Genomic DNA, 56,893 nt, shown 5'->3' with positions numbered 1-56,893 from the left:
GCCGACCTGGGCGAGGTCGCCGCCGCCGATCTGGGCGCGGCGGGTCAGGCCGTCTTTGCGCTGGACGCGCCCGGTGTGGTGGGTCCGGTGGACACCGACCTGGGGCCTGCGCTGTTTTCGATGAACGCTATCCTTGCGCCGCAGGAAATCACCTTTGACGAGGTGCGCGATGAACTGGCCGCCGAAGCGGCGCTGGATCGCGCGCGGCGCATGATCCTGGACCAGTCCGCCGATCTGGAAGATCTTCTGGCCGGCGGCGCCACGCTGGAAGATGTCGCCGCCGAGACGCGGATGGAATTGGGCACCATCGCCTTCAATGACACGACTGAAGACGGGATCGCAGGCTACAGCGCCTTCCGCGAGGCGGCGGGTCAGGTCACCCAGAGCGATTTCCCCGAACTGGCCGATCTGGAAGATGGCGGCGTCTTTGCGCTGCGTCTGGATGGGATCGACCCGCCCGCGCTGATCCCCTTTGACGAAATCCGCGATCAGGTCGAGGCGGCCTGGCGGGCCGAGGATCTGCTGACCCGCAAGCGCGCCCACGCCCAAGAGGTGCTGGCCGCCGTCAGCGCGGGTGCGACGCTGGGGTCCAGCGGGCTTCTGGTCACAACGCTGGGCACCCTGCCCCGCGGCGGCTTTGTCGAGGGCATGCCTGCGGCACTGGCGCAGACCGCCTTCACATTGGCCGAAGGCGCCGCCGATATTGCCGAGGCCGAGGGCCGGGTGATCCTGGTGCAGCTGGATGCGATCCAGCCCGGCGATCCGGCCGACAATGACGTGCAGGCCGTGCGCGCGGTGATGGACCGGTCGATCGCGCAATCGCTGGCCGGCGATCTGGTCGACCTTTTCGCCCGCGCCGCCCAGGCCGAGGCAGGCTTGACACTTGACAGCACGGCGATCAACGCCGTGCATGCCCAGATGCAGTGACAGGAGGCCCCGGTGGTCGCGCTTTCCCCTTCCTTCGAGGAATTCGAGGCCGCTTGGGCCCAGGGCCGCAATCAGCTGGTCTATGCCCGGCTGGCCGCCGATCTGGACACGCCGGTTTCGCTGATGCTGAAACTGGCCGATGCCGCGCCCAATTCCTTCATGCTGGAAAGCGTGACGGGTGGCGAGGTGCGCGGCCGCTATTCGATCATCGGCATGAAGCCCGATGTGATCTGGCAATGCCGCGGCAGCCAGGCGCGCATCAACCGGCAGGCCCGGTTTGAAGACCGGTTCGAAGATCTGCCCGGCCATCCGCTGGACAGCCTGCGCGACCTGATTGCGGAAAGCCGGATCGAGATGCCCGACGGGCTTCCGGCGGCGGCGGCGGGGCTGTTTGGCTATCTGGGCTATGACATGATCCGGCTGGTGGAACGGCTGCCCCATGTCAACCCCGACCCGATCGGCGTGCCGGATGCGGTGCTGCTGCGGCCCTCGGTCGTGGCGGTGCTGGACGGGGTCAAGGGCGATGTGACGCTCTGCGCCCCGGCCTGGGCCGCATCGGGCATGACCGCGCGCGCCGCCTATGCGCAGGCCGCCGAACGGGTGATGGATGCGCTGCGCGATCTGGACCGCCAGCCCAGCCAGCCCCGCGATCTGGGCGAGGTGGCGCAGGTCGGCCCGCTGGTGTCGAATTTCACCCCCGATGGCTATCGCGCGGCGGTGGAAAAGGCCAAGGATTACATCCGCGCAGGCGACATCTTTCAGGTCGTGCCCGCGCAGCGCTGGACGGCGGATTTCCCGCTGCCGCCCTTCGCGCTTTATCGCAGCCTGCGGCGCACGAACCCGTCGCCCTTCATGTTCTTCCTGAATTTTGGCGGCTTCCAGATCGTCGGCGCCAGCCCGGAAATCCTGGTGCGCCTGCGCGAGGGCGAGGTGACGATCCGCCCCATCGCCGGCACCCGCCCGCGTGGCCAGACCCCCGAAGAGGACCGCGCGCTGGAAGCCGATCTGCTGGCCGACAAGAAGGAACTGGCCGAACATCTGATGCTGCTGGATCTGGGCCGCAACGATGTGGGCCGGGTCGCAAGGATCGGCACCGTGCGCCCGACCGAAAAATTCATCATCGAACGCTATTCCCACGTCATGCATATCGTCTCGAACGTGGTGGGCGAACTGGCCGAGGGGCAGGATGCCTTGTCGGCGCTGCTGGCGGGGCTGCCGGCGGGCACCGTGTCGGGCGCGCCCAAGGTTCGCGCGATGGAAATCATCGACGAGCTGGAACCCGAAAAGCGCGGCATCTATGGCGGCGGCGTTGGCTATTTCGCTGCCAATGGGGAAATGGACATGTGCATCGCGCTGCGCACAGCCCTGGTCAAGGAAAACAAGCTGTTCATCCAGGCCGGCGGCGGCGTGGTCTTTGACAGCGATCCAGAGGCTGAATTTCAGGAAAGCGTGAACAAATCCAAAGCCCTGCGCAAGGCAGCCGAGGATGCGGGCATGTTCGTCCGGCGCGGCAACTGACCTGCGGCACCGCGACGGGGCCAGGCGATCAGCCCGCCCGTGGCCGTTTTGTCCCTGCGCCTTGCGTTACCCGCCCGTTTGATTACCGGTCCGTTTGATTACTGGCCCGTTTGATTACTGGCCCGCTGCGTTATCGGCCCCCGCCGGATCGGCCGCCTCTGCGCCAAGCGCCACGGCGGAAACCGGCGCCATGCGCACCGAACGGCCCTCTTTGGAATACCAGGCCAGCAGCCCCGCCACCGATTGCGGCCAACCGCTGAGCATGACCGTCACCGTGCCGCTGCGCTGCGCCTCGAACTTGCCGCGTTCCAGCATCCGCTCGATCGCCGGGGCGGTGTCGCGGTTGCTATCCAGCACGCGCCAGATGTTGGCCTGCGGCAGGTTCTGGCTGCGCGCGATCTGCGCGGCCGCGTTCAGCCCCTGCGCCTGGGTGACAAGGCCCAGCCCCTCACGGGACAGGATGCGCACCAGCTGCTGGGACAGGTTGCGATTGTTCTGCAGCTGCGGCTGGGCCGGTTCCACCACCGCAACGGCCTGCGGGATCGCGGCGCGCCAGGCCCCCACCGCGGTTTCGATATCGGTCGCGGTCGCGCCCGGCGGCAGGCCTGCGGCCAGGATTGCCACCTCAAGGCCCGCGGCGCGGAAATCGGCGGCGGCCTGGGCCGCATCGGGGCGCGTGGGGTCAATGGCGATCGTCAGCGGAAAGGCGATGGTCTTGAGCGTGTCGCGATCCAGCCCGCCCGCCTCGGGGCCGGGGTCGATCAGCACGACGGAATAGACCGGCCCCTCGCCCGCCATCGGCGCGGGCCCGGCATGGGCGCGCAGCGGCGGCAGATCGGCGGCGGCTTCGGGATCAGACAACAGGGGGCCGTCGGGGCCAGATTCGGGGCCCGGTTCGGGACCCGGTTCGGGGGCGGTCCCGTCCGGCATGGTCCCGTCGTCCGGTGAGGCCGCGGGCGCGGACGGGGTGATTGCGGGCAGCCGCCCCACACGCACCCCCGGCGCATTGGCAAAGCCCGTGCCGCCCGGCGCGATCACCCGCGGTAACGGCGGCGACGCCCCGGGGCCGGGGTCCTCGGGGCCGGAGTCCCCGGGGCTGGGGTCCTCGGGGCTGGGGCCGGGGTCGATGACGCCCGCATCGCTGGCCAAGGGCCGCGCGATGTCCTGCCCGTCGGGGCGCACCAGGCGCGCCGCACGCCCGGCACCGGCCACGGTGCTCAGCATCGGTTCACCATCCATCGCCGCGGCCGCATCCGGGCCGCCATCGCCGGTATCCTCATCCCCGGGCACGGGCATCAGCAGCGGCGCCACGGCCTCGCCGGGCGGGGGCACGGGGATCGGCGTCTCGGCCCCCGGCGGACGGTCCAGCGCCAGTTCGGCGCTTTCGGGCGCGGGCGCCAGGCCGGGCGCGGCGGGCGCAGGCGCAGGGCGCGCGGCGGGGGCGGTCTCGGCCAGGGCGGGCGGGGCGGCGGCCGGATCATCGGCGCGCGGCGCATCGGGGCCTGCGGCCAGGCCACGGGCGGGCGCGGCCACAGGCGCGGGGGCAGCGGGCGGCGCATCGGCAGGGCCACGGGCGAATTCCGACCCGGCGGGCACGGTGATCGCCGCGGCAGGGCCCGATACGACCGGCGCGTCTTCGGGCACTGCCATCGCCGGGTTCGCCGCGACTTCGGACGCCGCGATTTCCGGCGCGGGCCCCTGGGGCGCCGGAACGTCGGGCGCGGCGATCCGCGGTGCCGCGGCCTCGGCCACGGCAGGTTCGGGCGCAAGCGGGCCGGGCATGGGCAGTTGCGGCGGCGCGGGCCGGGCCGGGCCATCGGACAGCGCGGCCTGCGGCGCAGGAAATTCCGGCGGCGGCAGCATCAGCGACACCCCGCCCAGCCCCAGCACGGAAACGACCGCCCCAAACCCAAGCCCTGAAAGAACGCCCCGTACCATGCCGCCCTACCCAAGTTAGCACCGGCACGCGCGCCGCCGTGTCCGGTCGAAAAAGCCCCGTCAGCGCGCGTCAGATCGCAGGAAAGACCTGCTGGCCCTTGACCCCGCCGCGCCGCTCTGGGCATCTATAGCGCGACGAAATCCCCGGTTCACCCCCTGAATCCGGGCGGCGAAGGGGAAAAGCGGCATCATGCTCCTGCTGATCGACAACTATGACAGCTTTACCTACAACCTTGTGCACTATTTCGGCGAACTGGGTGCCGAGGTGGTCGTGCGGCGCAACGACGCGCTGAACGTGCAAGAGGCGATGGGCATGGGCGCCGAGGCGATCGTGCTGTCGCCCGGGCCCTGCGATCCGGCGCAGGCGGGGATCTGCCTGCCCTTGACGCTGGCCGCGGCCGAGGCGGGGATGCCGCTTCTGGGCGTGTGCCTGGGCCATCAGACCATCGGCCAGGCCTTTGGCGGGCGCGTCGTGCGCGCCGGCGAAATCGTGCATGGCAAGATGGGAACGATCCACCACGCCGGAAAAGGCGTGTTCCGCGGCCTGCCCTCGCCTTTCCTGGCGACGCGCTATCATTCGCTGGTGGTGGACCGCGACAGCCTGCCCGATTGCCTGGAAATCACCGCCTGGCTGGACGATGGCACGATCATGGGCCTGCGTCACCGCGACAAGCTGATCGAGGGGGTGCAGTTCCATCCCGAATCGATCGCCTCGGAACACGGGCACCAGCTGATCCGCAACTTTCTGCAAGAGGCAGGCGTCAGCCTGAAGGAACCCGCATGATCGGCGATATCCGCCCCCTGATCGGCACCGCCGCCGACCGCCCGCTGACCCGGGACGAGGCCGAGGCCGCCTTTGAGGTGCTGTTCGAAGGCGCCGCGACCCCATCCCAGATGGGGGGGCTTCTGATGGCGCTGCGCACGCGGGGCGAAACCGTCGAGGAAATCACCGCCGCCGCCAGCGTGATGCGCGCCAAGATGCACCGCGTGCGCGCGCCCGAAGGTGCCATCGACATCGTCGGCACCGGGGGCGATGGCAAGGGCACGCTGAACATTTCCACCGCAGCGGCCTTTGTGGTGGCGGGCGCGGGCGTGCCGGTGGCCAAGCACGGCAACCGCAACCTGTCGTCGAAATCGGGGGCGGCGGATGCGCTGTCGGCGCTGGGGCTGGATGTGATGAAGGGCCCCGAGGCAGCCGAACGCGCGCTGGACCAGGCGGGTATCGCCTTCATGATGGCGCCGATGCATCACCCGGCGATGAAGCATATCGGGCCGACGCGGGTGGAACTGGGCACGCGCACGATCTTCAACCTGCTGGGGCCGCTGACCAATCCTGCCGGGGTGAAACGGCAGCTGACCGGCGCCTTTTCGCGCCGCTGGATCCGCCCCATGGCCGAGGTGCTGCAGGCGCTCGGGTCCGAGATGGCCTGGCTGGTGCATGGCGGCGACGGCACGGATGAACTGTCGATCGCCGGGATCAGCTGGGTGGCCGCGCTGCAAGACGGCACGGTGCGCGAATTTGAAATCCACCCCGAGGATGCGGGCCTGCCCGTCCATCCGTTCGAGGCGATCATCGGCGGCGAGCCGGCGGAAAATGCCCGTGCCTTCGCGGGCCTGCTGGTCGGCGCGCGGGGCGCCTATCGCGATGCGGTGCTGCTGAACGCGGCGGCCGCGCTGGTGGTGGCCGGGCGCGCCGCCGATCTGAAAGAGGGCGTGGCGCTGGCATCCGAAAGCATCGACAGCGGCGCGGCACAGGCGAAACTTGATGCGTTGAAGGCGGTGACGGCATGAACATTCTGGACAGGATCAAGGCCTACAAGCTGGACGAAATCGCCATCGCCAAGGCCGCCCGCCCGCTGGCCGAGGTCGAGGCCGCGGCACGCGCCGCGGGCCCGGTGCGCGGCTTTGCCGATGCGCTGACCCGCAAGGTCGCGGCCACCGGCTATGGGCTGATCGCGGAAATCAAGAAGGCAAGCCCCTCCAAGGGGCTGATCCGCCCCGACTTCGATCCGCCCGCCCTGGCCCGCGCCTATGAAGCGGGCGGTGCGGCCTGTCTGTCGGTGCTGACCGATGCGCCCAGCTTTCAGGGCGCGCCCGAATTCCTGACCGCGGCGCGCGCGGCCTGCACCCTGCCCGCGCTGCGCAAGGATTTCCTTTATGACACCTACCAGGTGGCCGAGGCCCGCGCCTGGGGGGCCGATTGCATCCTGATCATCATGGCTTCGGTCGAGGATGCGCTGGCGCGCGATCTGGAAGAGGCCGCGATCCATTGGGGCATGGATGTGCTGATCGAGGTGCATGACCGCGCGGAACTGGATCGGGCGCTGGCGCTGAAATCGCCGCTGATCGGGGTGAATAACCGCAATCTCAAGACCTTCGATGTCACGCTTGATGTGACGCGCGACCTTGCGCCGCATATCCCGGCGGGCCGCGAGCTGGTCTGTGAAAGCGGGCTTTTCACCCCCGCCGATCTGGCCGCGATGGCGCAGGTCGGCGCGCGGCGTTTCCTGATCGGGGAAAGCCTGATGCGGCAGGCCGATGTCGCCGCCGCCACGCGCCAGTTGCTGGAGGTCGCATGAGCCTGACACATTTCGATGACCAGGGTCAGGCGCATATGGTCGATGTCTCGGCCAAGGCGGTGACCGAACGCACCGCCACCGCCGAAGGCGCGGTGGTGATGCTGCCCGAAACGCTGGCCCATGTGCTGGCGGGCAGCGCGAAGAAGGGCGATGTTCTGGGCATCGCGCGGGTTGCGGGCATCATGGCCGCCAAGCGCACCGCCGACCTGATCCCGCTGTGCCACCCGCTGCCGATCACCAGGGTCAGCCTTGATCTGCTGCCCGATACGGCGTTGCCGGGCGTGCGGATCACCGCCACGGTCAAGACCACCGGCCAGACCGGCGTGGAAATGGAGGCGCTGACCGCAGTCAGTGTCGCCGCGCTGACGGTCTATGACATGCTGAAGGCCGTCGAGAAATCCATGTATATCGAGGGCCTTCGCGTAACCCTGAAAGAAGGCGGCAAATCAGGACGTTACGAGGCGAAGTGATGATAACGGCAGAAGAGGCCCTGGATCGGGTTCTGGCACTGGCGGGCCCGCCCGCAACCGAAACCGTGCCGCTGCGCGCGGCCCTTGGGCGGGTGTTGGCGGCGCCTGCGGTGGCGGGGCTGGATCAGCCGCCCTTCGCGGCCTCGGCGATGGATGGTTATGCGATCCGGCCCGAGGATCACCGCCCCGGCGCGGTGCTGGCGGTGCACGGCGAGGCCGCCGCGGGCCGCGCCCACACCGGGCCGCTGCCCCCCGGGCAGGCGGTGCGCATCTTTACCGGCGCCCCGGTGCCGCCGGGCGCGGGCGTGGTCGTGCTGCAGGAAGATGTCACGCGGGCGGGCGACACGATCACCCTGCCCGGCCATCTGTCGGATCACGACAACATCCGCCCCCTGGGCCAGGATTTCCGCAAGGGCCAGGCCCTGTCCGCCCCCCGCCGGCTGGGCCCGCGCGATCTGGCGCTGCTGGCGGCGATGAATGTGGCCGAGGTGCGCGTGGCGCGCCGCCCGGTCGTGGCGATCATGGCCACGGGGGATGAACTGGTGATGCCCGGCGAGACCCCCGGCCCCGATCAGATCCTGTGTTCGAATTCCTTTGTGCTGGCGGCGCTGGCCGAAGGGGCCGGCGCCGAGGTGCGGATGCTGCCGATCGCGCGCGACAGCGAAGACAGCCTGCGCTTTACCTTTGGCCTGGCGCAGGGTGCCGATCTGATCGTGACGTCGGGCGGGGCCTCGGTGGGGGAACATGATCTGGTGGGCAAGGTCGCCGCCGATCTGGGGCTGGAACGGTCGTTCTGGAAGATCGCGATGCGCCCCGGCAAGCCCTTGATGGCCGGACGGATGGGCGGGGCGGCGATGCTGGGGCTGCCGGGCAATCCGGTATCGGCCGTGGTCTGCGCGCATCTGTTCCTGCTGCCGCTGCTGGGCGCGATGCAGGGGCTGGACGACCGCCCCCGCCCGCTGCGCGCGGTGCTGGATGCCGATCAGGGCCCGACCGGGCCACGCACGCATTACATGCGCGCGCGCCTGACCCCGGGCGATGGCCTGCCCCGGATCACGCCCTTCAGCAATCAGGATTCCGCCCTGCTTGGCCTGCTGGCCCAGGCCGATGCGCTGCTGATCCGGCCGATGGGCGACGGGCCGCGGCGCGCGGGCGAAATCGTGGACTACTTGCCAATCTGACGGACAGGCGCGCGGGCATTGACACGAAACGGGAACACCTTTAGAACCTTGGGTGAACACCGTAACCCCGCAATCCAGGAAGGTGCCCGATGCTGACGCGCAAACAGCTGGAACTGCTTGAGTTCATCCAGAAACGGATGGCGCGCGACGGGGTGCCTCCATCCTTCGACGAGATGAAGGAGGCGCTGGATCTGCGGTCGAAATCCGGCATCCACCGGCTGATCACCGCGCTGGAGGAACGTGGTTTCATTCGCCGGCTGGCCCATCGGGCCCGCGCGATCGAGATCGTGAAGCTGCCCGAAGCCATGGAAAAACGCGGCTTTGCCCCACGCGTGATCGCCGGGGAAAGGGCCGATCCGCCCAGGGACGCGCTGCCGGTGACGGCGGCGCACGCGCTGGAACTGCCGGTGATGGGGCGCATCGCCGCGGGTGTGCCGATCGAGGCGATTTCGGAAGTGTCGCACCATGTGGCGGTGCCGGGCGCGATGCTGTCGGGCCGGGGCCAGCATTACGCGCTGGAGGTCAAGGGCGATTCGATGATCGAGGCCGGGATCAACGATGGCGACATCGTGGTGATCCGGGAACAGGGCACGGCGGAAAACGGCGACATCGTCGTGGCGCTGGTCGAGGGGCATGAGGCGACGTTGAAACGCTATCGCCGCCGGGGCGGGATGATTGCGCTGGAAGCGGCGAACCCGGCCTATGAAACGCGCGTCCTGCGCGAGGATCAGGTGCGCGTGCAAGGCCGCCTGGTGGGGCTGATCCGCAGCTATTGACCGGTCGCGGATGGCGGGGGCGGAAGCCTCCGGCGGGGATATTTGGGCAAAGCCGAAGGGGCATCGCAGGTGCCTGGACTGCTGAACAGCAGCGGGATCGGGCGCGGGTCACAGCGGGCCTTGGCGGGTCCAGGGCCTGCCCCCGGCGCGGGCGGTCGCGGTGTCAATGCGTCCATCGGCCCAGATCGCCACGGCGCCGGTTTCGCGCAGGCGGATCTGGTCCCACAGATCGCAGGCCACCGGCCCGGCGGGCGCGCGCCCGGCCAGGATCACCCGTGCGCCGGGGCGGCAGGAGGCGCTTAGCCGGGCGATGGCGTCCTTGCCCGTCAGATGGATCAGCGGCCGGCCAGCAAAATCCGCCTGGCGGGCGCCTTTGGGGCCGGCGAATCCGGGACGGGCGGCGGCCTGCGGGGTGCGGGCGGGATCGCCGTCGGCCTCAAGCCAGCTGTCGCCGATGAAATCAGCGCCGTTGCGGGAAAATATCCGTCCCCCGGGGCCCATCAGTCCGACAAGCTCGCCCTCGGGCGCGATCAGCAGGTCCGGGCGCTGTCCCTGCACCCAAAGCCCGCCTGCCAGCAGCACCGCCGCAACACCCAGGCTGCGCCCTGCCCCCCGCGCCAGCACCGCGACCAGCGCCCCGACCGCCATCAGCGGCAAGACGGTCGGCCCGGGGGCCGGCACAGCCATGATTGCCCCGCCCAACCCGGCCACGAATTCGGCGACGAAGATCATCCAGGCGGTGCCCTGTTCCATCACCCACAGCGCCGGGCCCGCCAGACCCAGCGGCGCAAGGCAGGCCGCGATCACGCCCGCGGGCATCACCAGCGTGCCCATGACCGGCACCGCCAGCAGATTGGCCAGCAGCCCGTATTCCGACATCCGGCTGAAATGCGCGGCGGCGATCGGTGCGGTGGCCAGCCCCGCCGCAAGCGAGGAGATCACCAGCATCGCCACCGGGCGCAGTACTGCGGGCACGCGCGGCGCCAGCCGGGCCCAGGGCTGATAGCACAGGATCAGCGCGACGGTCGCGCCGAAGGACATCTGGAACCCCGGCTCGGTCAGGCTTTCGGGTTCCCGGACCAGCAGGATCAGCGCGGCCAGCGCCACCGTGCGCAGCGAAAAGGCGCGCCGGTCCACCAGCACCGCCAGCAGCATGACCGCTGCCATCAGGTAGGCGCGCTGCGTGGCCACCTGCGGCCCCGCCAGCCAAAGATAGACCGTCGCCGCCAGAAGGGCCGCCAGGGCCGCGATCTTCTTGCCAGGCCAGTGCAGCGCGGGCCTGCCCGCCGCCGCCAGCCCATAGCGCAGCGCGGCAAAGACAAAGCCCGCCAGCATGCCCATGTGCAGGCCGGAAATCGAAATGATGTGATACAGGTTCGACACCCGCATCACCTCATTCGTGGCCTCGGAAATGGCGGATCGGTCGCCGGTCATCAGCGCCGCCGCCACCGCGCCGGGCTGGCCGGGGATGCGATCCTGAATGGCGGCCGACAGGCGCATCCGGGCGCGGTGACCGGCAAGTGTCCAGCTGTCCGGGTCAGGCGGGGCCGCAACCAGCACCGGCGCGCGCACATAGCCCACCGCCCCCAGTCCCGCAAACCAGGCGTGACGGCGAAAATCATAGTCCCCCGGCGCGGCCGGACCCGAGGGCGGCGCCAGATGGGCCGTGGCCATGACCCGCAGGCCGGGCACCGGGTTCAGATGGCCCTGATCGCCGTGCAGCGCGATGCGGATGCGCGCGGGCGTCGCGCCGGGGGCCATGCGGTCCAGTACCACCTGATCCAGCGTCAGGCGGATGCGGTCTCTGCCCGATCGGTCGATCTCGACGATGCGGCCCTCAACCGGGCCGTAATAGCGCCAGGGCAGGACGGGTGCCGCGACGGAATGCGCGCGCAGCCCCGCCAGCATCAGCCCGCAGGCCGCAAGCAGCAGCAGCGCGGCGGGGAAACGCGCAGGCTCGGGGCCGCGCGCCCAGAACGCGGCCCCCGCCAGCGCCACCGCGATGGCGCCTGCCCAGACCACGGGGCCCGGCTCGGCCCCTGCCGCGAAATAGCCACCGATGCCCAGCGACAGACCAAGCGGCGCCCAAAGGAACAGCTGCGCCCGCGCCGCCGACAGCGCCGCAAGCGGCCGGCCCGCGCCGCCCAGGGCCGCGCGCCACAGGCCCGAAAGCCGCCGCGCCACCGCGTTCACACCCGTCTTCGCACCTGCCCCGGCCAGAGTCGCCACGCTTGTTTCTCCGCCCTTCCCTGCTTATGACCTTGGGCAAAGCCTATGGCTTCATGGTTTCCGAAAGGTTAACGCGCTTATGACTCAACAGATCGTCACCCGCTTCGCCCCCTCGCCCACGGGGTATCTGCATATCGGGGGCGCGCGCACGGCGCTTTTCAACTGGCTTTACGCGCGTGGCCGCGGCGGCAAGTTCCTGCTGCGCATCGAGGATACCGACCGCGAACGGTCCACGCCCGAGGCGACGGCAGCGATTCTGAAGGGGCTGGCCTGGCTGGGCCTGGACTGGGACGGCGAGGCGGTCAGCCAGTTCGAGGGCCGCGACCGCCATGCCGAGGTGGCGCGCGAAATGCTGGCCCGTGGCGGTGCCTACAAGTGCTTTTCCACGCAAGAGGAAATCGAAGCCTTCCGCGAATCTGCCCGGGCCGCGGGCAAGTCGACCCTGTTCCAAAGCCCCTGGCGCGATGCCGACCCCGCCACCCACCCCGACGCGCCCTGTGTGATCCGCCTGAAGGCCCCGCGCGCGGGCGTCACGGTGATCCAGGACCAGGTGCAGGGCGACGTGACCTTCCGCAACGACCAGCTGGACGACATGGTTTGTTTACGGTCTGATGGTACGCCCACCTACATGCTGGCTGTTGTTGTGGATGACCATGACATGGGCGTGACCCATGTGATCCGGGGGGATGACCACCTGACCAATGCCGCGCGGCAGGTGCAGATCTATCACGCGATGGGCTGGGACGTGCCGGTTTTCGCGCATATTCCGCTGATTCACGGCCCCGACGGCAAGAAACTGTCCAAGCGCCACGGTGCCGTGGGGCTGGAAGAATATCAGGTGATGGGCTACCCCGCCGCCGGGATGCGCAATTATCTGTGCCGCCTGGGCTGGAGCCACGGGGACGACGAATTCTTCACCGATGCCCAGGCCCGCGACTGGTTCGACCTGTCGGGAATCGGTCGCGCGCCGGCGCGGCTGGACTTCAAGAAACTGGAAAACATCTGCGGCCAGCATATCGCGGCGATGGACGATGCCGCCCTGGTTGCCGAGATTGAGGGCTATCTGGCCGCCGCCGGCCAGCCCGCGTTGCGCGCGGCGCAGCGCGACGGGCTGGGGCGCGCCATGTATTGCCTGAAGGATCGTGCCAAGACCTTCCCGGAACTGCTTGAAAAGGCACATTTCGTTCTGGCAGACCGGCCGCTGGATCTGGATGAGCGGGCCGCCCGGGCGCTGGACCCGGTATCCCGTGGTATACTGGCAGAATTGACGCCGCAGCTGCAAGATGCTAGCTGGTCACGCGAAGAGCTGGAGGCTGTCGTGCAGCGGGTTGCAGAGGCGCATGGGACGGGTCTGGGAAAACTGGCCGCCCCCCTGCGCGCCGCCGTTGCCGGACGCTCGGTCACCCCCAGCGTGTTCGACATGATGCTTGTGCTTGGCCGCGCCGAAACGCTGGCCAGATTGAACGACCAGGCGGCCTGAGGCCCGACCGCCTTATCCGGTCCCCCGGAAAAGACCCCCCGGCGCGGCCCAGCCGGACGACAGGAAAGGGATTTACATGGCAGAAAAGAACAGATCCGCCACGCTGATGCTGGACAACAAAAGCTACGACCTGCCCATCATGTCGCCGACCGCCGGGCCGGATGTGCTGGATATCCGCAAGCTTTACGGTCAGGCCGATGTCTTCACCTTCGATCCCGGTTTCACCTCGACCGCGTCCTGCGAATCCGCGATCACCTATATCGACGGCGACACGGGCGTACTGCTGCACCGCGGCTATCCGATCGAACAGCTGGCGCATCATTCGCACTATCTGGAAGTCTGCTATCTGCTGCTGAACGGCGAACTGCCGAACCGCCAGCAGATGGAGGATTTCGAAAACCGCATCACCCGCCACACGATGCTGCACGAACAGATCCATTATTTCTTCCGCGGGTTCAGGCGCGACAGCCACCCGATGGCGACGATGGTGGGCGTGGTCGGCGCGCTGTCGGCCTTTTATCATGACAGCCTTGACATCAACGATCCCTGGCACCGTGAGGTCGCCGCGATCCGCATGATCGCCAAGCTGCCCACGATCGCGGCGATGGCCTATAAATATTCGATCGGCCAGCCCTTCGTCTATCCGCGCAACGATCTGGATTACGCGTCCAACTTCCTGCACATGTGTTTCTCGGTCCCGGCCGAGGAATACAAGGTTCAGCCCGCGCTTGCCAAGGCGATGGACCGGATCATGATGCTGCATGCCGACCACGAACAGAATGCGTCGACCTCGACCGTGCGTCTGGCGGGATCGTCGGGGGCCAACCCGTTCGCCTGCATCGCGGCCGGTATCGCCTGTCTCTGGGGGCCGGCGCATGGCGGCGCCAACCAGGCCTGCCTGGAAATGCTGCGCGAAATCGGCACCGTGGACCGCATCCCCGAATTCGTCGCCCGCGCCAAGGACAAGAACGATCCCTTCCGCCTGATGGGCTTTGGCCACCGGGTCTACAAGAACTTCGACCCGCGCGCCACGGTGATGAAGGAATCCGCCGATGAGGTGCTGGGCCTTCTGGGGGTGGACAACAACCCCATCCTGCAGGTCGCCAAGGAACTGGAACGGATCGCGCTGGAGGATGAATATTTCGTCTCGAAAAAGCTGTATCCGAACGTCGATTTCTACTCGGGCATCATTCTTGAGGCGATGGGCTTCCCCACCTCGATGTTCACGCCGATCTTCGCGCTGTCGCGCACGGTGGGCTGGATTTCGCAATGGAAAGAGATGATCGACGATCCGCAGCTGAAGATCGGCCGCCCGCGCCAGCTTTATACCGGCCCGGCCAAGCGCGACTATCAGGATGTGGACAAGCGCTAAGGATTGCGCCCATCCTTGAAGGGGCCGGGGGAAACCCCGGCCCCTTTTCGTATACCCCGCAGTACCGCCCCCGCAGCACCGCCAGGGCACCCACCCCGCAGGATCCCCCCGATGACCGACGCCCCGATCCGCTTTCGACCGCATCATTTCCTGTGCGCCCTGGGCTTTGAGGGTAAGGGCTATTCCGAAGACTTCACCGCGAACATGGCCGCGATCGTTGACGCCCGGCTGCGGGCGTCCGGCGGGGGCGACGTTCGGATCGAGGTGACGGCCACGGCCGATGCGATCTGCGCCCCCTGCCCGTCCCGCCGGGGCGCGGGCTGCGCAAGCGGGGACCGGATCGCACGACTGGATGCGGCCCATGCCAGGGCCCTGCACCTGGCCCCCGGGGACCGGATCAGCTGGGCCGAGGCGCAGGCGCGGATGCGGGCCCTGCCGCCGGGCATCCTGCAAGATATCTGCGCGCCCTGTCAGTGGCTGGCGCTTGGCATGTGCGAAGCGGCGCTGGCGCGGCTGCAGTCGCAAAACTGAAAACGCCGCCCCGGGGGGGGCGGCGCCTGTCTGACGTCTGGCGTTTCGCTGGCGTGGCGGTTCAGCCGCGGCGCGCCTTCAGGACGTTCCAGCCGCCGGCCACGATCAGCGCGGCCAGAACCGCCTTGACCACATCGCCCGCCAGGAAGGGCAGCATCCAGCCCGCCATCAGATCGGGCACCGACTTGCCCATCACCAGCGCGGGCCAGGCCAGGCCCGGCAGATACAGCACCGCCGAGGCGACCAGCGCCGCCGCCGACAGGCCCAGCACCGATTTCACGCCGCGATCCGAGGCAAACCCCACCACCGCGACCATCGCGAGAAAGCCGAACAGGAAGCCTGCCGTCGGCCCGGCCAGCGCCGCCGCCGAGGCGCCGCCCGCAAAGACCGGCAGCCCCGAGGCGCCCTGCATCAGCCAGGCGGCAACCGTCGCCAGCCCCATGCGCGCGCCCATGGTCATGCCGATGGTCAGAATCGCCAGCGTCTGCAGCGTCATCGGCACCGGAAACATCGGAACCGACACCTGCGAGGCCGCCGCGATCAGGAAGGAACCGCCCAGCACCATCGCGGCGCGGGTGGCAAGCGTCTGAGAGGGCACAAGGGCCTTCGAAAGCGTCATGGATCGGACCTTTCCACTGAAATCCATCTTGCGCGCACTTTTGCCGCATGGCGGTCGCTTGTCAACGTCGCAGCGCGGCGGATGCGCGATGTTGCAAAGGCTTTTCCCATGCCTTGCGCAAATTTGCAAATCCTGCGGCACCCCTGCCCCCCCCCGCGCGCTCTGGCCGCAGGCGGGGGCGCGGGGCGGCCCTTGCGCGCGCGGCAAAGCTGTGCAAATTCCCTGTCATGAGCACGCCCCAGACCCCCCCGCATGTCACCCCCCCGATCGCCCTTGTCACCGGCGCCTCGCGCGGGCTTGGCGCGGCATTAAGCGAGGCGCTGGCCCGTGCCGGCTGGCATGTGATGGCGGTCGCGCGCACCACCGGCGCGCTGGAGGAACTGGATGACAGGATCCAGGCCGCCGGCGGGCGCGCCAGCCTGGCACCGATGGATGTGACCGATCCCGAGGCGATGAAGCATCTGGCGCAATCGGTTGCCGCGCGCTGGGGCGGGGTTCAGCTGTGGGCGCATTGCGCGATCCACGCCGCGCCGCTGGCGCCCGCGTCCCATATCGATGCCAAGGACATGGCGAAATCCATCGCCACCAATGTCGCAGCCACCGCGACCCTGATCCCGCTGATCGAGCCGCTGCTGCGCGCGGGCAGCGGCACCGCCATGTTCTTTGACGATGACCACGCGGGTGAGAAATTCTTTGGCGCCTATGGCGCGACCAAGACCGCGCAGATCGCATTGGCGCGCAGCTGGCAGGCCGAAACGGCCAGGGTCGGCCCGCGCGTGCTGATCGACCGGCCCGCGCCGATGCCCACCGCGACGCGGGCGCGTTTCTTCCCCGGCGAAGACCGCGCGCCGCTGGCCGACCCGCATACCGAGGCCCGCCGTATCCTGACGCTGCTGTGATCCGCGCGGGCGGCCAGATTTCGTCGCCCCGCCCCGCCGGATTGCTTTACGCCCCCCGGCCCGCGCGCTAAGCAGGATCAAACGGTCTGTGCCAACGCGGGGAAGCATGCGAATTCTCATCACCAATGACGACGGGATCAATGCACCGGGCCTTGAGGTTCTGACCCGGATCGCAACCGAAATCGCCGGCCCCGCGGGCGAGGTCTGGACCGTTGCCCCCGCCTTTGAACAATCGGGCGTGGCCCACGCCATCAGCTACACCCATCCGATGATGATCGCCAAGCTGGGCGAGCGGCGCTATGCCGCCGAGGGCAGCCCCGCCGATTGCGTTCTGGCGGGCCTCTATGAGGTGTTGCAGGGCGCGCGCCCCGATCTGGTGCTGTCGGGCGTCAACCGGGGCAACAATTCGGGCGAAAACGCCATGTATTCCGGCACGCTGGGCGGCGCGATGGAGGCCGCTTTGCAAGGCGTTCCGGCGATTGCGCTGTCACAGTTCCTGGGGCCGCGGACGCAGGAACTGGCCGATCCGTTCGAGGCCGCGCGGGTGCATGGCGTGGGCGTCGTGCGCGCGCTTCTGGATCGCGGCATCTGGGATGAGGGTGATTACCGCTGTTTCTACAACGTCAATTTCCCGCCGGTTCCGGCCGCCGATGTCAAGGGCCACCGGGTCGCGGCGCAGGGTTTCCGGCGCGAGACCTTCTTTGGCGTCGAACCGCATATCTCGCCCTCGGGGCGCAAATTCCTGTGGATCAAGGGCGGGCCGCAACACCTGCCAGGCGCGCCGGGCACGGATGTGGCGGTGAACCTGGAAGGCTATGTCGCGATCACACCGATGCGCGCGGATCTGACGGCGCATGACCTGCTGGCCGATCTGACGGCACGGCTGGCATGACCGAGGGCGCGCCAGAGAAGGCCAGCATCGCCGAACGCAAGATGCGCTTTCTCTTCGCGCTGCGTTCAAAGGGGGTGACGGATGCGCGCGTGCTGTCGGCGATGGAACGGGTCGACCGTGGTCCCTTTGTCAAGGGCATCTTCGCCGAACGCGCCTATGAGGACATGCCCCTGCCGATTGCCTGCGGGCAGACGATTTCCCAGCCCTCGGTCGTGGGGCTGATGACGCAGGCGCTGCAGGTGGGGCCGCGCGACACGGTGTTGGAAATCGGCACCGGCTCGGGCTATCAGGCGGCGATCCTGGCGGGGCTGGCGCGGCGCGTCTATACCGTCGACCGCCACCGCCGCCTGGTGCGCGAGGCCGAGGCGCTGTTTCGCAGCCTGCATCTGAGCAACATCACCGCGCTGGCAATCGACGGGTCGCACGGTCTGCCCGAACAGGCGCCGTTTGATCGTATCATCGTGACCGCCGCCGCCGAGGACCCGCCCGGCCCGCTCTTGGCGCAGTTGAAGATCGGGGGTATCATGGTGCTTCCCGTTGGCCAGTCCGACACGGTGCAAAGCCTGATCCGCGTGCGGCGCCTGGAAACGGGATATGATTATGAAGAATTGCGCCCGGTGCGCTTTGTCCCGCTTGTCGAAGGCATGGCGAACGACTGACCCCCGGACACGATCTGAAAAGGCCCGGCCACAGGGCCAGACGGAACAAGGAATGAGGAACGAGCCGATGATCCACACCCTGCCCGCCCGCCTGCGCCACGGCCTGATCCTTGGGGCAAGCGCGCTTGCGCTGGCCGCCTGCGAACCCGATGGCAGCTTCGATGGCGATCTGCGGCATTTCGGGCGCACCGGCTTTGACACGTCGGCTGCGGCCCGGCAGGCCACCGCGGCGCGGCCCGCCCCCGATGCGCGCGGCGTGATTTCCTATCCGACCTATCAGGTGGCCGTGGCCAATCAGGGCGACAGCGTCACCACCATCGCCGCGCGGGTGGGACTGAATGCCGAAGAGCTGGCCCGCTACAATGCGCTGCGCCCCGAAACCACGCTGAACCGCGGCGAAATCCTGGCACTGCCACGACGCGTCACCGAACCCGTCGCCGGCAGCACAACGCCCGGGGCGATCGGGGGCGAACGGATCGACATCACCTCGATCGCATCGACGGCGATCGACCGCGCCACCGGCACGCAAAGCCCGCCCCCCGCGCCCGCCGCCCCGGCCGGGCCCGAGCCCACGCGCCACAAGGTCGCCCGCGGCGAAACCGCCTATTCCATCGCGCGCTATTACAATGTCAACGTCCGCGCACTGGCCGACTGGAACGGCCTGCCCGCCGACATGAGCGTGCGGGAAGGCCAGTATCTGATGATCCCGGTCGCCGCTGCGGCCCCGCCCGCGACCGCCAGCGCCAGCGCGCCGGGCGCAGGATCGGCAACGCCGACGCCGCCTTCGGCCGCCATGCCCCTGCCCGCAGAAACGCCCCCCGCCGCCGCCACCCCGACCGCGACGCCCCCGGCCCCCGATCTGGGTGCCACGCGTACCCAGGCCTCGGCCACGGGCAAGATGCAGATGCCGGTTCAGGGCGCGATCATCCGGCCCTATGTGAAAAAGAAAAACGACGGGGTCGACATTGCCGCTGCCCCCGGAACGCCCGTAAAGGCCGCCGAGGCCGGCACCGTCGCCGCCATCACCAAGGATACCGGGCAGGTGCCGATCCTGGTGCTGCGCCATGACAACGGGCTGCTGACGGTCTATGCAAATATCGACGCCCCCACCGTCGCAAAAGGCGCCCGCGTCAGCCGCGGCCAGACCATCGCCAAGGTTCGCGCCAGCGACCCTGGCTTCCTGCATTTCGAGGTGCGCGACGGGTTTGAAAGCGTCGATCCGATGAAATATCTGCAATAGCCCCGGTGCACATCGCCGGTTGCCCAATGAAAACGGCCCCTGCGGGGGCCGTTTTTCATCGTCCGGCCTGGCCTATAGCGCGATGCCGCGCCGGCCGGCCAGATCGGTGAAATACTGCCAGGCGACCCGGCCCGAACGCGCCCCGCGCGTTGCCTGCCATTCGATCGCCTCGGCGCGCAGATCCTCGGGCGAGATGTCCACACCATAGGCCGCGCAATAGCCCGCGATCATCGCCAGGAATTCATCCTGCCCGCAGGGGTGAAAGCCCAGCCACAGGCCGAACCTGTCCGACAGCGATACTTTTTCCTCAACCGCCTCGGACGGGTTGATCGCGCTGGAACGTTCATTCTCGATCATGTCGCGCGGCATCAGATGGCGACGGTTCGAGGTGGCATAAAAGATCACATTCGACGGCCGCCCCTCGATCCCGCCATCCAGTACCGCTTTCAGCGATTTGTAATGCTGGTCATCGTGGCTGAAGGACAGGTCGTCGCAGAACAGAACAAAACGTTTGCCGTCCGCCGCGCGCAGATGGCCCAGCAGCCGCCCGACCGAGGGCAAATCCTCGCGCGCCAGTTCGACCAGCTTCAGCGTCAGCCCACGGGCCAGAACCTCGGCATGGACCGCCTTGACCAGCGAGGATTTTCCCATCCCGCGCGCACCCCACAGCAGCGCATTGTTGGCCGCAGCCCCGCGCGCGAATTGCAGCGTATTGGCCAGCAGCGTGTCGCGCGCCCGGTCGATACCGCGCAACAGCCGCAGATCGACGCGGTTGACCTGTGCCACCGGGGCCAGCTGTTCGGGCGCACTGTGCCAGACAAAGGCCTGCGCCGCCGAAAAATCCGGCGCGGCCAGGGGGGCGGGCGCAAGCCGTTCCAGCGCGGCGGCGATCCGGTCCAGCGGGTCGGTCATTTCGCGGCCCCTTCGTCCTCGTCCTCTTCGACCCACAGGCCTTCGGCGCGCAGCCGCGCCTCACGCGCCTTTTCGATGCGGCGGACCAGGAAGATCGAGATTTCATAAAGCGGGTAGACCGCGCCAAACAGGATCAGCTGGGTGACGACATCGGGCGGGGTGACCAGCGCGGCCACACCCAGGATCAGCACGATGGCATATTTGCGCATCCCCCCCAGCCCCCTGGCCGACACCAGCCCCGCCTTGCCCATCAGCGTCAGCAGCACCGGAAGCTGGAAGCACAGCCCGAAGGCAATGATCATCTTGAGAGAAATATCCAGTGTTTCATTGACCTTGCCCTGGAACACGATCGAGATGCCTTCGCTGGGTGCTGGCGGTTCGGTCACGGGGGCGTCGGACAGGGTGGGCAGGATCGCGCTGACGATGGACGACGCATCGGCGAAGCCCAGGAAAAAGCCCATGGCCAGCGGCGTCACCACATAATGGGCAAAGGTCGCCCCCACCAGAAACAGCAGAGGGGACGAAACCAGGAACGGCAGGAAAGCCGATTTTTCGCTGCGATACAGGCCGGGCGCGATGAAGCGCCACAGCTGATAGCCGATCACCGGGAAGGACAGCACAAGCCCCCCCACCATGGAAATGCGGATCAGCGTGAAGAAATATTCCTGTGGCGCGGTATATTGCATCACCGGGTTGGGGTCGCCCAGATCGCGCATGGTCTGTTCGATTGGCCCCAGCAAAAAGTTCAGAATCGGTTCCGCCGCGGCAAAGCACAGCACCATGGCACCGATGAAGGCACTGACCGACCAGATCAGCCGCTTTCTCAATTCGGCAAGATGCTCGATCAGCGGGGCGGCGGTGTCGTCGATCTCATCCTTCGCGCTCATGCGTCACCCTTCTTGGCGGGGCTTTTCCGGGTCGCTGCCCTGGCCGCAGGTTTGGCCGCATCTTTCGCGGCGGCCTTGGCGGGGGCAGCCTCGGATTTCGGGGCCTTTGGCTTGGTGGTCCGGGGGGTTTTGGGCTTTGCTACGGCGGGTTTTGGCGCGGCGGGTTTCGCCGCATCCGCTGCGGGCGCGGCGGCGGCGGGATCGGGGCTGGCGCCCGCGGCCTCGGCCTTGCCGGGCAGCTTGGGTTCCCATTTCTCGAACTTGGACGCGGCGTCTTCCAGCGCATCCAGCCCCAGCGATTTTTTCGACGCCAGTCCTTTCAGATCCTTGAGATCGCTGGCTGCCTCTTTCAGGCCGCTGTCACTGGCCGCGTCTTCCATTGCCCGCGAAAATTCGCGCGCCATCCCGCGCGCACGCGCGGTGAACCGGCCCAGCGTGTGGAACATGCCGGGCAGATCCTTTGGCCCCACCACGATCAGCGCAACGACGCCGATCACGAGAAGCTCGCTCCAACCGATATCGAACATGGGTTCCCTGGCCTCCGGCCCGGATCAAGGCCCCGGCGGGGCCGGCAGGTTCAGACCTTGTCTTTGTCGTTTTCGGGCGTCACGTCGCGGGCTGCCTGCGCCGAGGCATCCTCGATTTCCTGACCGCCATCCTTGACGCCCTTCTTGAAGGCGGTGATGCCCTTGCCGACCTCACCCATCAACGAGGAAATCTTGCCGCGGCCGAAAAGCACCAGCACCACGATCGCGATGAGCAGAAGGCCGGGAAGGCCGATGTTGTTGAGCATGTCATTCTCCTCCGACGGCGGGATCAGGCCCGCGTCAAACATAACCCCTCATTTATGACCTCTCGCGCGCCGATCAAAGCCCCTTCGGCCGCTTCGGGCGATATTTTTCCATCCCACCCGCTGGCAGGCGCGGCCTGGCGGGGCTAGGCTGCGCCCATCGCAACCGGAGGGATCATGGCCGCCGCCGACTATCTGACCGCCTTTGTCACGCTGTTCGTGGTCATGGACCCGATCGGCCTTGCACCGCTGTTCATCGCGCTGACGCAAGGCATCGACGTGCGCGCGCGGCTGCGCATGGGGCTGCGCGCGGTGCTGATCGCGGCGGTGCTGCTGACGCTGTTCGGGCTTTTGGGCGACAAGCTGCTGGGGGCGATCGGCATTTCCATGCCGGCCTTCCGCATCGCCGGCGGGGTGCTTTTGTTCCTGACCGCGCTGGACATGCTGTTCGAACGCCGCACCCAGCGCCGCGAGGGGCAGCACCCCGAACCGACCCATGATCCCTCGGTCTTTCCGCTGGCGACCCCGCTGATCGCGGGGCCCGGGGCGATGGCCACGATGATCCTTCTAGCCGGGGCGCCGGGGGCGGATCTGACCCATGTGGTGCTGGTGCACGGGGTGATGTTTGCGGTGCTGGGCTGCGTTCTGGCGATGTTCTGGCTTGCCACCCCGATCGAGCGCGCGCTGGGGCGCACCGGCACGATGGTCGTGACGCGGCTCTTGGGGATGCTGCTGGCGGCGCTGTCGATCCAGTTCATTCTGGATGGCCTGCGCGGCGCGGGGGGCTTTGCGGGCGCCGGGGCATGACATCGGCGCACGCGATACCTATATCGCAGACACCGGCATCGCAGACAGGGGAATGATGATCCGATGTCCGATGATACCTTTGCCCGCCTGATCTATCTGTCGCTGCTGTTTCTGGCGGTGGGCGGCTATCTTCTGGCCGAACTGCGCCGCAAACCCGGCCGCGCGCTGCAGCAGATGGCCGTCTGGGGGCTGATCTTTCTGGGCGTGATCGGTGCCGCGGGCCTGTGGCAGGATCTGCGCCACGACCTGATGCCGCGCCAATCCGCGATCGGCGACAACCGGATCGAGGCACCGCTGGCCGCCGATGGCCATTACTATCTGACCGCCGGGGTGAATGGCGTTCCGGTGCGCTTTGTCGTCGATACCGGGGCCAGCGACATCGTGCTGACGCGGCGCGATGCCGAACGCGCGGGCATTGCCACGGCGGGGCTGGCCTTCATCGGGCAGGCACAGACCGCCAATGGCCTGGTCGCCACCGCGCCGGTACGGCTGGACAGCCTGACGCTGGGCCCCATCCATGACCAGAACCTGCGCGCGGTGGTCAATGGCGGGCAGATGGATACCTCGCTTCTGGGCATGGCCTATCTGACGCGCTTTGCCCGGGTGGAATTCAGCCGCGACCGGCTGGTGCTGGAACGCTGATCGCGGCCTAGATCCAGTCCTTCCACTTGAAAAACGCCCAGGTGCCCACCGCCGAGGCCAGCATCAGCCCCAGCGTGACCGGATAGCCCCAGGGATGGGCCAGTTCCGGCATGCGCGCGAAATTCATCCCATAGATCGAGGCGATCAGCGTCGGCGGCACGAAGGGCGCGGCCACCACCGTCACCAGCCGCACCGTATTGTTCTGCACCAGGTTGATCATCCCCAGCGTCGCATCGACATTCAGCGACAGCCGCGCAGACAGGAAATCGCCATGTTCGTTCAGCGAACGGATATCGCGCATCTGGCCTTCGACAATGGCGCGCAGTTCTTTGCCCTGCGCGCGCGGGGCCAGCGTCTGGGCAAAGAAGGACAAGGCGCGTTCCAGCGTCAGCAGCGCCAGCCGGACCCGGCCCAGAACCTCACCCTGCTGGCCGATCTTTTCCAGCGCCGCCTGCAACTGCCCCGATCTCTGCCCCCGCCCGCCCAGAACCGCGCTGGACACCGCATCAAGCGCCCGGCCCACCCCTTCCAGGATATCGGCCAGACGGGCGACGATTTCCTCGATCAGCCCCATGAAGATCTGCCCGGCCCCCGCGGTGCCCGCGGCCGATCGGTCCGCGCGCAAAGGAAACGTGTCAAACGACCGCGGCGCATGGTGGCGCACCGTGACAAGCCGCCCCTCGGTCAGGATGAAACTGACCGGGCCCGCGACCTGCCGGTCATCGGGGGCCCGGCCCGGCAGGACCACGGTCATCACATCGGCCCCCGATTCGCGGTAAAGCCGGTTGGAAATCTCGATCTCTTCCATGTCGGCCAGGCTTGGCACCTCAACCCCCAGCCGCGCCAGTGCGGCCACCTCATCGGGGGCAGGCGCCTGCAGGTCGATCCAGACCGCGGCGGCCGGATCGGCGGCGGGGTCCAGGCGAATCAGGCCGCCGGGGCCGGAACTGTAACAGTGCATCATCGTATTCCCCCTGCAGGGACAGGTTCTGCCCCTTAGGCCATGTCCGTCCCGCCCCCGTCAAGCGGGCCGCCCGCGACCGGCGCCCAACAAAACCCGGATGCCGACATATTCCCGCCCCAATGCCCTGCAAGACAAAACACAGATGCACCTGGGGGATCGCTATGACTCTGATATCGCTGATGTCCTTCGACATGCTTGCGCTTGCCGTGCTGGCCGCCGCGCTGGCGCTTGAGGCCCGCGCCGCGCGCCGCCCGGCACAGCGCGCCCTGCGCCAAGCCCGCACCCCCGCGCCATAACCGCCGCGGCCTCACCCCCGGATCAGCACCGCCAGATCGGCAACATTCGTGCCGGTAGCCCCCGTCACCAGCAACGCGCCCCCCGCCGCCAGCGCGGGGTTCGAATCGTTGCGCGCCAACGCGGCCTGCGGATCGATGCCGGCCTGCCGCATCGCCGCCAGCGACCCCGGCCCGACGATGCCGCCCGCCGCCCCGGTCGGGCCGTCGCGCCCGTCGGTCCCACCCGACAGGAACAGCCAGCCCCCCGCGACCCCCGCCGCCTCGGCCGCCAGCGCCACCCGCAGCGCCAGTTCCTGATTGCGCCCGCCCAGACCATCGCCGGTCACACGCACCACCGTCTCGCCGCCAAAGACCAGCGCCTGACCCGGCCTCATCTCACCCAACAGCGCCACCAGACGCGGCGCCAGCGCGCCAACATCCCCCTCCAGCGCAAAGGGCCCGGCTGCGGCCCCCGCCGCAACCATCGCCGCCAGCGAAATCGCATTGGCCCCGACCAGACGATTGCGCGCCGCGACCGGCGCGGCCACCGCCGGCTCGGGGGCGGCAAGATGGGCGCGTGCCGCAGCGGGCAGACGATCCCAGATACCAAAGGCGCGGCACAGATCCGCCGCCGCAGCCCGGCTGCCGATCGGCGCCACCGTCGGCCCCGAGGCAATCACCCGCAGATCATCCCCCGGCACATCCGACAGGATCAGCGCGCTGATGGGCGCGGCACAGGCCCGCAGCCAGCCGCCCCCCTTCAGCCGGGACAGATGCTGGCGCACCAGATTCATCTGGGTGATATCGGCCCCCGACAGCAACAGCAGGCGGCTGACCTCGGCCTTGTCGGCCAGGCTCAGCCCCGCCACAGGCGCCACCGCCAGCGCCGATCCCCCGCCGGACACCAACGCCAGAACCCGGTCCGCCGGACCCGCCGCCGCCAGTCGCGCAAGGATCGCCTGCCCCGCCGCCGCGCTGCCCGCATCGGGCACCGGATGACCGCCCGCCAGCACCTCTGCCCCCGGCACCGGTCCGGCATTCTCGGGGTTGGTCACCACCAGCGCGGCCACCCCATCAGGCAAATGCCGCAGCGCCGCGCGCGCCATGGCACCCGCGGCCTTGCCAAGCGCCAGCACATGCCAGCGCCCGCCCGGCGCCGGTCCGTCAGCCAGAACCGCCGCCATCGCCGCATCCACCGCCCGCGCCGGGTCAGCCGCCGCCACGCCCGCGGCAAACAGCGCCCGCGCCCGCGCCTCCAATTCGTCTTGCAACCGCATCCCTCCGCCTGGAAAACCCCTGCCCTTCGGCTTTGCCCAAATATCCTCGGGGGGCGGCGGCCCCGCAAGGGGGCGCCCGGGGGGCAGACAGCCCCCCGCCCCGATCTCAGCCAAAAATGTCGGCGGTGATACCGGCGTACCAGCCCAGGCTTTCCTCATAGGTGGTCCGGCGCAGCGCCGCATCCTCGCCGGTCTGGCTGATGAAGCTTTCCACGCTGGCGATCTTTTCCGCGGTCGGCTCATAGCTGGCGCCGACCTTCACACCATCCTCGGGCGCGATCAGCGACCAGCAGGTGTTGGAATATTTCGCCGGAAAGGCACGCGATCCGGTCAGTTCCGCCCGGATCACCATCGCGGCGACCTTTGCCTGGCTGTTGGCGGAAAAGGCCGATTTCGGCATGTCACCCTGGGCGCTGGCATCGCCCAGCACAAAGACCGCCTCATCCAGGCGCGCGCGCATGTCCGCCGGACGCACCGGGGCCCAGTCGCCTTCGGTCACGCCGGCGATCTGTGCGATCGCGCCGGCCATCTGCGGCGGGATGACATTGCAGACATCGACCTTTTCCACCACGCCATCGGCCACCACTTCCATCGTCGCGGGCCGCACCTCCAGCGCGGTACCGCCCATGTCGGGGCCGATGCGGGTGATCATGCCGGGGTAATGCGTTTCCCACCCCTCTTCGAACAGCCCCTGTTTCGAGAAATTCTCTTTCGGATCAAAGACCAGGATCTTGGCGGTCGGGTTCACCTGGGTTAACAGATGCGCCACCATCGAGATCCGTTCATAAGGCCCGGGCGGGCAGCGATAGGGGTTGGGCGGGGCGATCATCGCAAAGGTGCCGCCTTCGGGCATCGCCTCGATCTGGGCGCGCAGCAATTGCACCTGCGCGCCGCCCTTGTAGGCATGGGGCATGACCTCGGCATCGGCCAGGCTCCATCCCGGCAAGGCGCCTTCCCTGAAGTCGATCCCCGGCGCGATCACCAGCCGGTCATAGGCCAGCGTCTCGCCCCCCCCGGTCGTGACCGTGCGGGCGGCCCGGTCCACCGCAACCGCCCGATCGCGCACCAACGTGATGCCGTAATCCGCGGCCAGCCGGTCATAGCGATGGGCCAGGCTGTCGAAATCACGAAAGCCGCCCAGATAAAGGTTTGAAAAGAAACAGGTGTGATAGACTTCGGACGGTTCGATCAGCACCACATCCAGCGCGCCCTGGCTATCCTTGGCCAGATAGCGCGCGCAGGTCGCCCCCCCGGCCCCGCCGCCGATCACCACCACCCGCGGCCTGCCCTGCGCGCGCGCCATGGGCGCGGCCAGGATCACCGTTCCGGCAGCCGCGCTGCCCAAAAAGTCGCGTCGCTTCATCTGCATCGGTTTTCCTCCCCTGAAATGCGGCGTCACTCCTCCAACGTCGCGAAATAGGCGGCCAGTGCGGCGATCTCATCATCCGACAGGCGCCCCGCCATCATCTGCATCACCGGATGCGGACGCAGCTTGCGCTTGTAAGCATGCATCGCGATGACGAAATCCTCAACCGGCCATTGCGTGATCGCGGGAATGCCCTGATCGGACCCGTCACGGCGGTGACAGGTCTGGCATTCGGCGGCCAGGTATTCGCCCCAGGCCGGATCACCCTGCAGCGCCAGCACATCAGCCGGCAGATCCAGTTCCAGCCGGCGCGCGGTGGGGGCGGCTTCGGGAATGTCCTGGGGACGGTCGGAATGGCTGCGCAGAAAGGCGATCAGATCGGCACGATCCTGCGGGTTCTTCAGCCCACGATAGGCCATGCGCGTCCCCGACACCAGGGCCTTGGGATTTTCGACATAGGCATCCAGCGTGCCCCAATTCCAGGTCAGCCCGTCCGCGCCCATGCGCGCCATGCTTTTGGAATAGGCAAAGCCCGCCACCGCCCCGGCCCGGCGGCCGAACAGGCCGCTCAGCGGCGGGCCGATGCGGACGCGCGCGCCCGCGCCGATTTCATGGCAGCCCTTGCACTGCGTCCAGAAGCCCGCGCCCCGGTCGGCATCGCCATAGGTTTCCGCCCGCGCGTCAGGCGGCACAAACGGGTCCGCGCCCGCGGGGAGCGCGGGCGCGAAGATCAGGCCGGCGAGCAGGAGGTAGACCCGCCAGCCCAAGGCTTACTCGGTGAACGTCGCCATATAGGCGATCAGCGCATCGATTTCGTCCTGCTTTTTCAGGCCCGCGAAGGACATCTTGTTCTTGGGAACAAAACCCTTGGGGTCCTGCATGTAGGCGGCGATGTTTTCCGGCGTCCAGACCAGACCGCCCTCGCCCGCAGCCACCATCGCCGGCGAGTATTTGTAGCCCTCGACCGTTGCGGCCGCGCGCCCGACGATGCCGTTCAGCACCGGGCCGGTGGCGTTCTTGGCGCCGTCGCCGACCTTGTGGCAGGCGGCACATTTCTTGAACACCTTTTCCCCCGCCTCGATCAGCGCCGGATCGGCCGCGGCCACCGCGGGTGCGGCTTCTTCGGCGGGTGCGGCTTCGGCGGTTTCCTCTGCCGGGGTTTCGGTCGCGGCGGGCTCGGCCGCCGGTTCCGCCGCTTCGGCCGGGGCGTCATCGTCGGGATCGCCCGGCGTCACATCCAGATTGGCCGCGTGCATGGTGATCTCGACCGTTTCCTTGCAGTTTTCCATGCAAGGTTCCTGCGAGAAGATCGGGTATTCCGTCTCGGCCCGGTCATCAAGGATGAAGCCGTCCGCATTGGGCAACACAACCTCGGTGAAGTTGTCCCTGGTCAGGACGAAATCGTCATCGACCAGATCGTTGGAATACAGAAGATAGGCCACGATCGCATAGACCTGATCGGGTTCCAGCGATTGCGCGTTGCCGAAGGGCATCGAGCGGTTCACATAGTCCCAGGCGGTCGACAGATGCGGCCAGTAGGACCCGATCGTCTTCAGCGGATCGTCATGGTCCAGCGTGCCCTGGCCGCCCGCAAGTTTCGGCCAGTTGTCCACGCCCTCGGCGAATTCGCCGTGGCAGACCGCGCAATATTCGGAAAACACCTCTTCCCCGTCCAGAACCGAGCCTGATCCTTCCGGCAGCCCGGTCCCGTCGGGCGAGACATCCAGATCCCAGGCCGCGATTTCCTCGGGCAGGGCCGCGCGGCCAAGGCCGAGTTTCCCGGCAAAGGCGGGGGCGGCCAGCGTGGTCAGAAGCGCCGTTCCGATCACCAGATTACGAAACTTCGACATTCTCCGCCTCCCCGTTCGCCTTGACCCACCAGGTCTGGATGCCGTTGTTGTGATAGACCGAATTCAGGCCGCGCACCTCGCGCAGCTGGGTCTTGGTGGGCTGGACATAGCCCGTTTCGTCAATGGCGCGCGATTGCAGCAGCATTTCCGACCCGTCCCAGACGTGGTCGAAATAGAACCGCGTCAGCGCCATGGATTGCCCCGGCGCGGCCAGGCGCGCCTGTTGCCAGGTCTTGCCGCCATCCAGCGACACATCGACCCGGCGGATCGCACCGCGGCCCGACCAGGCCAGACCCGTGATCACCAGCGGCCCCGGCCCATGCTTGATCGGCATCTGCGGCGAAGGCGCGGTGATGACGGATTTGGCATCCATCACCCAGGTCCATTTGCGCGCGGTGCCATTTTCCAGCGTGTCGGTGTATTTCGAGGTTTCCTCGCGGCTTTCCACCGCGTTTTCCGTGACCTCGATCCGGCGCAGCCACTTGACCCACATGTTGCCTTCCCAGCCCGGAACGACCAGGCGGACGGGATAGCCATGTTCCTTGCGCAACGCCTCGCCATTGGCCTTGAAGGCCACCAGGCAATCATCCAGCGCCTTTTCCAGCGGGATCGAGCGGCCGTTCGACGACGCATCCGCGCCCTCGACATAGACCCACTTGCCTTCCGCCTTCACACCCGCCTCGGCCAGCAATGTGCGCAGGCTGACCCCGGTATATTCCATGTTGTGGATCATGCCGTGGGTGAACTGCGACCCGTTCAGCTGGGCGCCCGCCCATTCCATGCCGGAATTGGCCGCGCATTCGCAGAAATAGGTACGGGTTTCGCGCGGGAAGCGTTCCAGGTCTTCGTAGGTGAAGACCAGCGGCTGATCGACCAGGCCGTTGATCATCAGCCGGTAATCTTCCTTGCGCAGCTCGATCGCGCCCGAATGGTGGCGTTCGAACGCGCAGCCCTGCGGGGTGATCGTGCCATCCAGCGCATGGATCGGCGTGAAGTTGATCGAGCTGATCGGGTCCGCCGTCAGCCAGGACACGGTGCGGCGCACCACGTCATCTTCGTATTTGACCGGCAGGCCGTATTTCACCACATCCACGCCATCGCCCAAGCCAGAGGCCCAGGGCTGCACCTCGGTGATCAGCGGGTCGGGCCCTTCGGCCCGGGCCGCGCCCGCCCCCGCCACCAGCGCGCCCGCGGCAGCGCCGGCACGCAGGAACCCGCGCCGACCCATGGCCAGCGCCGGGGCGTTCGAGCTTTCCTTCTCGTCCATCCTCATCTCCTTCATTTCCGTCCCTTGCGGGGGCATTCCCTGACCGCCGTCACGCACCGGTGACGACGACAGAGGTGTTCGGTTCCAGCTTGACGGTGCCGATCTTGCGGACATGGCTTTCAATCACATCCCAGATCTGCGGCCCTTCGGTCCCCTCATTGACCGAGGCCCAGCCCGCCACGACATAGTTGCGCGCCGGATCGATGGCCGAACCATCCTTGAGCAGGGTCATGTTGGTGACCCGCTGGCCGATCGGCCTGGACACGTCGATATGATAGCCCATGCCGCCGATGCGGACCATGTCGCCGCCCTGCTGGTAATAGGGGTCGGCGTTAAAGATGTTGTCGGCCACATCTTCCATGATCGTATGGATCATCTCACCCGACATTTCGGTGCGATAGCACGCGCCATAGGTCATCGAGGTGGCGTTGTGGATGTCTTCACGCGTGATCGCATCGCCCGGCAACAGCGTGGTGCCCCAGCGCACGCCCGGGCTCATGGCGATTTCGGCGTCGCGTTCCGACAGGATCGCCTCGCAGATCAGATCGTCCCAGGTGCCGTTGAAATTGCCGCGCCGATACAGCAGGCTTTCGGTCTGGCCCACGACCTCTTCCAGGTCCGCCTTGAAGGGCGCGCGTTCGGCATCGATCAGCGCGGCCATGTCGGCATCGGGCGTGATCACATCCGAGAAGATCGGGATCAGCTTGTGACGGAAGCCCATCATCCGGCCATCGCGCACGTCCAGATCGACGCGCGACACGAACTTGCCGTTTGACCCCGACGCGATCAGGATCGTGTCGCCGACCAGCACGGGTTCGGGCACCGCGTCATGGGTGTGGCCGGTCAGGATGACGTCGATCCCCCTGACGCGCGACACCATCTTGCGGTCCACGTCAAAGCCGTTGTGCGACAGGCAGACCACCAGATCGGCGCCCTCGGCGCGGACCTCATCCACCACCTGCTGCATGCGTTCTTCGCGGATGCCAAAGCTGTAGTCGGGGAACATCCACTTGGGGTTGGCGATCGGCATATAGGGGAAGGCCTGGCCGATCACCGCGATGCGCACACCGCCGCGTTCAAAGATCTTGTAGGGCTCGAACGCCGGTTCGTCCCATTCCGCGTCAAAAATGTTGGCGCCCAGGAAGGGGAACGGCAGGCTTTCGACGATTTCCTTCACCCGATCCTGACCAAAGGTCCATTCCCAGTGCGAGGTCATCGCATCGGTGCCAAGCGCGTTCATGATGTTGACCATGTCCTGACCCTTGGTCATCAACGAGGTCATCGAGCCATGCCAGGTATCGCCGCCGTCCAGCAACAGCGCCTCGGGGCGGGCGGCGCGGATTGCCTTGACCACGGTAGCGACCCGGTCCATGCCGCCCATCTTGCCGTAAGCCTTGGCCAGATCGGTGAAATTTTCATAGGTCAGGGCATAGGCCTCGGGGGTGCCGGGCTGGATGTCGAACATCTTCAGGAAATCGGTGCCCACCACATGCGGCGGCACGCCCTTGGCCTCGCCCACGCCCAGGTTGATCTCGGGTTCGCGGAAATAGATCGGCTTGGCCTGCGCGTGGATGTCGGTGATGTGGATCAGCGTCACATTGCCGAAATCGTCGAACTGCAGCAGCTGGTCCTGCGTCAGCGCCTGCTGCGCCATCGCGCGCGACCAGCGCGACAGCCCCGAGGCGCCCAGGATCGTCGAGGCCGCAAGGCTTGCCTGAATAAATTCCCGCCGGGAAATCATCCCATCTCTCCTTCGCTGTAGCGCGGCCCGCGGGCGCGCCGGTTCATTCCGAAAATTTCCTAACGAATTCAGCCTGATGGCGCCCCATCAGATCGAAAAAGTTGAATATGTTGCAAAGCGAAACGCGGGGCATGGGTCCGCCATGCCCCGCGGTGTTGTGTCAGTGACGGACGCCCGCCCCTTCGATATCCAGACCCTGGCCGCGCGAGGCGACGTAAAGTTCCAGTTCACGGAATTCCTGGCTGCCGGCGGCGAAGGTTTCGGCGCGGGTGTCGCGCACGCAGCCCACGAAACGCTGGTGGATCGACACCACGCCCGCATCCTTCAGACGATACAGCGGGAAGCCGTTGATCTGCCCCTGGCTGAGGTGGTCGGCGCGGATAAAGTTGCCCCAGTTGTCCTCATGGCAATTGGCACAGGACATTTCCAGCTGGCCGAAGCGGGTGTAATACATCTCTTTCCCGCGTTCCCAGAATTCGGCCGCGGGGCCGTCGATGGCCACGTTCATCGGCATCCCGCGCGATTGCAGCGAAATCGCCAGGGTCATGTTCTTCATGTCCTGGCTGTTCCACTTCCACGCCTCGGCGCCCATGCGGTTGGTGCGGCAGTCGTTGATGTAATCTTCCATCGACCACAACGCGCCGGCGGCATTCACCTTGGGCATGACGGCGCGCACGCCCTTCATGCTTTCCTCGATGTCACCGTGGCAATCCGCGCAGGACTTGTTTTCCGTGCCTTCGGCCACGGACCACTGATCCAGGCCCTGTTCCAGAAACACGAAATTCGGATTGTCGAAATCGTCCATCTGCATCTTGCGCGTGTCATCTTCGCGGAAGTGCCAGCCCGAATACAGCTCGGGCAGCGCGCCTTCCAGATGGGCGGGCGCCTCGGCGCGGGTCTTGATGGTGATTTCTTCGTTCACGACCAGCGTGTCATCGACCGGTTCGGCCCATGCGGCGCCCGCGCCAATGGCAAGCGCGGCGGCGGCGGCGATCGTGGTGCGGCTGTAGCGCAGCGTCATTTCCCTTGATCCTCCCTGGGTATCTCCCGCGCCCGAAATCCGGGCGCGGGGCTTTCCTGAGACCCGCGCTCCCTCACGCGGGACAAGCCGTCGGCTCAGGCGACCTCGATGGACTTGGCGTCCTCGTAGACCGAGCCGTCATCGTCGTACCAGGTGAACTTGAATTCGCCCGAGGCATCGACCTTGGCCTCGAATTCGAAGTAGGGGTTGGTCGACACGGCCGGTTCGATCGTGATGTCGATCACGTTCTGGCCGTTGAAGTCGCAGGTGAAGCGGTTGATGATCGAGCGCGGGATGACGTTGCCGTCCTTGTCCTTGCGCTGCCCCGATTCCATCGGGTGCGAGATCAGAGTCTTGAGCGTGACCACCTCGCCGGCCGAGGCCTTCGAGGGCACTTTCACGCGCGGTTTGACGTTGTCTGCCATGGTATCTCTCCTGGAATTCCGGGTCAGCCGCCGCAGCCGCCGATGGTGACCTTCACATTGGCCGAGGCCTGCACGAAGCTGCCGTCAGCCATCTTCGCCACCGCGACCACGTCCTGGGTCTGCGACAGGCGGATGCGGGTCGAGGCGGATTGCGAACCGGCCGCAGGACCAAAGTTGAAGGTGGCCACACCCGGCGTCGGGTTGCCGGCGGCAAAGATCGCGATGGCGACCGCGCCCGGGGCACTGACCGCAACCGGGACGGTGTTGCCGTTTTCCGCGATTTCGGGGGCGGTCAGGGTCAGCCCCTCGGTGCCCACGGCCGCCCCGCCGGTGAAGGCGGCGATCGCCTCTTCGGCGCCGGCCGCCATCGCACGCATCGGCAGCATGGAAGCGGCCACACCGCCCAGCGCAAGCCCAAGCGCCCCACGTCTGGAAAATTTCATCGTCATCTCCTCTCGATGTCTTGCGCCGATCACTCTTTGAGCGTCAGCAGATAGGCGACCACATCCTCGATCTGCTGGGCAGACAGGATGGGCTTCAGATCGGCAGGCGCCGCCTTGCCGGTGTAGGCATCCCCCGGCCGGATAAAGGGACCGGTCTTGTACATGCCGGGCATGAACGTGCCCTCGAACGTGTGCTTGGCATCGACGACCAGACCGCGCAGCTGCGCCTCGGTCCAGCGGTCGGCCGCACCGTCCAGCGCGGGGCCGATGTTGCCCTGAAAGGGCACATCCGGCATCGCGCCGATTTCATGGCAGGCAACGCAGTTGCCCAGCGCGTTGGTCGTCATGATCTTGGCGCCCGAGGCCGGATCGCCCGGGGTGCCGGTAAGGGATTCGGCGATGGCGCCATCCTCTTCCCATTTCACATCCATCGGGGCGACCTCGGCGGCCGCGGCACCTGCTGCGAGTGCGGCCGCAGCGGCGACCATCACGACGTGGCGTTTCATAGAAGACCTCCCTCTTCTTCCTTCGATTCTTATTTTGACGTGTGCGGCAAAAGATCGCAACCGAAAAATTCAAACATCTGCATATATGCGGCGCAGCAATGCGGGTGCGGCAGGACCGCACCCCGCCATCACGGCGCGCCACATCATTGCGAATTGACCTGGGATGCCAGGAACTTCTGGAAATTCTCGCCGCTTTCATAGCCGCGGTCCTTCACCCAGGTCAGCAGGGCGCGGGTCGTTCCCTTGCCAAAGGCACCGGGCATGGTGGCCACGGCGGCGCGCGCGGCCATCGTGTCTTCGGGCACCTCTTCGGGCAGGAACATCATCGTGGGTGTGAACATGACGCCCCATTTCATCGCCATGTCCTTTTCGGCGCGGGTATCGCCGTCGAAATCGGTGACCTCGACATCGCCGAACAGGTTCAGCTGGACGACAAAGTAATGATCCTCGATCAGCTGGGTGATCCCGGGGTCGGGAAAGACCTCTTCATGCATCTTGGTGCAATAGATGCAGCCGCGCTGTTCAAAGATCACCAGCAGGCGCTTGCCCTCGGCATTGGCCTCGGCCAGATCCTCGCGCAGGTCCTTGAAGGTGTCGCGCATCCAGGGCGTCTTGTGCAGCCCGTCATCGCCCAGTTCCGCCGCCCCCGCGGGCACGGCAAGGGCCAGGGCCAGAAGGGCCGCGGTGAACATCTGACGCATGGTTATTCCTCCCTCAACGCGGCTGTCAGCCAAGGCTGGTGATGCCCGGCATCCAGCGGATCATGAAATCGGCGATATAGCTGAGCGATCCGGTCGCGATCAGCACCGCAAAGACAATCAGCATCGCCCCCATCACCTTTTCGACATGGCCCAGCTTCGCCCGGTGGCGATTCATGAAGGCCAGGAAGGGCCGCGCGAAAAACGCCGCCAGCACGAAGGGCGCGGTCATCCCCACCCCGTAGAAAAACAGCAAGATGGCACCGCGCGACACCTCGCCCATGCCCGAGGCCACCATCAGGATCGCCGCCAGCGCCGGCCCCACGCAGGGCGTCCAGCCAAAGCCGAAGGCCAGCCCCATGACATAGGCCCCGATCACGTTTGAGGGATCGGTCTTCGCTTCCAGCCGCGCTTCGCGATACAGAAAGGGAATCCGCAGGATGCCCAGAAAATGCAGGCCGAACAGAAACAGGATGGCCGCCGCCACATAGGACAAGGGTTCCATCCACTGCCGGAAGGCCTGGCCCAATGCGGTGGCGCCCATGCCCATCAGCATGAAGATCGTGGTCACCCCCAGCGCGAAGGCCACCGCCGAAAACACCAGCCGGCGTTGCGCGCCCGGGGCGATCTGGCCATTGCCGCGCAGTTCGGCCATGGAAATCCCGCCCATGTAGGACAGATAGAACGGAACCATCGGCAGGATGCACGGGGTCAGGAACGACAGGATACCCGCCAGAAGCGCGCCACCATAGGTCGGATCGATCAGCATGTTTCCTCCACCCGGGATCGATTCCTTGATCGAGACCCTTAAACACATTACAATCCTTATATGTAAAAGGGGGTGCGTCAATGATGCGCATTGCAATTCGAACAATTCTGATGTGCGCGCTGGCGGTCGCCCCCCTGCCCGCGCTGTCCGACAGCTTTCGGTTGCTGATGGTCGAACAGTCCGGCTGCGTGTATTGCCGGATGTGGAAAAACGACATCGGTCCGATCTACCCCAAGACCCCCGAAGGCGCGCTGGCACCGCTGGAAATGGTGCAGCTGCGCGGCGACTGGCCCGAAGGCGTGGTGATCGGCGCGCGCCCGGCCTTCACCCCCACCTTCCTGCTGCTGAAGGACAACATCGAGGTCGCCCGGATCGAGGGCTATCCGGGCGAGGATTTCTTTTGGGGGCTGCTGGGCATGGCGCTGCGCGACAACGGCGCGGCACTGCCCGTGACGCAATGATGTCCCGCGCGAACAAGCGCGCGTGACACTCGATTCTTCCAAAGGCCCGTGCTAAGGGCTGCACATTGCGCCACCAGCGCATGAACACAGGGAAGGACGGGCGGTGCAGGACATGGCACCAGACGGACAGAACAGACCAGCCGGAACCGCCCCGCAGATGGCGGACCGCTGCATGCGCCTTGATGCCGAAGAACTGATCGGCCGCGCCCAGGATGCGGCCAATCTGCTGAAGGCGCTGGCCCATGAAGGGCGGCTGATGATCATGTGCCACCTGACCTCGGGCGAGAAATCGGTGACCGAGCTTGAGACCTTGCTGGATTCGCGGCAGGCCGCGGTCAGCCAGCAACTGGCCCGGCTGCGGCTGGAAGGGCTGGTCAGCTGCCGGCGCGAGGGCAAGGCGATCTATTATTCGCTCAGCGATCCGAAGGCCGCGCGCATCGTCGCGCTGGTCTATGACATGTTCTGCGGCGCGGACTGACGCAAGGCGCGGATGCCGCCACGACGGCGCCGCCCGAAGGGGGAGTGGACGGATGAACGACATCCCGATGGATGCGCTGTCGGCGCTTGTGGGGCTGATCGGCGGGCTGGTGCTGGGCCTGGCGGCGCGGCTGGGTGATTTCTGCACGCTGGGCGCGCTGGAACGTGCGGCCTATGGGGCGGATCAGCGCCGGTTGCGGCTGTGGGGGGTCGTGCTGGCGGTAGCGATCGGTGGCGCCTTCCTGGCCGAGACGGCGGGCCTGGCCGATCTGACCGCGACCTTCTACCTGACGCTGGAATGGAACCCGCTGGCCTCGATCGTGGGCGGGCTGATGTTTGGCTATGGCATGGCAATGGCGGGCAATTGCGGCTTTGGCGCGCTGGTGCGCTTTGGCGGGGGCGATCTGCGCAGCCTGGTGATCGTGGTGGTAATGGGCATCTTCGCCTTCGTCACCCTGTCGGGGCCGCTGGGACCGCTGCGCAGCTTCCTGTTCGAACAGCTGGAAACACCCGAACCGCAGGGCATCGCGCATTGGCTGGCCGCCCGGACCGGGCTTGCGCCGGTCACCTTTGCGCTGCCGGTGGCGGCGGGCTTTCTGATCTGGGCGCTGGCCCATGCGCCGCTGCGCCGCGACACGCGCCGCATTGCCTGGGGCGTGGCGGCGGGGCTGGCGGTGGTCTGGTGCCTGGTCGGCACCAGCTTTGTCTGGCGCGAATCGCTGGGCGCGGTGGGGGTTGAGGCACCGTCCTTCACCGCCCCCCTGGGCCGCACGATCCTGTATTTCATGACCTCGACCGCCGGTGGCATCACCTTTTCGGTGGGCATGGTCGCGGGCGTCCTGGCCGGGGCCTTTTCGGGGTCGCTGCTACGGGGGATGTTCCGCTGGGAGGCCTGCGAAGACCCGCGGGAACTTGGCCGCCAGGTGTCGGGCGCGGCGCTTATGGGCATCGGCGGCACCATCGCACTTGGCTGTTCGGTGGGTCAGGGGGTGTCGGCCATGTCGGTCCTGGCCTTTTCCGCCCCTGTGACGCTGGGCGCGATCATCGTGGGCGGGCTGGTCGGGCTGCGCCAGCTGATCGGCGGCTTCCAACCGGAATAGGGCCGCGGGCCCGCGCCCCCTGCCCGTCTGATCAAGAACAAAGCGGCGGGCCCCCCGGGTCCCGCCGCTTTTTCCGTCATGCCCGGCCTTCCCGGACCGGACCCGGATCAGGTGCGAAACACCCGATAGATCGCCGGGATCACAAGCACCGTCAGCAGGGTTGAACTCAGCAACCCGAACAGCAGCGCGATCGCCAGCCCCTGAAAGATCGGGTCCGCCAGGATCACCGCCGCCCCGATCATCGCCGCCACCGCCGTCAGCAGGATCGGCTTGAAACGGATCGCGCCGGCCTCGATCAGGATGTCGGTCAGGGTCTTGCCGCTGCGGTCCGCGTGGCGGATGAAATCGACCAGAAGGATCGAGTTGCGCACAATGATCCCCGCCAGCGCGATGAAGCCGATCATCGAGGGCGCGGAAAACGGCGCGTCAAACAGCCAGTGCCCGCCCATGATCCCCAGGAAGGTCAGCGGGATCGGCGTCAGGATCACCAGCGGCAGCTTGAAGCTGCCGAATTGCGCCACGACCAGGATATAGATCCCCAGAAGCGCCACCGCGAAGGCCGCGCCCATGTCGCGGAAGGTGACCCAGGTCACTTCCCATTCACCATCCCACAGAAGCGTGACGACCGTTTCATCCTCGGGCTGGCCATTCAGCCGCACCACCGGCTTTTGCCCCGGGGCCCAGTCCATCGCGTTCAGCGCATCCGACACGGCGATCATGCCATAAAGCGGTGCTTCAAAATCACCGGCAAGTTCCGCCTGCACCATTTCCGCCGCGCGCCCGTTGTGGCGGAAGATCGGAAAGCTGGCGCGTTCCCCGGTCACGGTGACGACATCGCCCAGTTCCACCACCCCGCGCGCGCCAGGCAGCAGGTTGGCCGGGATCGGGGTGGACAGCGTGGTTTCATCCATCACCCGCGCGCCCTTGGCCCGTTCCATCACGATGGGCAGCGGCGCGCGCCCCTCGCCCCGGTGCGAATAGCCGACCGTGGTGGACCCGTTCAGCAGGCCCAGCGTGTCAAAGACATCGCCTTCCTGCACCTCGAAGAATTCCAGATCGTCGGAATTCACCGTCGCGCGCAGGCGCCGCGCCTGGGTGCCAAAGCTGTCGTCCACATCGACGATGAAGGGCACCTGTTCGAACGCCTGCCGGATTTTCGCCGCCGCCGCGCGCCGGGTGTCGCCATCGGGCCCATAAACCTCGGCCAGCAGGGTCGAGATCACCGGCGGCCCGGGCGGGGATTCCACCGTCTTCAGGCTGACGCCTTCAGGCAGGTCCAGCGCCAGCACCCGCGCCCGCACCTCAAGCGCCACATCGTGGCTGGTGCGGTCACGGTCCGATTTCGGCACAAGGTTGATCTGCACATCACCCTGATGCGGCAGATTACGCAGATAGTAATGCCGCACCAGCCCGTTGAAGTTGAAGGGCGCGGCGGCCCCCGCATGGGTCTGGACGCTGACCACCTCGGGCATTTCGGTGACGGTGGCGGCAACCGCCTGCGCCACGGCATCGGTATCCTCGACGCTGGACCCTTCGGGCATGTCGATCACCACCGACAGTTCCGACTTGTTGTCGAAGGGCAGCAGCTTCACCGTCACGTCCTTGGTATACAGCAGCCCCAGCGAGCCGAAGGACAAAACGATCGTCACGATCAGGAAGGTCCAGGCGGACCGTTTGCTGGCCAGCACCCGGCGCGCCACGACGCGATAGATCGCGCCCAGCCGCCCGCCATGTTCGCCCTCGTCATGATGCAGTGGCGCCTTGCCCGCGATCTTGACCATCAGCCAGGGCGTGATGATCACCGCGACGAAGAAGGAAAAGATCATCGCCGCCGAGGCATTGGCCGGAATCGGCGACATGTAGGGCCCCATCAGGCCCGACACGAACAGCATCGGCAACAGCGCCGCCACAACGGTCAGCGTCGCCACGATGGTCGGGTTGCCGACCTCGGCCACGGCGGTGATCGCCTTGTCCATCCGGCTGCCCGGCCCCTTCAGGCCCCAGTGGCGGGCGATGTTTTCAATCACCACGATGGCGTCATCGACCAGGATGCCGATGGAAAAGATCAGCGCGAACAGGCTGATCCGGTTCAGCGTGTAGCCCATGATCCAGGCGGCAAACAGCGTCAGCAGGATCGTCACCGGAATGACGATCGCCACCACGATGGATTCGCGCCAGCCGATGGCGAAGAACACCAGCGCGATGATCGACACGGTGGCAAGACCCAGGTGGAACAGTAGTTCATTGGCCTTTTCATTGGCCGTCTCGCCATAGTCGCGGGTGATCTGCACCTCGATGCCCGCGGGGATCAGATGGCCCTGCAACTCCTGAACCTTGTGCAACACCTCTTCGGCGACGACCACCGCATTGGCGCCCGCGCGCTTGGCGATGGCCAGCGTCACCGCAGGCGTGCGGGTCAGCCCGTCTTCGCCGCGCGTCACATTGGCGACGATATGATCGGATGTGTCGGCCACATAGCTGACATCGGCCACATCGGCCACATAGACGGGCCGCCCGTCGCGCGCGGTCAGCAACAGGCCCGCGATTTCCGACGGCGCGGTCAGGGTCTGGCCCGCGACAAGGCCGATCTGCTGGCCGCCATCGCGCAGCGTGCCGGTGGCAAAGGCGCGGTTGGCCTGGCCGACCTTGTAGGACAGCTGCTGCAGCGTGATACCATACAGCGCCAGCTTTTCCGGGTCGGGGGCGATGCGGATCGCCTCGCGCGCCTCGCCGACGATATAGGTCAGGCCGACGTTCTCGATCTTGGTGACCTCGGCCTGCAATTCGCGCGCGATACGGGTCAGTTCGTTCGCGGCCACGCCCTGGCCCGACAGGGTCAGCGACACGATCGCCACATCGTCGATGCCGCGCGCCACGATCATCGGCTCGGCAATGCCCACGGGCATCCGGTCGACATTGGCGCGCACCTTTTCATGCACCCGCAGGATCGCCGCATCGGCCGAAGTGCCCACCAGAAAGCGCGCCATCACCAGCGCGTAATCGTCAAACGTCTGGGAATAGACGTGCTCGACCTCATTGATGCCCTTGACGATGGTCTCCATCGGCTCGGTCACCAGCTTGACCGCATCCTCGGCCTTCAGCCCCGGCGCGTGGATGTGGATGTCGACCATCGGCACGGAAATCTGCGGCTCTTCCTCACGCGGGAGTGACACCAGCGCGACAAGACCCACCGCCAAGGCCGCCAGGATCATCAGCGGCGTCAACGCCGAGGCGATGAACCCCTTGGTCAGACGCCCCGCGATCCCCAGATTTTCTTCTGTTGTTTCAGCCACCTGGCGATCACTGCTCATGTGCCACCACCGTTTCGCCGCCGGTCAGACCGCTGAGGATCTCAACCATGTCCACCCCGTTTTCCACGCTGCGCGCCCCCGGCACCACCGCGCGTTCCATGCGCGCGCCGTCGCGCTCGACCAGAACGAAATCCAGGCCCGAGCGGGTCTCGATCAGGCTGGCGGGCAGCATGATCGCCTGGCGCTTGCCCATCGGCAGGCGCACCAGCACACGCGCATCGACAAAGGCCGCATCCAGTTCGGGCACCTCGACATCGGCCACCACGCGGCCGTTTTCGATCTGCGGATAGACCTTGGCCAACGTGCCCTGCGCCGCCCCGTTCGCGGTCTCGATGCTGATCGCATCGCCCTGCCGCATCACATCGGCATGGCGTTCGGGCACGGCCACGCGCAGAAAGAACCCGCCGCCGCCGATGGTTGCCACCACCTCGCCCGGCATCACGACCGCGCCCACCGCGACCGGCACATTCAGCACCCGCCCCGAAATCGGCGCCAGAACCGTGCCCTCGGCCGTCTGTTGTTCCACAACCTGCCGCTGGGCACGCTGCGCCTCGATCTGACCTTTCACGACATCGACCTGGGTGCGCAGCGCATCCAGCCGCTGCGCCGTGGTCACGCCACGCGCCAGCAATTCCTCGCCCCGCGTCAACTCGGCCTCGGCATTGGTCAGCTGCGCCCCCAGCGCCTGCAACTGCGCATCGATCGCGCCCAGCTGGAACACCAGCTTTTCATCGACGATCCGACCCAGCGGCTGGCCCGCCTGCACCACATCGCCTTCGGACACCGCCAGTTCGACCAGCGTGCCCCCCAGCCGCGCCCGCGCGGGGATCATGTCGCGCGCCTCGACCCGGCCATAGACGGCCTTCCAGTCGGTCACCTCGACCGGGGCCACAGTCACCGCCCCCTGCGCCCGCGCCGCAAGGGGCGCCACAAGGGGCAAGGTCAGGGCGCACAGCGCCAGCGGCAGAAACACGGATTTCATCACTTACCCCTCCGTCCGGTCGACCCGGGTGGCGGGCCCTTAACATTCCGGTTCTTGAATGTGTAACCGGATACACCGAAATTCAACCCCTTCGCAAGCCATGTTGCAATGATCCGCGTCAAGTCCGGGCCTTCGTGGGTCTTTCGCGCGACAGTTCCTTGGGCTACACGATGGCCCAGTAACCAGAGGTGATCCCATGCACGACATCCGCGCGATCCGCGAAAATCCCGCCAGCTTTGACGCAGCCCTGGGCCGCCGGGGCCTGCCGCCGATGTCGCCCGCGATCCTGTCGCTGGATGAGGCGCGCCGCGCCGCGATCCTGGCCGCCGAAACCGCACAGGCCGCACAGAACGCCGCCTCGAAAGAGGTGGGCGCGGCCAAGACCCGCGGCGATGACGCGGAATTCGAACGCCTGCGCGCGCTGGTGGCCGAAAAGAAGGCCGAGGTTGCCGCGATGCAGGCCGAGGCGGGGGCCCGGGACGCCGAACTGCGCGACCTGCTGCTGCAGGTGCCGAACCTGCCGCTCGACGATGTGCCCCAGGGCGCGGATGAGGCCGGGAATGTCGAAATCCACCGCCGCGGCACCCCGCGCGCCTTTGATTTCCAGCCGCTGGAACATTACCAGCTGCCCGCCGTCGGCCGCGCGATGGATTTCGAAACAGCCGCGAAACTGTCGGGCGCGCGTTTCGTGGTGCTGCGCGGGGGCGTGGCGCGCGTGCACCGGGCGCTGGCGCAATTCATGCTGGACCTGCATACCGAAGAACACGGCCTGACCGAGAACATCACCCCCGTCCTGGTCCGCGATGAGGCGATGCTGGGCACCGGCCAGCTGCCGAAATTCGCCGAGGACAGCTATCAGACCACCAATGGCTGGTGGCTGATCCCCACCGCCGAGGTGACGCTGACCAACTATGTGCTGGGCGAAACGGTCGACGCGACCGGCCTGCCGATGCGCATGGTCGCCCATACCAACTGCTTCCGCTCCGAGGCGGGGTCTGCGGGCAAGGACACCGCCGGCATGCTGCGCCAGCATCAGTTCGAAAAGGTCGAGATGGTTACCATCTGCCACCCCGAGAATGCGGTCGCGGAACATGAACGCATGGTCGGCTGCGCCGAAACCGTGCTCGACCGGCTGGACCTGCCCTTCCGCCGGATCGTTCTGTGCACCGGCGACATGGGGTTCGGCGCGCAAAAAACCTATGATCTGGAAGTCTGGCTGCCCGGCCAGAACACCTACCGCGAAATCAGCTCGGTTTCCACCTGCGGCACCTTCCAGGCGCGGCGGATGAACGCGCGCTACAAGCCCGCAGGCGGTGGCAAGCCGGAATTCCTGGCCACGCTGAACGGCTCGGGGCTGGCGGTGGGGCGCTGCCTGATCGCAGTGCTGGAAAACGGGCAAGAGGCCGATGGCTCGGTCACCCTGCCAGCCGCGCTGCACCCCTATCTGGGCGGCAAGACCCGGCTGGTCGACGGAAACCTGGTCTGAGCGGGCGAAAACTGAACCGGCGGGCGTGATCCGGGCGCTGACCGGCATCATCGTGGTCAACCTGCCGGCGGCCCCGTGATCGCTGGCCCCTGATCCCTTGCCCAATGATTGCTGGCGCTGCGGCGGTGGCAGCGGTTGCGCTGGCCTTTGCCGCAAAACCGCTGCTGGCTTCTTCTTGGCACCAAATACTCCCGCCGGAGGCTCCCGACCCGGGGGGCCTCAGCCTTTCGGCCTGGAGGTAAGGCCCCGCGCCTTGCGCTCTTCGTGCTTCTTGGCATCGACGTGCTTTTTCAGCCGCGAGGGGATCGATTTCTTCTTGTCCTTGAACGGGTTTTTCGAACCCTGATCGCGGAAGGTCAGCCGGATCGGCGTGCCCGGCATGTCAAAGGTCTCACGCAGGCCATTGACCAGATAGCGCGAATAGCTTTCGGGCAGCTTGTCGACATGCGTGGCCATCACCACAAAGCCCGGCGGCCGGGTTTTCACCTGGGTCATGTAGCGCAGCTTGATGCGCCGCCCGCCCGGCGCCGGCGGGGGATGCGCCTCGGTCATCGTGCCCAGCCACTGGTTCAGCCTGGCGGTGGTGATGCGGCGGTTCCAGACCTGATGCGCCTTCATGATGGCGTTGTGCAGCCGGTCCAGCCCCTTGCCGGTCTTGGCCGAAACGGTGACCAGCGGCGCCCCGCGCAGCTGCGGCAACAGCCGTTCAAACGCCTCGCGCAGCTCCTTCAGCTTTTCGGGCTTGTCCTCTTCCAGATCCCACTTGTTCGCGGCGACCACGACGGCGCGGCCCTCGGTCTCGGCGAAATCGGCGATGCGCAGGTCCTGCTGCTCGAACGGGATGCCCACATCCAGCAGCACGACGACCACCTCGGCAAAGCGCACCGCACGCAGGCCATCGGCCACCGACAGCTTTTCCAGCTTGTCATTGACACGCGCCTTCTTGCGCATGCCGGCCGTGTCCCAGATCCGCATCGGCGTGCCCATGAACTCGGTCCGCACGGAAATTGCGTCGCGGGTGATCCCGGCCTCGGGGCCGGTCAGCAGGCGATCCTCGCCGATGATCTTGTTGATCAGCGTCGATTTGCCCGCATTCGGCCGCCCGATCACCGCCAGTTGCAGGGGCTTGGCCTTGGTGGGGGCGTGATAGACGCCCTCATCCTCGGACCCTTCCTCGATGTCCACATCGGTTTCAGGGGCGTCCAGCGCGGCCTTGGCCTCAAATTCCTCGGCCAGCGGCAGCAGAACGCGGTAAAGATCGTCCATGCCCTCGCCATGTTCGGCCGACAGCTTCAGCGGCTCGCCCAGCCCCAGGGACCAGCCCTCGGTGGCGCCCGCATCGCCCGCATGACCCTCGGCCTTGTTGGCGGCCAGAATCACATGGGCGTTCTTCTTGCGCAGGATGTCGGCAAAGATTTCATCCGCCGGGGTGACGCCCACGCGCGCGTCGATCACGAACAGGCAGATGTCGGCCTCTTCCACCGCGCGTTCGGTCAGCCGCCGCATCCGGCCCTGCAGGCTGTCATCCTCGGCCAGTTCCAGACCGGCGGAATCGATCACCACAAAGCGCAGATCGCCCAGCCGCGCTTCGCCCTCGCGCAGGTCGCGGGTGACACCGGGGGTATCGTCGACCAGTGCCAGGCGCTTGCCGACAAGGCGGTTGAACAGCGTGGATTTGCCCACGTTCGGGCGGCCGACAATGGCCAGGGTGAAGCTCATGATGCCCTCCTTGGGCGGACGCAAGCGGCCCCTTTACACGTCTTTTGCGTCAACGGAAAGCGTGAAGCTGCCCATTCGCGCCCACGACATACAGCGTGCCCCCCGCAACCACGGGCGCCGAGGCCGCCCCGCCGGGAATTTCCGCCTGACCCACCGCCGCGCCCGAGGCCGGATCGAACACCCGCAACAGCCCGTCAGAGGAGGCCACGAACAGCCGGTTCCCCGCCAGAACGGGACCGAAATGGGCATGGATCGCCTGCTGGCGCTTGGGCTTGTCCTTGGTGAAATAGGGCATGTCCACCGCCCAGATCACCTGCCCCGTCGCCGCATCCAGCCGGATCAGCCGCGCCTCGTCCGACACCAGAAAGACCGACCCGCCGGCCACCTGCACCGGCGAATTGGCACCCTCGGCGGCGCGCCAGATCACCTGCCCGCTGCTGGCCGACAGCGCCACCAGCCGCCCCGCCGAGGACCCGGCATAAACCGTGTCGCCCACGATCACCGGATCGCCCGTCAGATCGACCACGGTGGCATAGGCCCGGCCCAGCCGCGCGCCTGCCGCCCGCGATTGCCACAGCGTCAGCCCGCCCTTCTTCAGCGCCCCCAGCAGATCGCCCGAGGCGAAGGGGAAGACCACGATCCGCCCGTCGACCGCCGGGGCCGACACCCCGGACACCCCCGATGCCGAGGGCATGCCCGGCACCTGCCATTGCACCTTGCCATCGCTGGTCCGCACCGCCCAGGCCGATCCGTCGCGCGCCACCGCATAGACCAGCCCGTCCGATACCGTGGGCGCGCCGCCCACCGCCGCGTCAAATCGCTGGCGCCAGATCACCGCACCGCTTGCCGCGTCCAGCGCGACCAGTTCGCCAAAGCCGGTGGTGGCAAAGACCTGCCCGCCCGCATAGGCAATCCCCCCGCCCGAAGCGGAATCGGGGGCTTCCCCCGCAGGCGTCAGATCGGCCGTCCAGGCGGTGGCGCCATTGGTGGCGGTGGCGGTCAGCCTGGCGCGGCTGTCCAGCGTATAGACCCGCCCGCCACCGACGACCGGATCGGCGCTGATGCGATGCTTGCGCCCGCTGCCCTGACCGATATCCGCGCTCCAGACGCGGGTGGTGCCCGCGCCGATCGCGGCATTGAACAACGCGTGGGTGGGCGTGCCGCCGCGATGCGTCCATTCGGCATTCGATTGCAGCCCCGGCAGGCTGATCGGTTGCGCGGCCTGCACGGCCGCAACATCGGGTTCCGCGCCCGTCAGCACCTCGCGCGGGGCAAGCCGTTCGCCCTCCAGCACCAATTCATCCGGCCCGCAGGCCTGAAGCGCCGCAGCCATGGCCAGCACCGCGATCCCCTGCGTCAGCTTCACCGATCTTGCCCCCTGTATAGCCCGGTCATCCCGACCCTTGTTCCGTTGCCCGCCCGGGGGCAGCCTAGTTCACCGCCGGATCGGCCCCAAGCGCCACAATCAACTCTGTCGCGCGCTGTTGCAAGCCCGCCGTCACCCCGGCTTCGGCCAGGATCTGGCGCGCCAGCGCCACCGCCTCGTCGTGACGCCCTGCCCCGGCATGGACCAGCGCCTGCTGTTCCATCGCCAGCGCCCGATAGGGCGCGCCGGGCGCCGCCAGCGCGGCCAGCGCCGCATCGCGCGCCGCCGGATCCATCAAATCGCCCGCCACGATCACCGCCTTGATCCGCGCCAGATCGCGCAGGCTGGCAGGCAGGCTGGCATCGGCACCGATCGCCTCCAGCCGGGCCAGCGCCGCCGCGCGATCCTCGGCCGCGACGGCCTCGGCGGCCTGCATCAGGCCCAGCACCGCGCCACGCCCGCCATCGGCCGACAGCGCGCCCAGCGCCGCCGCGCGGTCCTGCGCCTCCATCGCGGCCAGGACCGAATCCCCAAAGGCCTGCGCGGTCGCGGCATCGCGCGCCTTCTTCCATTCGTTGAAGGCCGCGCCGCCGACAATCCCCAGCACCACGACGATCCCGATCCAGCCATAGCGGCGCATCAGCGCGAACAGCCGGTCGCGGCGGACCTCTTCGGTGACTTCGTCGATGAAACTGTCGGTCTCGCTCAAGGGCCTGCTCCTTACCGTGTTGGGCACGTCTTACACGCTTGCCCCCCGCCTTGCCAAGGGCACGGGCACCTGGGACGGGCACGGCCTGCGACGGGGCGCCACGGCGCAAGGGGCTTGAGCGGCGGACCCGCGCGCCCTAATCTGAACCACTGCGTTCAGAATCTGCCACCCGCCCCTTTTTCATCTTTCATGCCGCGCTAATTTCCCCATGGCACCGTCCTTCCCGTTTTAGCCACCCTTCCCGTTTTCGCCACCCTTCCCGTTTCCGCCCCTTGTGTCAGGCCCCCCCGGCCCGGAGTGTTCCGATGAAACTTGTTCCGATCATAAATGCCGTCCTGGTCAGCGCCACGCTGTATGCGCTGGTCTTTGAACGCGACCGCCTGATGGCCTTTGCAGGCCGCGACCCGGTGCCCGCCACCGATGCCGCCGCCGGGCCGGTGGCGGAACCGGGCGCCGGGGCGGTGGCGGTGCTGGTGCAGCGATCGCAGGCGCGGCCGGTCGATCAGGGCGTGCTGACCCGCGGCCAGACCGAGGCAGCACGCCGCGTCGAGATGCGGGCCGAAACCGGGGGGCGGGTGATATCGGCCCCGCTGGCGCGCGGGACGCAGGTCGCGGCGGGGGATGTGCTGTGCCGGCTTGACCCGGGCACCCGCCCCGCCCTGCTGGCCGAGGCCGAGGCCCGGCTGACCGAGGCACGGCTGAGCGCGACCGCCGCGGACCGGCTGCAGGAAGGCGGCTTCCGGTCGGAAACCGCCGCCGCCGGGGCCCGCGCCGCGCTGCAGGCCGCCGAAGCGGGCGTCATCGCCGCGCGAACCGAGATCGGGCGGCTGACCATCACCGCCCCCTTCGCTGGCATCCTGGAACAGGACAGCGCCGAACTGGGCACGCTGCTGGCGCCGGGCGGGGCCTGCGCTACGGTGATCGCGCTGGACCCGATCCGTCTGGTGGGCTTTGTGCCCGAAACCCAGGTGGACCGGCTGGCACCCGGCGCGCGCGTCGGCGCGCGTCTGGCCAGCGGACGGCAGGTCACGGGCAGTGTCACTTTCCTGTCGCGCGCCGCCGACCCCGCCACCCGCACCTTCCGCATCGAGGCCGAGGTCGCCAACCCCGACCTGTCGATCCGCGAGGGCCAGACCATCGAGATCGTGATCCAGACCGAAGGCGCCCGCGCCCATCTGCTGCCCGCCTCGGCGCTGACGCTGGACGACCAGGGCCGGCTGGGCCTTCGGCTGGCACAGGACGGAAGGGCGGTCTTTGCCCCGGTGCAGCTGCTGCGCGACACGCCCCAGGGCGTCTGGCTGACCGGCCTGCCCGATGACGCGCAGGTCATCATCCGCGGGCAGGATTACGTCACCGACGGCACGGCGCTTGCCATCACCCATGCGGGGGCCACCCCATGACCGGCATCATCGACTGGGCCGCCGCCCGCGCGCGCATGGTGCTGGCCTTCGTGGCCCTGACCATCGCGGCGGGCCTTCTGGCCTATACCGGCCTGCCCAAGGAGGGCGAGCCGGATATTGAAATCCCGACCCTGTTCGTATCGGTCCCCTTCCCCGGCATTTCGGCGCTGGATGCCGAACGCCTGCTGGTGCGCACGATGGAAACCGAGCTGGCCGATCTGGACGGGCTCAAGACCATATCCGGCACCGCGATGGAAAATTACGCGGGCGTCATGCTGGAATTCGATTTCGGCTGGGACAAGACCAGGATCATCGCCGATGTGCGCGATGCGATGAACGCCGCCGAGGCCGCCTTTCCCGACGGGTATGAGAAATATTCGATCAATGAGATCAATTTCTCGGAATTCCCGATCGTCGTCGTCACCCTGTCGGGCAGCGCGCCCGAACGCACGCTGCTACGGCTGGCCAAGGATCTGCAGGACCGGATCGAGGCGCTGGAACCCGTGCTTGAAGCGACGCTGGCCGGCCACCGCGACGAAATGCTTGAGGTGGTCATCGACCCGCTGCGGCTGGAAAGCTACAACGTCACCGCGCCCGAACTGATCCAGGTGGTGCAACGCAACAACCAGCTGATCGCCGCCGGCGAGATCGAGGCCCCGGACGGCGCCTTTTCGGTCAAGATCCCCTCGTCCTTCGACAGCCCGCAGGATGTCTATGCCCTGCCGGTCAAGACCAATGGCGAACGGGTGGTGACGCTGGGCGATCTGGCCGACATCCGCCTGACCTTCGAGGACCGCACCGGCACCGCGCGGTTCAATGGCGAAACCACCGTGGCGCTGCAGGTGGTCAAGCGCAAGGGCTACAACATCATAGACACGGTCGAGGCGGTGCGCCAAAGCGTTGCCGCCGCGCAGGACGGCTGGCCCGCCGGGCTGCATCAGGCGGTCAATGTCGGCCTGTCGCTGGATCAGTCGGTCACGGTGGGCGCGATGATCAGCCAGCTGGAAGGTTCGGTCCTGACCGCGATCGCGCTGGTGATGATCGTGGTGCTGGCCTCGCTGGGGACACGCTCGGCGCTGCTGGTGGGGTTTTCGATCCCGACCTCGTTCCTGCTGACCTTCCTGCTGCTGGGCCTGCTGGGGGTGGCGATTTCCAACATCGTCATGTTCGGCCTGATCCTGGCGGTGGGGATGCTGGTCGACAGTTCGATCGTGGTGGTCGAATATGCCGACAAGCGCATCGCCGACGGACAGGGCCCGATGCGCGCCTATGTCGAGGCCGCCAAGCGCATGTTCTGGCCGGTGATCTCCTCGACCGCGACGACGCTGTGCGCCTTTTTGCCGATGCTGTTCTGGCCCGGCATCGCGGGCGAATTCATGGGGCTTTTGCCGGTCACGATCATCTTCGTCCTGTCCGCCAGCCTTGTGGTGGCGCTGGTCTATCTGCCGGTGGTGGGGGGCGTGGCGGGCCGGATATCGCGCCGGCTGGATCAGGCCGCGGGGGCGATCCGGCCCTGGCCGCCGGCCGCGCGGCTGGCGCTGGCGCTGGGGGCGGTCTCGCTTGTCTTCCTGGGCGGCATGGCGTTGTTGAACCCGGCGCTGTTGACCAGGACGGATGGCGGCTGGACCGCATCGCTGCCCGGCGCGCTGCTGTTTGCGCTGGGCGCGATGGCCGCCTCGGTCGCGCTGGGCGCGCTGAAACCCGTCCCCGCCCCCCGCCCGGTCGAGGCGGGCTACCGCCGCCGCCCCTTTGGCCGCCTGATCGTCTTGCTGACCGGCAATCCGGTGATGCCGCTGGTGACGGTCGCGGCGGTGCTGGGGCTGGTGGTGGCGGTCTTTGGCTATTACGGACGCCACAACAACGGCACCCAGTTCTTTACCGAGTCCGAGGTAGAGCAGGGCATCGTCTATGTCCGCGCCCGCGGCAACCTGAGCCTTGAGGAAAAGGACGAAATCCTGCGCCTGGCCGAAACCGGGGTGCTGGGCACGCCCGGCGTGGGCGCGGTGTTTTCCTTTGCCGGCGATGGCGGGCTGAACCAGAACACCGGCGGGGCCAGCGCGCCGCGCGACACGATCGGCCAGATCCAGGTGGAAATGCTGCCCTGGGGTGACCGGCGCCACGATCCGGCGCTGGATGGCGACACGATCATGGACGGCGTACTGGCCCGGCTTCAGGCGATCCCCGGCATCCGCGTGGAATTCCTGGCGCAAGCGCGCGGGCCCGCCTCGGGCAAGCCGATCCAGTTGCGCCTGAAGGGCGATGATTTTGCCGCGCTCGATGCCGCCGTCACCCGCGTCAGCACGCATCTGGCGACGATGGCGGGCATCACCGCGATCGAGGATACCCGCCCCCTGCCCGGCATCGACTGGGAAATCGCCGTCGATGTCACCCGCGCGGGCCGCTTTGGCGCGGATGTGGCGACGGTGGGCGGCATGGTGCAGCTGGTCACCCGCGGCATCCTGCTGGACCGGATGCGGGTCGACAGTTCGGACGAGGAAATCGACATCCGCGTGCGCCTGCCCGGGCAAGACCGCCTGCTGGCCACGCTGGATGCGCTGAAGCTGCGCACCGCCGAAGGGCTGGTGCCGCTGGCCAATTTCATCACCCGCACCCCGGTGCCGAAGCTGGCGCGCATCGACCGGGTGGACCAGATGCGCTATTACGACATCAAGGCCGATGTGCTGCCGGGCCTTGTCAATGACGCGGGCCAGCCGATCAATGGCAACGAACGCATCGCGGCGATCACCCAATGGCTGGAAACCGCCCGGCCCCTGCCCGACGGGGTTGCCTGGGAATGGACGGGCGACATGGTCGATCAGGCCGAAAGCCAGCAATTCCTGATGTCCGCCTTTGGCGCGGCGCTGGCGCTGATGTTCGTGATCCTGCTGGCGCAGTTCAACAGCTTCTACAATTCGGTGCTGGTGCTGCTGGCGGTGATCCTGTCCACGGCCGGGGTTCTGGTGGGGATGCTGGTGATGGGCCAGCCCTTCTCGATCATCATGACCGGGGTGGGCATCGTGGCGCTGGCCGGTGTGGTGGTGAACAACAACATCATCCTGATCGACACGTTCCAGGAATTCAGCCGCTACATGCCCCCGCTTGAGGCCGTGGCGCGCACCGCCGAACAGCGGCTGCGCCCGGTCGCGCTGACCACGATCACCACGATGGCGGGGCTGGCGCCGATGATGTTCGGGCTGAGCCTGGATTTCATCAATGGCGGCTATTCGATCGACAGCCCCACCGCGCTGTGGTGGAAGCAACTGGCCACCGCCGTGGTCTTTGGCCTTGGCACGGCAACGGTGCTGACACTGGTGGTGACCCCCGCGCTGCTGGCGATCCGGATCTGGGCGGCGCGCGGCGCCTATCGGGGGCTGGCGCGGCTGGGGGCACTGGCCGGTGGCCAGGGCAGCCGCGCCGCGCGCGATCTGGCGCTGGCACACAAGACGCGCCGGATGGGCAAGGTCGAAATCCTGTGGGACAGCCCCGATCCGCAGACGCCCGCCCGCCCGGCCCCCGCAACGCCCGCCCTGGCACAGACCCCGCCACAGGCCGCGGAATGACACCCCCGGCCCACTTGCCCTGCCCCCTGCGGATCGCGCGCAGCGGCCCGGGGGGGGGCGGGGTCAGGCCGCGTCTTCCTCGCTGGCCTGGCGCTGCCACAGCGACCAGTAACGCCCGCGCCGCGCCAAAAGCGCCTCATGCGTGCCCTCCTCGGCCACGCGGCCCTCTTCCAGCACCACGATCCGGTCCGCATCGGCAATCGTCGACAGACGGTGCGCGATGGTGATCACCGACCGCCCCCGCCCCATCGCGCGCAGGCTTTCCTGAATGTCGCGCTCGGTCTGCGTGTCCAGCGCCGAGGTCGCCTCATCCAGCAGCAGGATCGGCGGGTTCTTCAGCAGCGTGCGCGCAATGCCCACGCGCTGCTTTTCGCCCCCCGACAGCTTCAGCCCCCGTTCGCCCACCGCAGTGTCATAGCCCTCGGGCAGGCTCATGACGAAGTCATGGATCCTGGCGGCCTTCGCGGCGGCGATGATTTCATCCCCGGTCGCATCGGCCCGGCCATAGGCGATGTTGTAGCGGATCGTGTCGTTGAACAGCACCGTATCCTGCGGCACCACGCCAATCGCGGCATGCAGGCTTTCCTGCGTGACATCGCGGATGTCCTGCCCATCGATGCGGATCGCCCCGCCCGTGACGTCATAGAACCGGAACATCAACCGCCCGATGGTGGATTTCCCCGACCCCGACGGCCCGACCAGCGCCACCGTCTGCCCCGGCGTCACGGTCAGGCTGATCCCCTTCAGGATCGGGCGGGCGGCGTCATAGGCAAAGCGCACATCGTCAAACACCACCTCGCCGCCTGACACGGCCAACCGCCCCGCGCCGGACCTGTCGGTGATCTCGGCCGGCTGATGCAGCAGATCGAACATCTCGCCCATATCGACCAGCGCCTGACGGATTTCACGATAGACCGTGCCCAGAAAACCCAGCGGCATGGTGATCTGGATCATGTAGGCCTGCACCATGACGAAATCGCCCACCGTCAGCGCCCCGCCCTGCACCCCCATCGCCGCCATCACCATCACCGCCACCAACCCCGAGGTGATGATCAGCGACTGGCCAAAGTTCAGCACCGCAAGGCTCTGGCCGGTCTTCACGGCCATCGTCTCATACCCCGCCATCGAGGCGTCATAACGCGCCGCCTCACACTTCTCGGCCCCGAAATACTTGACCGTTTCAAAGTTCAGAAGGCTGTCGATCGCCTTCTGGTTGGCGGCCGTGTCCGCCTCATTCATCCGGCGGCGGATCTGCACGCGCCATTCGGTGACCTTGAAGGTAAAGGTGACATAGGCCCAGATCGTCGCCACCACCACCAGCGCATAGCGCCAGTCGAACAGAACCGCGAACAGGATCGCCACCAGCGTCAGTTCCAGGATCAGCGGCCCGATCGAAAACAGCATGAAGCGCAGCAGGAAATCGACCCCCTTCACCCCGCGCTCGATGATCCGGCTCAGCCCCCCGGTCTTGCGCGTGATGTGATAGCGCATCGACAGGCGGTGAATATGGGTAAAGGTCTCCAGCGCCAGGGCGCGCAGGGCCCGCTGGCCCACGCGCACGAAGATCGCATCGCGCAATTCGCCAAAAGCCACCGTCATCAGCCGCGCCATGCCATAGGCCACCGTCAGCCCGACCGCCCCCAGCGCCAGCAGCACGCCCGGCCCCGGCGCCGTCCCCGCCAGCGCATCCACCGCCACCTTGTACAACAGCGGCGTCGCCACGGAAATCAGCTTGGCCGCCACCAGCGCCACCAGCGCCAGCACCACCCGCCGCTTCACCCACGCCTGACCTTCGGGCCACAGATAGGGCAGAACCGCCCGGATCGTGCGCATCCCGCGCCCGCGCTCATCGGCCGTCATCGGCCCCGAAACCGTGCTTTGCGACCTGCGCATCCTGCCCTCTTCGGCTTTGTGAAAATATCCTCGGGGGTCCGGGGGCAGACAGCCCCCGGACGGTCCCGGGCCCACGCCACGCCAGCCTGACCCGCGCGGGCCCGGCCAAACCTAAGCCCCGCGGCGGCGATGTCCAGCCCTATTCGGGCAGGGTAAAGACCTGGCCGGGATAGATCAGATCGGGGTCACGGATCTGCGCGCGGTTCGCCTCGAAGACGCGCACATACAAGATGCCGTCGCCATAGGTCTCGCGCGCGATCGCCCAAAGCGAACTTCCCCTGGCCACGGTGATCTGACGCACCGCCGGAACCGCCGGGGCCGCGCCTGCGGCACCCGCCCCCGCAACGGGCCGGGCGGCAGCCCCATCTGCGGGCACGGCAACAGAAGTGCCCCGCCCCTGGTCCACAGCGCCGGCGCCGGCACTCCCGGGCAAACGGGCCAGACGGGCAGACCCCGCCCCCGATACTGGTACCGCCCCCGGCACTGGCACTGGCACTGGCATTGGCTCCGGGCCATCCGCGGCCTCGCCCTGCCGCGCCACCACCGCCCCCCCGGCGCCCGAGGCCGGAACCCCGCCCGGGGCAACCGGCATGGGGGCGGCGACCGCATCACCCGCCACCGCATCTCCTGCCACCGCTTCACCCGCCACGGCCAGCACCTCGGGCGCCGCGCGGTCAAAGGATGTCTCGGCCCGCGCCACGACCGTGCCCGCGTCATCCAGCGCATCGATCCGCAACAGATACCGCCCCGGCCCGACATCGGGCAGCAGCAGCCGCCACGACCCATCGGGCGCGACATCGGCCAGACCAGCCTCGCGGTTGTCCAGATAGGCACGCAACACCTGCCCGGCCGCGCCCCCCCGGCCACTGACCGACACCGCCGCGCCGCTGTCATGGGCGATCGTGTCCACCACCAGCGCACCGCCCAGGCCAGGATCCGGGGCCGGCGCCAGCACCTGTGCGCCGGTCGCATCGGCCAACAGCGCCGGTGCCGGCACGGCCCCCGCCGCCTCGGCGACCAGATCCGGGCGGATCACCAGCGTCTGCGCCGAAACCAGCGCCCCACCCCCGGGTCCGGCCACCCGCAGCGTCAGCGCCCGCGCCGCGCCGGACGGCGGCACGTCAAAGACCAGCGCGAAGGCCCCGCCCGCGCCCGCCCGGGCCGTCGCCACCGGCGCGCCATCCAGCAAGACCTCGACCTCTGCCCCGGGCGCGGCACGCCCCGCCAGCGTGACCGACCCATCCGGCGCGGCGCGGAACGTGTCGAAGACCGGGACAACCCCGCCCCCTGCCGGCGCATCGGCCTCTGCCGACGCATCGCCCGCCGCCTGCGCTTCTGCTGCAGCCCCGGCCTGCGTCTCGGACGCGGCATCCGGTTGCCCGACCGCCGGGGCCCCTGCCGGGGTCCCTGGCGTGTCTTCCGTTGCGGATTGCGCGGCCTGTTGTTCCGGCGCGGCCTTGGGCGCATCGGCGGCCGGCTCGACCACCCCCGTCCCGGATGCGACCGGACCGGCCACAGGCACGGCCGCATCGGGCCCCGCATCGCCCCCGGGCATCGGTGCCAGGCGGCCCAGCAGCAGCCAGCCCCCCAGCGCCGCCACCAGCGCCCCGGCTGCCACCCCCCCCATCAGCGCCGCACCCGAACGGCGCCTGTCCGATCCCCCGGCAGCGCCCGTCTTGTCCTTGTCCATCATATTCCCCGATCCAGGCGGCGTCATTTCCCGCGCCGCGTCTTGAGGAACCTTAGCAAGACCGCTATCAGCACTCAAGAAATCGCGCGCAACCGCCGGAATCCGAAAGGTTACGATGTCGCCCCCTCTGAGATCCGTCTGCGTCTACTGCGGCGCCCGCCCGGGCAATCGCCCCGTTTACGCCCAACAGGCCCGCGCCACCGGCGAAATGCTGGCGCGCAGCGGCTGGCGGCTGGTCTATGGCGCGGGCGATGTCGGCCTGATGGGCGAAGTCGCCCGCGCCGCCCAGGCCGCCGGCGGGCAGACCTTCGGCGTCATCCCCCAGCATCTGTTCGCGCTGGAGGTCGGCAAGCGCGATCTGTCCACCTTCATCGTGACCGAGAACATGCATGAACGCAAAAAGGTCATGTTCATGAATTCGGACGCGATCGCCGTGCTGCCCGGCGGTGCGGGATCGCTGGATGAATTCTTCGAGGTGCTGACCTGGGCGCAGATCGGCCTGCACCGCAAACCGATCTTCCTGCTCGACACCGATGGCTACTGGCAGCCGCTGATCGCGCTGCTCGATCATATCATCGCAGAAGGCTTTGCCGATGCCTCGCTGCGCGGGCTGTTTGCGCTGGTGCCCACCGTGGCCGGTCTGCAGGGCGCGCTGGCCGGCGCGCTGACCTGACGGCACCTGTTTTCGGCTTTGCCCAAATATCCTCGGGGGGGGGCGTGGGGCGCCCCCGGGACGGGGGCGATCCATGCCGGGGGGCAGACGGCCCCCCGCGCCGGCACCGTTTCACA

General features: G+C 67.6%; 53 protein-coding genes (2 of these 53 only partly in view). 25 read left to right on the top strand and 28 right to left on the bottom strand.

Going from position 1 to position 56,893, the window contains the following annotated elements; translation table 11 throughout:
* Positions 1-927 carry the 3' portion of a peptidyl-prolyl cis-trans isomerase gene (locus tag ACK8OU_RS11250; RefSeq protein WP_410303518.1) on the top strand. The gene continues 924 nt to the left of window position 1, outside the view, so the window shows 927 of its 1,851 coding nt (coding positions 925-1,851); the start codon falls outside the window, past its left edge; it ends in the stop codon at positions 925-927.
* A gap of 12 nt (positions 928-939) precedes the next feature.
* Entirely contained in the window at positions 940-2,445 is a 1,506-nt protein-coding gene (gene trpE / locus ACK8OU_RS11245) for an anthranilate synthase component I (RefSeq protein ID WP_410303517.1), read from the top strand.
* Between the two features lie 114 nt (positions 2,446-2,559).
* On the opposite strand, the gene ACK8OU_RS11240 is transcribed toward trpE, so the two are convergent.
* Positions 2,560-4,383 carry a divergent polysaccharide deacetylase family protein gene (locus ACK8OU_RS11240; RefSeq protein WP_410303516.1) on the bottom strand — a complete coding sequence of 608 codons (1,824 nt, stop codon included), beginning with the start codon at positions 4,381-4,383 and terminating at the stop codon, positions 2,560-2,562.
* A 190-nt stretch (positions 4,384-4,573) separates the two neighbouring features.
* Here ACK8OU_RS11240 and ACK8OU_RS11235 point away from each other — a divergent pair, with 190 nt between their 5' ends.
* From ACK8OU_RS11235 to lexA, 6 genes are all read left to right on the top strand, one after another.
* Positions 4,574-5,167 (top strand): anthranilate synthase component II, encoded by a 594-nt coding sequence (locus ACK8OU_RS11235; RefSeq protein WP_410303515.1) that lies wholly within the window; start codon positions 4,574-4,576, stop codon positions 5,165-5,167.
* Positions 5,164-6,174 (top strand): anthranilate phosphoribosyltransferase, encoded by a 1,011-nt coding sequence (gene trpD / locus ACK8OU_RS11230; RefSeq protein WP_410303514.1) that lies wholly within the window; start codon positions 5,164-5,166, stop codon positions 6,172-6,174. Before ACK8OU_RS11235 ends, trpD begins: the two co-directional genes overlap by 4 nt.
* Positions 6,171-6,962: an indole-3-glycerol phosphate synthase TrpC gene (trpC, locus tag ACK8OU_RS11225; protein WP_410303513.1), complete on the top strand. Its 792-nt coding sequence runs from the start codon at positions 6,171-6,173 to the stop codon at positions 6,960-6,962. The genes trpD and trpC overlap by 4 nt, the downstream gene beginning before the upstream one ends.
* Complete coding sequence (gene moaC / locus ACK8OU_RS11220; RefSeq protein ID WP_410303512.1) at positions 6,959-7,432, top strand: cyclic pyranopterin monophosphate synthase MoaC; 474 nt, start codon at positions 6,959-6,961, stop codon at positions 7,430-7,432. Before trpC ends, moaC begins: the two co-directional genes overlap by 4 nt.
* Positions 7,432-8,613 (top strand): molybdopterin molybdotransferase MoeA, encoded by a 1,182-nt coding sequence (locus ACK8OU_RS11215; RefSeq protein ID WP_410303511.1) that lies wholly within the window; start codon positions 7,432-7,434, stop codon positions 8,611-8,613. Before moaC ends, ACK8OU_RS11215 begins: the two co-directional genes overlap by 1 nt.
* Before the next feature lie 89 nt (positions 8,614-8,702).
* Positions 8,703-9,389: a transcriptional repressor LexA gene (lexA, locus tag ACK8OU_RS11210; protein ID WP_410303510.1), complete on the top strand. Its 687-nt coding sequence runs from the start codon at positions 8,703-8,705 to the stop codon at positions 9,387-9,389.
* Positions 9,390-9,497: 108 nt separating this feature from the next.
* Here the strand turns inward: lexA and ACK8OU_RS11205 are convergent, their stop codons facing one another.
* On the bottom strand, positions 9,498-11,618 hold the full coding sequence (locus ACK8OU_RS11205) for a ComEC/Rec2 family competence protein (RefSeq protein WP_410303509.1): 2,121 nt from the start codon (positions 11,616-11,618) through the stop codon (positions 9,498-9,500).
* A 79-nt stretch (positions 11,619-11,697) separates the two neighbouring features.
* Between ACK8OU_RS11205 and gltX the strand changes: the two genes are divergently transcribed.
* The 3 genes from gltX (at position 11,698) to ACK8OU_RS11190 (ending at position 15,001) form a co-directional block, all read left to right on the top strand.
* Positions 11,698-13,098: a glutamate--tRNA ligase gene (gene gltX, locus ACK8OU_RS11200; RefSeq protein WP_410303508.1), complete on the top strand. Its 1,401-nt coding sequence runs from the start codon at positions 11,698-11,700 to the stop codon at positions 13,096-13,098.
* Between the two features lie 76 nt (positions 13,099-13,174).
* A complete protein-coding gene (locus ACK8OU_RS11195; protein WP_410303507.1) occupies positions 13,175-14,470 on the top strand; it encodes a citrate synthase in 1,296 nt (431 codons plus the stop codon).
* Positions 14,471-14,581: 111 nt separating this feature from the next.
* Positions 14,582-15,001 (top strand): DUF1284 domain-containing protein, encoded by a 420-nt coding sequence (locus ACK8OU_RS11190; RefSeq protein ID WP_410303506.1) that lies wholly within the window; start codon positions 14,582-14,584, stop codon positions 14,999-15,001.
* A 61-nt stretch (positions 15,002-15,062) separates the two neighbouring features.
* Here ACK8OU_RS11190 and ACK8OU_RS11185 read toward each other — a convergent pair whose 3' ends face one another.
* Positions 15,063-15,620, bottom strand: a complete 558-nt coding sequence (locus ACK8OU_RS11185) for a biotin transporter BioY (protein WP_410303505.1) — start codon at positions 15,618-15,620, stop codon at positions 15,063-15,065.
* 227 nt (positions 15,621-15,847) lie between these two features.
* On the opposite strand from ACK8OU_RS11185, the gene ACK8OU_RS11180 reads away from it, so the two are divergent.
* The 4 genes from ACK8OU_RS11180 (at position 15,848) to ACK8OU_RS11165 (ending at position 19,310) form a co-directional block, all read left to right on the top strand.
* On the top strand, positions 15,848-16,519 hold the full coding sequence (locus ACK8OU_RS11180; RefSeq protein ID WP_410303504.1) for an SDR family NAD(P)-dependent oxidoreductase: 672 nt from the start codon (positions 15,848-15,850) through the stop codon (positions 16,517-16,519).
* A gap of 106 nt (positions 16,520-16,625) precedes the next feature.
* Positions 16,626-17,411, top strand: coding sequence for a 5'/3'-nucleotidase SurE (gene surE, locus ACK8OU_RS11175; RefSeq protein WP_410303503.1), 786 nt, complete (start codon positions 16,626-16,628; stop codon positions 17,409-17,411).
* Entirely contained in the window at positions 17,408-18,070 is a 663-nt protein-coding gene (locus tag ACK8OU_RS11170; protein WP_410303502.1) for a protein-L-isoaspartate(D-aspartate) O-methyltransferase, read from the top strand. Before surE ends, ACK8OU_RS11170 begins: the two co-directional genes overlap by 4 nt.
* A gap of 67 nt (positions 18,071-18,137) precedes the next feature.
* Complete coding sequence (locus ACK8OU_RS11165) at positions 18,138-19,310, top strand: peptidoglycan DD-metalloendopeptidase family protein (RefSeq protein ID WP_410303501.1); 1,173 nt, start codon at positions 18,138-18,140, stop codon at positions 19,308-19,310.
* Positions 19,311-19,382: 72 nt separating this feature from the next.
* Here ACK8OU_RS11165 and ACK8OU_RS11160 read toward each other — a convergent pair whose 3' ends face one another.
* Genes ACK8OU_RS11160 through ACK8OU_RS11145 form a run of 4 tightly spaced genes read right to left on the bottom strand, consistent with a single transcriptional unit; the run spans position 19,383 to position 21,902 of the window.
* Positions 19,383-20,222 carry an ATP-binding protein gene (locus ACK8OU_RS11160; RefSeq protein WP_410303500.1) on the bottom strand — a complete coding sequence of 280 codons (840 nt, stop codon included), beginning with the start codon at positions 20,220-20,222 and terminating at the stop codon, positions 19,383-19,385.
* Entirely contained in the window at positions 20,219-21,109 is an 891-nt protein-coding gene (tatC, locus tag ACK8OU_RS11155; protein WP_410303499.1) for a twin-arginine translocase subunit TatC, read from the bottom strand. The genes ACK8OU_RS11160 and tatC overlap by 4 nt, the downstream gene beginning before the upstream one ends.
* Positions 21,106-21,636 (bottom strand): Sec-independent protein translocase protein TatB, encoded by a 531-nt coding sequence (gene tatB, locus ACK8OU_RS11150; RefSeq protein ID WP_410303498.1) that lies wholly within the window; start codon positions 21,634-21,636, stop codon positions 21,106-21,108. Before tatB ends, tatC begins: the two co-directional genes overlap by 4 nt.
* 50 nt (positions 21,637-21,686) lie before the next feature.
* Entirely contained in the window at positions 21,687-21,902 is a 216-nt protein-coding gene (locus ACK8OU_RS11145; RefSeq protein ID WP_410303497.1) for a twin-arginine translocase TatA/TatE family subunit, read from the bottom strand.
* A gap of 174 nt (positions 21,903-22,076) precedes the next feature.
* On the opposite strand from ACK8OU_RS11145, the gene ACK8OU_RS11140 reads away from it, so the two are divergent.
* Both ACK8OU_RS11140 and ACK8OU_RS11135 read left to right on the top strand, forming a co-directional pair.
* Entirely contained in the window at positions 22,077-22,706 is a 630-nt protein-coding gene (locus tag ACK8OU_RS11140) for a MarC family protein (RefSeq protein WP_410303496.1), read from the top strand.
* Between the two features lie 63 nt (positions 22,707-22,769).
* Positions 22,770-23,348: a retropepsin-like aspartic protease family protein gene (locus tag ACK8OU_RS11135; protein ID WP_410303495.1), complete on the top strand. Its 579-nt coding sequence runs from the start codon at positions 22,770-22,772 to the stop codon at positions 23,346-23,348.
* Positions 23,349-23,355: 7 nt separating this feature from the next.
* Here the strand turns inward: ACK8OU_RS11135 and ACK8OU_RS11130 are convergent, their stop codons facing one another.
* Entirely contained in the window at positions 23,356-24,312 is a 957-nt protein-coding gene (locus tag ACK8OU_RS11130) for a magnesium transporter CorA family protein (protein ID WP_410303494.1), read from the bottom strand.
* Between the two features lie 161 nt (positions 24,313-24,473).
* Between ACK8OU_RS11130 and ACK8OU_RS11125 the strand changes: the two genes are divergently transcribed.
* Positions 24,474-24,608 (top strand): hypothetical protein, encoded by a 135-nt coding sequence (locus tag ACK8OU_RS11125; RefSeq protein WP_410303493.1) that lies wholly within the window; start codon positions 24,474-24,476, stop codon positions 24,606-24,608.
* 11 nt (positions 24,609-24,619) lie between these two features.
* Here ACK8OU_RS11125 and ACK8OU_RS11120 read toward each other — a convergent pair whose 3' ends face one another.
* The 12 genes from ACK8OU_RS11120 to ACK8OU_RS11065 form a co-directional block, all read right to left on the bottom strand.
* A complete protein-coding gene (locus tag ACK8OU_RS11120) occupies positions 24,620-25,858 on the bottom strand; it encodes a glycerate kinase type-2 family protein (protein ID WP_410303492.1) in 1,239 nt (412 codons plus the stop codon).
* A gap of 112 nt (positions 25,859-25,970) precedes the next feature.
* Positions 25,971-27,233, bottom strand: coding sequence for an FCSD flavin-binding domain-containing protein (locus tag ACK8OU_RS11115; RefSeq protein ID WP_410303491.1), 1,263 nt, complete (start codon positions 27,231-27,233; stop codon positions 25,971-25,973).
* Positions 27,234-27,259: 26 nt separating this feature from the next.
* Positions 27,260-27,922, bottom strand: a complete 663-nt coding sequence (locus tag ACK8OU_RS11110) for a c-type cytochrome (RefSeq protein ID WP_410303490.1) — start codon at positions 27,920-27,922, stop codon at positions 27,260-27,262.
* Between the two features lie 78 nt (positions 27,923-28,000).
* Positions 28,001-29,080, bottom strand: coding sequence for a c-type cytochrome (locus ACK8OU_RS11105; RefSeq protein WP_410303489.1), 1,080 nt, complete (start codon positions 29,078-29,080; stop codon positions 28,001-28,003).
* The gene (gene soxC / locus ACK8OU_RS11100) at positions 29,064-30,347 is read right to left on the bottom strand and encodes a sulfite dehydrogenase (protein WP_410303488.1); all 1,284 of its coding nucleotides are present in this window, start codon (positions 30,345-30,347) and stop codon (positions 29,064-29,066) included. Before soxC ends, ACK8OU_RS11105 begins: the two co-directional genes overlap by 17 nt.
* A gap of 49 nt (positions 30,348-30,396) precedes the next feature.
* Complete coding sequence (gene soxB / locus ACK8OU_RS11095) at positions 30,397-32,088, bottom strand: thiosulfohydrolase SoxB (protein ID WP_410303487.1); 1,692 nt, start codon at positions 32,086-32,088, stop codon at positions 30,397-30,399.
* 160 nt (positions 32,089-32,248) lie between these two features.
* Positions 32,249-33,109, bottom strand: a complete 861-nt coding sequence (soxA, locus tag ACK8OU_RS11090) for a sulfur oxidation c-type cytochrome SoxA (protein WP_410303486.1) — start codon at positions 33,107-33,109, stop codon at positions 32,249-32,251.
* Between the two features lie 95 nt (positions 33,110-33,204).
* Positions 33,205-33,534 carry a thiosulfate oxidation carrier complex protein SoxZ gene (soxZ, locus tag ACK8OU_RS11085; protein WP_410303485.1) on the bottom strand — a complete coding sequence of 110 codons (330 nt, stop codon included), beginning with the start codon at positions 33,532-33,534 and terminating at the stop codon, positions 33,205-33,207.
* 23 nt (positions 33,535-33,557) lie between these two features.
* Positions 33,558-33,977, bottom strand: a complete 420-nt coding sequence (soxY, locus tag ACK8OU_RS11080) for a thiosulfate oxidation carrier protein SoxY (RefSeq protein WP_410303484.1) — start codon at positions 33,975-33,977, stop codon at positions 33,558-33,560.
* 29 nt (positions 33,978-34,006) lie between these two features.
* On the bottom strand, positions 34,007-34,483 hold the full coding sequence (gene soxX / locus ACK8OU_RS11075; RefSeq protein WP_410303483.1) for a sulfur oxidation c-type cytochrome SoxX: 477 nt from the start codon (positions 34,481-34,483) through the stop codon (positions 34,007-34,009).
* 143 nt (positions 34,484-34,626) lie between these two features.
* The gene (locus ACK8OU_RS11070) at positions 34,627-35,184 is read right to left on the bottom strand and encodes a SoxW family protein (protein WP_410303482.1); all 558 of its coding nucleotides are present in this window, start codon (positions 35,182-35,184) and stop codon (positions 34,627-34,629) included.
* 25 nt (positions 35,185-35,209) lie between these two features.
* Positions 35,210-35,947, bottom strand: a complete 738-nt coding sequence (locus ACK8OU_RS11065) for a cytochrome c biogenesis CcdA family protein (RefSeq protein WP_410303527.1) — start codon at positions 35,945-35,947, stop codon at positions 35,210-35,212.
* Between the two features lie 83 nt (positions 35,948-36,030).
* Between ACK8OU_RS11065 and ACK8OU_RS11060 the strand changes: the two genes are divergently transcribed.
* The 3 genes from ACK8OU_RS11060 to ACK8OU_RS11050 all read left to right on the top strand — a co-directional run bounded on the left by ACK8OU_RS11060 (position 36,031) and on the right by ACK8OU_RS11050 (position 37,988).
* Positions 36,031-36,411: a thioredoxin family protein gene (locus ACK8OU_RS11060; RefSeq protein ID WP_410303481.1), complete on the top strand. Its 381-nt coding sequence runs from the start codon at positions 36,031-36,033 to the stop codon at positions 36,409-36,411.
* A 157-nt stretch (positions 36,412-36,568) separates the two neighbouring features.
* Positions 36,569-36,889 (top strand): ArsR/SmtB family transcription factor, encoded by a 321-nt coding sequence (locus ACK8OU_RS11055; protein ID WP_250045336.1) that lies wholly within the window; start codon positions 36,569-36,571, stop codon positions 36,887-36,889.
* A 52-nt stretch (positions 36,890-36,941) separates the two neighbouring features.
* Positions 36,942-37,988, top strand: coding sequence for a YeeE/YedE family protein (locus tag ACK8OU_RS11050; RefSeq protein ID WP_410303480.1), 1,047 nt, complete (start codon positions 36,942-36,944; stop codon positions 37,986-37,988).
* A gap of 107 nt (positions 37,989-38,095) precedes the next feature.
* On the opposite strand, the gene ACK8OU_RS11045 is transcribed toward ACK8OU_RS11050, so the two are convergent.
* Entirely contained in the window at positions 38,096-41,299 is a 3,204-nt protein-coding gene (locus ACK8OU_RS11045; RefSeq protein ID WP_410303479.1) for an efflux RND transporter permease subunit, read from the bottom strand.
* Complete coding sequence (locus ACK8OU_RS11040; protein ID WP_410303478.1) at positions 41,289-42,281, bottom strand: efflux RND transporter periplasmic adaptor subunit; 993 nt, start codon at positions 42,279-42,281, stop codon at positions 41,289-41,291. Before ACK8OU_RS11040 ends, ACK8OU_RS11045 begins: the two co-directional genes overlap by 11 nt.
* 196 nt (positions 42,282-42,477) lie before the next feature.
* Here ACK8OU_RS11040 and serS point away from each other — a divergent pair, with 196 nt between their 5' ends.
* Entirely contained in the window at positions 42,478-43,767 is a 1,290-nt protein-coding gene (gene serS / locus ACK8OU_RS11035; protein WP_410303477.1) for a serine--tRNA ligase, read from the top strand.
* A gap of 219 nt (positions 43,768-43,986) precedes the next feature.
* Here serS and der read toward each other — a convergent pair whose 3' ends face one another.
* The 3 genes from der to ACK8OU_RS11020 form a co-directional block, all read right to left on the bottom strand.
* A complete protein-coding gene (gene der / locus ACK8OU_RS11030) occupies positions 43,987-45,486 on the bottom strand; it encodes a ribosome biogenesis GTPase Der (RefSeq protein WP_410303476.1) in 1,500 nt (499 codons plus the stop codon).
* Positions 45,487-45,535: 49 nt separating this feature from the next.
* The gene (locus ACK8OU_RS11025) at positions 45,536-46,852 is read right to left on the bottom strand and encodes an outer membrane protein assembly factor BamB family protein (protein WP_410303475.1); all 1,317 of its coding nucleotides are present in this window, start codon (positions 46,850-46,852) and stop codon (positions 45,536-45,538) included.
* Positions 46,853-46,916: 64 nt separating this feature from the next.
* Positions 46,917-47,561, bottom strand: a complete 645-nt coding sequence (locus tag ACK8OU_RS11020; protein ID WP_410303474.1) for a hypothetical protein — start codon at positions 47,559-47,561, stop codon at positions 46,917-46,919.
* A gap of 305 nt (positions 47,562-47,866) precedes the next feature.
* Here ACK8OU_RS11020 and ACK8OU_RS11015 point away from each other — a divergent pair, with 305 nt between their 5' ends.
* A complete protein-coding gene (locus ACK8OU_RS11015; protein ID WP_410303473.1) occupies positions 47,867-48,961 on the top strand; it encodes an efflux RND transporter periplasmic adaptor subunit in 1,095 nt (364 codons plus the stop codon).
* Positions 48,958-52,521: an efflux RND transporter permease subunit gene (locus tag ACK8OU_RS11010; protein ID WP_410303472.1), complete on the top strand. Its 3,564-nt coding sequence runs from the start codon at positions 48,958-48,960 to the stop codon at positions 52,519-52,521. The genes ACK8OU_RS11015 and ACK8OU_RS11010 overlap by 4 nt, the downstream gene beginning before the upstream one ends.
* A 63-nt stretch (positions 52,522-52,584) precedes the next feature.
* Here the strand turns inward: ACK8OU_RS11010 and ACK8OU_RS11005 are convergent, their stop codons facing one another.
* On the bottom strand, positions 52,585-54,381 hold the full coding sequence (locus ACK8OU_RS11005) for an ABCB family ABC transporter ATP-binding protein/permease (protein WP_410303526.1): 1,797 nt from the start codon (positions 54,379-54,381) through the stop codon (positions 52,585-52,587).
* Positions 54,382-54,553: 172 nt separating this feature from the next.
* A complete protein-coding gene (locus ACK8OU_RS11000; RefSeq protein ID WP_410303471.1) occupies positions 54,554-56,104 on the bottom strand; it encodes a LysM peptidoglycan-binding domain-containing protein in 1,551 nt (516 codons plus the stop codon).
* Positions 56,105-56,219: 115 nt separating this feature from the next.
* Between ACK8OU_RS11000 and ACK8OU_RS10995 the strand changes: the two genes are divergently transcribed.
* Complete coding sequence (locus ACK8OU_RS10995; RefSeq protein ID WP_410303470.1) at positions 56,220-56,777, top strand: LOG family protein; 558 nt, start codon at positions 56,220-56,222, stop codon at positions 56,775-56,777.
* A gap of 111 nt (positions 56,778-56,888) precedes the next feature.
* Here ACK8OU_RS10995 and ACK8OU_RS10990 read toward each other — a convergent pair whose 3' ends face one another.
* Positions 56,889-56,893, bottom strand: the 3' end of a protein-coding gene (locus ACK8OU_RS10990; RefSeq protein WP_410303469.1) for a baeRF12 domain-containing protein. The gene runs 445 nt beyond the window's last position; the window shows 5 of its 450 coding nt (coding positions 446-450); the start codon falls outside the window, past its right edge — the gene reads right to left on this strand; the stop codon is at positions 56,889-56,891.

It is taken from the genome of Pontitalea aquivivens (genome assembly GCF_046507575.1).
Classification (GTDB): domain Bacteria; phylum Pseudomonadota; class Alphaproteobacteria; order Rhodobacterales; family Rhodobacteraceae; genus Pontitalea; species Pontitalea aquivivens.
The sequence above is the reverse complement of the archived record's forward strand: the minus strand, read 5'-3'. Positions and strand labels throughout refer to the sequence as shown.

Coding starts and splice junctions, on each gene's coding strand:
- ACK8OU_RS11240 (WP_410303516.1), bottom strand. CDS start 4,383: ATGGTACGGGGCGTTCTTTCAGGGCTTGGGTTTGGGGCGGTCGTTTCC.
- ACK8OU_RS11235 (WP_410303515.1), top strand. CDS start 4,574: ATGCTCCTGCTGATCGACAACTATGACAGCTTTACCTACAACCTTGTG.
- trpD (WP_410303514.1), top strand. CDS start 5,164: ATGATCGGCGATATCCGCCCCCTGATCGGCACCGCCGCCGACCGCCCG.
- trpC (WP_410303513.1), top strand. CDS start 6,171: ATGAACATTCTGGACAGGATCAAGGCCTACAAGCTGGACGAAATCGCC.
- moaC (WP_410303512.1), top strand. CDS start 6,959: ATGAGCCTGACACATTTCGATGACCAGGGTCAGGCGCATATGGTCGAT.
- ACK8OU_RS11215 (WP_410303511.1), top strand. CDS start 7,432: ATGATAACGGCAGAAGAGGCCCTGGATCGGGTTCTGGCACTGGCGGGC.
- lexA (WP_410303510.1), top strand. CDS start 8,703: ATGCTGACGCGCAAACAGCTGGAACTGCTTGAGTTCATCCAGAAACGG.
- gltX (WP_410303508.1), top strand. CDS start 11,698: ATGACTCAACAGATCGTCACCCGCTTCGCCCCCTCGCCCACGGGGTAT.
- ACK8OU_RS11195 (WP_410303507.1), top strand. CDS start 13,175: ATGGCAGAAAAGAACAGATCCGCCACGCTGATGCTGGACAACAAAAGC.
- ACK8OU_RS11190 (WP_410303506.1), top strand. CDS start 14,582: ATGACCGACGCCCCGATCCGCTTTCGACCGCATCATTTCCTGTGCGCC.
- ACK8OU_RS11185 (WP_410303505.1), bottom strand. CDS start 15,620: ATGACGCTTTCGAAGGCCCTTGTGCCCTCTCAGACGCTTGCCACCCGC.
- ACK8OU_RS11180 (WP_410303504.1), top strand. CDS start 15,848: ATGAGCACGCCCCAGACCCCCCCGCATGTCACCCCCCCGATCGCCCTT.
- surE (WP_410303503.1), top strand. CDS start 16,626: ATGCGAATTCTCATCACCAATGACGACGGGATCAATGCACCGGGCCTT.
- ACK8OU_RS11170 (WP_410303502.1), top strand. CDS start 17,408: ATGACCGAGGGCGCGCCAGAGAAGGCCAGCATCGCCGAACGCAAGATG.
- ACK8OU_RS11165 (WP_410303501.1), top strand. CDS start 18,138: ATGATCCACACCCTGCCCGCCCGCCTGCGCCACGGCCTGATCCTTGGG.
- ACK8OU_RS11160 (WP_410303500.1), bottom strand. CDS start 20,222: ATGACCGACCCGCTGGACCGGATCGCCGCCGCGCTGGAACGGCTTGCG.
- tatC (WP_410303499.1), bottom strand. CDS start 21,109: ATGAGCGCGAAGGATGAGATCGACGACACCGCCGCCCCGCTGATCGAG.
- tatB (WP_410303498.1), bottom strand. CDS start 21,636: ATGTTCGATATCGGTTGGAGCGAGCTTCTCGTGATCGGCGTCGTTGCG.
- ACK8OU_RS11145 (WP_410303497.1), bottom strand. CDS start 21,902: ATGCTCAACAACATCGGCCTTCCCGGCCTTCTGCTCATCGCGATCGTG.
- ACK8OU_RS11140 (WP_410303496.1), top strand. CDS start 22,077: ATGGCCGCCGCCGACTATCTGACCGCCTTTGTCACGCTGTTCGTGGTC.
- ACK8OU_RS11135 (WP_410303495.1), top strand. CDS start 22,770: ATGTCCGATGATACCTTTGCCCGCCTGATCTATCTGTCGCTGCTGTTT.
- ACK8OU_RS11130 (WP_410303494.1), bottom strand. CDS start 24,312: ATGATGCACTGTTACAGTTCCGGCCCCGGCGGCCTGATTCGCCTGGAC.
- ACK8OU_RS11125 (WP_410303493.1), top strand. CDS start 24,474: ATGACTCTGATATCGCTGATGTCCTTCGACATGCTTGCGCTTGCCGTG.
- ACK8OU_RS11115 (WP_410303491.1), bottom strand. CDS start 27,233: ATGCAGATGAAGCGACGCGACTTTTTGGGCAGCGCGGCTGCCGGAACG.
- ACK8OU_RS11105 (WP_410303489.1), bottom strand. CDS start 29,080: ATGTCGAAGTTTCGTAATCTGGTGATCGGAACGGCGCTTCTGACCACG.
- soxC (WP_410303488.1), bottom strand. CDS start 30,347: ATGGACGAGAAGGAAAGCTCGAACGCCCCGGCGCTGGCCATGGGTCGG.
- soxB (WP_410303487.1), bottom strand. CDS start 32,088: ATGATTTCCCGGCGGGAATTTATTCAGGCAAGCCTTGCGGCCTCGACG.
- soxA (WP_410303486.1), bottom strand. CDS start 33,109: ATGACGCTGCGCTACAGCCGCACCACGATCGCCGCCGCCGCCGCGCTT.
- soxZ (WP_410303485.1), bottom strand. CDS start 33,534: ATGGCAGACAACGTCAAACCGCGCGTGAAAGTGCCCTCGAAGGCCTCG.
- soxY (WP_410303484.1), bottom strand. CDS start 33,977: ATGAAATTTTCCAGACGTGGGGCGCTTGGGCTTGCGCTGGGCGGTGTG.
- soxX (WP_410303483.1), bottom strand. CDS start 34,483: ATGAAACGCCACGTCGTGATGGTCGCCGCTGCGGCCGCACTCGCAGCA.
- ACK8OU_RS11070 (WP_410303482.1), bottom strand. CDS start 35,184: ATGCGTCAGATGTTCACCGCGGCCCTTCTGGCCCTGGCCCTTGCCGTG.
- ACK8OU_RS11060 (WP_410303481.1), top strand. CDS start 36,031: ATGATGCGCATTGCAATTCGAACAATTCTGATGTGCGCGCTGGCGGTC.
- ACK8OU_RS11055 (WP_250045336.1), top strand. CDS start 36,569: ATGGCGGACCGCTGCATGCGCCTTGATGCCGAAGAACTGATCGGCCGC.
- ACK8OU_RS11050 (WP_410303480.1), top strand. CDS start 36,942: ATGAACGACATCCCGATGGATGCGCTGTCGGCGCTTGTGGGGCTGATC.
- ACK8OU_RS11045 (WP_410303479.1), bottom strand. CDS start 41,299: ATGAGCAGTGATCGCCAGGTGGCTGAAACAACAGAAGAAAATCTGGGG.
- ACK8OU_RS11040 (WP_410303478.1), bottom strand. CDS start 42,281: ATGAAATCCGTGTTTCTGCCGCTGGCGCTGTGCGCCCTGACCTTGCCC.
- serS (WP_410303477.1), top strand. CDS start 42,478: ATGCACGACATCCGCGCGATCCGCGAAAATCCCGCCAGCTTTGACGCA.
- der (WP_410303476.1), bottom strand. CDS start 45,486: ATGAGCTTCACCCTGGCCATTGTCGGCCGCCCGAACGTGGGCAAATCC.
- ACK8OU_RS11015 (WP_410303473.1), top strand. CDS start 47,867: ATGAAACTTGTTCCGATCATAAATGCCGTCCTGGTCAGCGCCACGCTG.
- ACK8OU_RS11010 (WP_410303472.1), top strand. CDS start 48,958: ATGACCGGCATCATCGACTGGGCCGCCGCCCGCGCGCGCATGGTGCTG.
- ACK8OU_RS11005 (WP_410303526.1), bottom strand. CDS start 54,381: ATGACGGCCGATGAGCGCGGGCGCGGGATGCGCACGATCCGGGCGGTT.
- ACK8OU_RS11000 (WP_410303471.1), bottom strand. CDS start 56,104: ATGGACAAGGACAAGACGGGCGCTGCCGGGGGATCGGACAGGCGCCGT.
- ACK8OU_RS10995 (WP_410303470.1), top strand. CDS start 56,220: ATGTCGCCCCCTCTGAGATCCGTCTGCGTCTACTGCGGCGCCCGCCCG.